Below are 42,332 nucleotides of genomic sequence, written 5' to 3' on the forward strand. Positions count from 1 at the left end.
ACCAAAAATAACTAATTAGGGCTGACTCCTGCAAATGGTAATCGACTTTTGTCGCTTGCCTTAGCAAGAATCAGCCCTAATTTTTCAATCGCTCAAAAAAAGTTTAGCGGACAGTAATAATTAACAATCAATCATCTTTAACGGATTTGTGTGGGATGATATTGTCAAAATATGGATTTTAGAGGGATTTTGTGACAACGCGACATTATCGCACCTTTTTCGACATCGCCGACCGTAACTTTGCGGTATAATTTTTAACACCGTTTTTGTCATGAAAAAGTCAGCCATCCTCCGCCCTGTGTCGCAAAAAGCCTATGCGAGATTTGTTGAACGTATCACTCTCGTAGTTACCGACACCTCCAGGCGCGAGGCCATGCTTGCCGCTCTCGACAGTTATCTTGACGGCAACCGAGATACTTACGACTGCAATCTCACACCCGACTGCGTGATGGTGTTCGGGATGCTGCGCTTTGAGATAGATCTTGCCATAGCCCGTTCGGCCAAAGCCCGTACACGTGTCCGTGAACGTAGAGCGTCAGTGAGCCCCGGGATACGAGAGGTCGCGAAGTCTTCAGTAAACAACTGTCAAAAGGAAGCTTCGGACAACGGCAATATCAAGGCAGAGCCGACTCCCGCGGATGATGGACAGCACGAAGACACACTGCGTTTACCGCGCCGCATACGCCGTGCCGTCGACCGCAAGGCCCGCGCCAAGACCCGCTGGGGCAAGCTCGGATGAGACATGTCAGAAGCCGATTCTGGAGCGTGACTGATTATTGATACGTTCGTGGCGGCAGATGTCGATAATTCCCTGTATGTCTATGTCGTCTTTGCCTGTCAATATGGCGTTGACCGAGTGCTTGCGGGCAATGTTTTCAATCTCTCCGCCCGAAAGATCAAACTGAGCCGCGAGCATATAGGCATCGTTTTTTGACAGTTTATGCAACATTGTCTGCCAGATTTTCGCGCGTGATTCGACAGATGGCTTGTCAAAACGTATTTTGTAAAGAAATCTTCGTTCGAACGCTTTGTCAAGATTGGAGGTAAGATTGGTAGTCGCAATCATAATGCCGTCGAGAGTCTCCATCTCCTGGAGAATAATGTTTTGGATGGAGTTTTCCATCTTGTCGACCGAGTGAGACGCACCCTCCATCCTGACGCCCAACACGGCATCGGCCTCATTGAAAAGCAATATGGGTGCCAGTTGAGAGTCTTTGCATATTCTGCGGTAACGGTCGAAGAGCGACTTGATGTTTTTCTCACTTTCTCCTACCCAGCAGCTTTTGATTTTGTCGACGTCGACACGCATGATGTCGCGTCCGGTCTGACGGGCCAGTTGATACACTGTTTCTGTCTTGCCGGTGCCGGGTGCTCCGTAGAATATGCAGCAGAATCCCGGTCGCATCCCTGCGTCGCGAAGCCGTGTCTGCACGTCATTGAATCGTTTTTCCGAAAGTATTGATGACAGTTCGGTTATCTGGTCATGCTCCGTGGCGTTGTAGGTCAGGACCTTTTCGGCGAGCGACTCGGCTTTGATCAGACCCTTGTGCGATTTGATTGTCTGCATAAAATCAAGTTCGCATAACAACTCCTCTTTAGCCTTTTCGGTAAGCTTGAAGGCGTAAGGGTATGCCATGCCGTTTTCGTTGACATTCTCGATAAGCCCGTGCCTGAACAATGCGGATGTGCGGTTGCGTAAACCATATTTGTAGCCTGAGGGAATCTCGCCGTTGTCAAATATGTTCTGAATGTCGTGAAACCTGATGTTATCATCAAAATTTTCAACATAAAGATGGGCCATGAAGATAAACAGGAGGGTATCGCACTTGTCCAATACGTAAGTGCGCAGACGGGAGGCAAAGGCTGTGGAACGGATTTCTTCGAGCATCTCCTCGGTCCGGGATAGAAGTGAGTCGTAAGTCTGCTCGCCACATTCTTTCTCATTAATCAGCCGGTTGAAGCGGTCGAAGAATGCCGATGTGTCGGGAATAGAATCTTCCGTGTAGACGTAAGGCTTGTTGTCACGCAATGATTTCAGCACATCGGACGGCACTCGATAGCTTAGCGATTGACTACTCCTTGATGCGCGGAGATAGCGTTTGGCTTCGAGAACGTCGATTTCGTCGGAGAGACGTAATATCTTGGTTGTCCGGCAGCCTGCATAACGGGCTATCTCGGAAATCATGATGCGGCTGTCTTCGCTTCGGTCGACAAACATCGACAGCAGCACTGTCTGCATCGGTGTGAGGTGCAGTTTGCGGGACGCATATTTAATATGTGTGGCGGTCTTGTCGAAGAAGTCCCGGTCGAGATTGGAGCCTTCGGCAAGCTCAACGATGTATTCAAATGACTCCAGAATACTTTTGGGCCTTGCGCTCTTTGCGGCCTCTATATGCTTGGAGTTGTCTGTCCGAGTGAAGGAGTCTGCTTTTTGAAGGTTTAGTTTTCTCATGTGTTGACAGTCGTTTTTGTTGTTTTCTGTATTGCAAAATTACTGCCGAGGTGTATCATTTGGCGATACATGTTGTGGCAAATTATAACGAGTTGCTTATTTTTTATCGGATTTTTTATCGGATTGCTTATTTCAAGGGTGTCATGGTCGCACCACTGACGGGTGCGCGAGCCGGCTGAATCCTTGCTATCATTTATCTTATGTGTGGCAAAATTACGTTGATATAATGTCGCATGGTGGCAAGGTTATGATTTATTTTGATTCACTCTGTCGCGTAGTGGCAGAGTGAGGGTGTATTTTTGCAGAAAAATTAAGAAAACTATGCTGATAGAAATTCAAAAAAGGATATGCTTGCGTTGCGGTCACGTATTTACTCACTGGCGGGGTGGGGTGGTGTTGAGTCTTTTCCCAAAATGTCCGGTGTGTGGCTCGCATTTTACGAAGAATTTAAAAAGTATTATCTGAATCTCAGATTAATTCATTAATTTTGCGATAATCATATCGCCAACCAACACCTTGTATAACATGGAAAATTACTCTCATCTCCAACGTCAGACAGGATGGTCTGACACTATCTTCCAAGCCATAGGTTCGGAAGAAGAGGCTCTCATATATATGAAAGCCGGACTCGTAGAGAAAACCGTCAACGGCCGTCAGGCTCTGACAAACCCTACAATTGACGGACGTGCCTTCAACTGTCGCAAAGAATGGCTCAAAGAGAAACTTGCCGACTATGACAATTGGAAAGACTGGAACAACGCCGACCTTATGGGCGAAGGCTTCCCGCCGCGTGATGAAAATGGCGACCCCTACGAGCTGCACCACATCGGTCAGCGTCAGGACTCGCCCTTTGCCGAACTGACCTACTGGCAACACATGACCGACGGAAACAACGCAATACTCCACCCTAAGCGCGAAAGCGAAATCGACCGTCAGCAATTCGACCGCGAGAAAGCCGCCCACTGGATGGCACGATTCAATGACTTCAAAGACTGCTACTGACTATGGATCTAAAATCATTCTCCAACAATCTTCAGAAGTATGCGGGTTATTATAATCCAGATTCTCTTTTTGAGAAAATTAAAAATGTGGCACGAAAGGCCGGTGTAAAGCTTGTATATATAGTGTTGCTGCTTTATTATTCCACACTAGACGAGGAACTGCCGATGAAAGACCGACTTATGGTTATAGCGGCATTGGGATATTTTATTCTTCCCATCGACCTGATTCCGGATGCTCTGCCCGGTGGTTTTGCAGATGATATGGCCGCCCTCGTCTACGTGCTTAAGCAAGTGTGGAATAATCTTACTCCCGCTACAAAGCAAAAGGCCCAAAATAGGCTTAGAGAATGGTTCGGCGATATTTCGGAAAAAGACCTTATTATCCCCGGGCTCTGAAACAACATGCTTTATCATTTACACGCGGCATTATCAATTAATGTCGCGTTTTTATATGCTATATGCCATTGGTCGAACGCATTTTATATACTCTGCCGTCATCCGGCATAATGTATTATTATCTTTGTGTCAAAAAAAGATTATGGAAAAGATTCTTGAAAAAATCGAGCGTTGGATTGCTGACGAGCCGACAGAGTCGGAAACTCAAAAGAGCTCACTTGATATCGCAATAGAGCAAGTTATGTACCGACTCCGTCGTTGCGTTGCTCCTGTTCTTCTCATAGCCTTAGTAATAAACCTGACAATAATGTTTACGGTCCCTATAGAGATGGCGATGTCGCGATGGTTTTGGCTAAAAGATCCGATTTCGATTGGCGCAGCCTATTTTATCCACAAATTATTAAAGCCATCCTGTCACAATGTGACACAGTGATCCGTTATCTATGCAATATCTAAAAGAGCTTGAGGAATCCTATGATTTGGATTGCCAATATGTTCGATGATATGTTGTAAAACATATTAATCTCGATAACATTAGTTGTCAGGAAATGGAGTGTCCTTCACGGAATTTTTGTAATTTTGCAATTGATTGAGAATCATAGTCGCACTCCGACAGCGGTTGGAGCGAGCATTTCAATCACGCCAAAGGCAATTTGCCTGATGTTCCGTATATCTAAATCGCCAAATTAAGAATATATGAGGGAGCACACGGTGAAGGATGCCCATTTCCGGCAACGCTTTGACAAGGCGTGTCTACGTCATCGTCATATCCGTACCGGACGTGGGGTGACGTATTCTTCAAGTTCTCTCATAAGGTGTTTGGCGATACCTGATATACAAGGACGTGAAGTAAAGAAGCCTCACGTCTTTGGCGTTTATAATCCTAACTAAATAACAAACCAATGTCAAAAGTTTTTCGCATTACGCCGAAACGCATAAAGCGTTCAAACGGCACAGTATTGACCCCGGAAATGGCAGTCACTGTTACTACTGCAATCCACACCTCTAATCCTTTCAGCAATGGGGCAAAGGAAATCCAAGAGGCTTATATGCGCCTCTACGGCTTCGACTACAAGAAAGCTTGCTGCAATCAGAACGACTTTGAATTCACTAAACTCGATTAATTTATAGAAATATGGCAAAAAAGAAAAATGGAATCAATTCAGATTCAATCAAAAAAGGAATGGAGACGGCTCTTGAAGTAACCAAGAAGACTGGTGAAATTTTGGTAGCAGCAGCTACGGTAATCGCTGCTGCCAAAACCATTAAAGGTGGAAAAAATAATAGCTGATCAACTGTTGGTCCCGCAAGTAAAAGATATTGTTTCTCTTGGTGCTGTAATATGTGGCATACTCACCTATGCTACATTCCGTCCTATGGCAAAAAACTGAAAGGGGTACTCTCTGAGACAGCACTTTTTGCGAAATGACAAGCTGAAGTTATTCTTATTTATAACTCTTCGTCACCGCCACGCACTATTCCCACGGCCGATGCTACACACGCTGTAGCATCGGCCGTGGGTTGTTTTTTTAAAAGACTATTGCTACATAGTCCTTGCATTTTCAGTCGTTCTTATATAATGCGTACATGTCCGAAATCCACTTCTTCATGGTCTTGCGAAGTGATATAGGACTGATGACCTCTATCATGGATCCTGCATGAAGCAACTTCATGATAAAATCATAAGTTGGAGAAAGATATAGCTCAAAGTCAGCATATTCATCATAGTCCTCGATAAGTCGCTGACTATGATGTAGCGGCAGTGATTTCAGATAATGTTTATGGTCTTCGTGGGCACGAATAACTATTTTCTCCGGTCTGACATCGTAGCCGATTACAATACCGTATGCCGTCGAAAAATATTCCGCCGCATCAAAGTCTTTTGGGAGCTTATATGTCTGCTCTATGGTCTCGGCGGTTTCTACTCGGTCAAGACCATAGAGTCTGATATCATCATAGTAGAGATTATGCGCCAGCACATACCAACGGTTCTCAAACAGCTTTACACAATAAGGCTCGATGAGAAAAGTGTAGCCATGTGATTTTTTGAAGGGGTGATATGTTATATTGATGACTCTATTCTCTTTCATCGCCTCCAGAATAGTGGTCAGATGATCACGCCCCGAAGGAATTTCGTCAACCAATATACGTCCCTTTAATGATAGATTCTCTCCTATAATATTTCCGACGGCAAATGAGTCAAGCATCCACTTTTTGAGCTTGTCCTCGTCAATATCTTCCGGATTGGAGATATAATAAAGATAGCCACCAACCTTCTGGCAGTCAATCATAATCCCGAACTGCTCATAGATTGCGTCACGCCAACGGTTGAACGTGGCACGATGAAGCTCGTTTCCGTCACTTAAATCTTTGTTTCGCGACCAGCGGTCGGAAAGGTCCTTGTGAGAAATCTTTCCGGCACGGCGGATTGTATCAATCAGCCAGGTGTATTTTTGCAGTTGGTTCATATTGGTTATGTTTTACACCGCAAAGATAATTAAATCCTGTCGCATTTTGCGATACAGGATTTGTTTTCTACTTTGAGGCCTTGAAATTAAAGATCGGACGGATGACTGTGTCTATGTTGACTGTATCACCAATGTTGGCAATGATTTCTTCCGCAGGTTTGTAGACCATCGGCGACTCATCACGGGTGAAATCGTTGACTGACTCGGAATAGATACTCTTCATGGAAGCCTCGAAGTCTTCCATCGTGATTTTTTCGTATGCCTGAGTGCGGCTTAACACACGTCCGGCTCCGTGGGGTGCCGAGCAATTCCAGTCGGGATTACCCTTACCGGTGCAAAGCAACGAGCCGTCACGCATATTCAGCGGGATGATGCAACGCTCGCCCTCGGCTGCCGAAATAGAGCCTTTGCGGATAATGTTGTCATCGCTGATATAATTGTGGATCGACTCAAACTCTTCATGTACTGTTACGTCGTGGAAAAAGCGCATGAGCAGCAGTGAAATAAGTTTGCGGTTGAGCACAGCCCATCGCTGACAAAGGCGCATGTCGTGAAGGTAATGCTCGCGCGCTTCTCCCTCCACATAGCACAGGGCAGCGGGAAGAGCCGGCTCTGCTGCCTGATGCTCCCTGCGCATCTTCTTTATGACACTCTGCAATTCCGAGCGACGACCTGCCGCCTTGTATTCCTCAATGGTGCGTTTGATTGAATCCTCAAACTCGTCGGCACCGTCGGTAAGGTGCTTCACAGCTTTCGCCTGATAGATGTCGGCCACCTGCTTGCCAAGGTTGCGGGAGCCGGTATGGATCACAAGGTAAACATTATCTTCATCATCCTTATCAAGTTCGATGAAATGGTTACCACCGCCGAGCGATCCGATTGACTTATTGATACGTCCGGAATCTTTAATCTCACGGTAACAGTAAAGTTTAGTGACAAGTTGCTTTGCCTCACGGTAAATTTCCATTTCCTCGCCTACAAGTGGTTTGAAACCGAAACGATCCTCACGCACAATCATACCCGAGGGCACATTGCCTCGGATATGCTCGTGGAATGCATGATAATCTATTTCGGAGAGCTTGCCGAGGTTGAGAATGCGCATACCGCAGCCGATGTCAACGCCCACTATATTGGGGATAACCTTGTCACCGAGATTGCCTGTGAACCCGATGACGCAACCGGCTCCGGCATGTACGTCAGGCATGATGCGTATCTTCTTGTCAGAAAACACGTCAATCGAAAGCAGTTCCTTGATTTGCTCCAAGGCAACATTCTCGATATTGTCAGTAAATATCTTTACGTCATGTCCTTCAATTATCTTCATATTTGGGTGTTTTTTATTATTTCGATGCAAAGTTAGATTGCAACTGCGCAATCATTTTGCGCAACAAAAAAATAAATCCCCGAAAATATTTCCGAAACGCAAATCTGAACGGATATCTATCTGTAGTGACGTGCTGCTATGTTGACACTCTCTGCTATGCGTGCGCGAAACTCAGGTGGTGCTATGACTTCGGCATGGCCACCGTAGCCGAGAATGAGACGTTCCAACTCATTGTTTATGACGACCTTTAGTGATAGCTGGATTGAACCGTCGCGAAAACGTTGTTCAACCTTCTGCGATTTATGAAACGGCTTTGACTCAACGTATGGAGCCTGCTGACGGTCAATTTTTATGACTACTCTCCGGGCCTTGTCATGTATTCCCTTGGTCACCCCGATTGTATCATCGAAGAAATGTTCAGGGTCAAAGTCAACACATTTCTTGAAAGGAGTTTCCTTGTCAATAGCAACGGACTGAATACGGTCGAGAGCGAAGATATTGACCTGTGGCGCACGGTTGGTTGACTTCTCTCCGATAAGAAACCAACGGTTGCGATATTCCTTCAATAAATATGGATACACGACCAATGCCTCTGACTGACGCGCCTTGAACGATCGATACTCAATGATAATAGTCTGCCGTTTGCGCACGGCATCATATATGTCACCTATAAATTTTGCTCCTTTATAGCCCGACACATGCTCCATGTCCATAGCCGGAACCGAGGCCCCGGTGTGACGCGAAATCTGCTCGTTGAGTTTGCTGATGGTGTCAATCGACGATGCCAACTGTGGGAAGCCTTGTAGCTGACGTAAAATTTCAAGAGCCGAGTTTAGTGCATCAAGCCCTTCATCGTTCAGCGGAAGATGTGTGATGCTGAAATCCGGGTCCTCATACTCATAATATTTATTGTCGCGCACCACAATCGGAGCATTATAACCGAGACGATCGCTACGCATCAGCGCGAGGTCATTCTGAAATGTGCGGCGGCTAACCGGATTGCTTCGCCCTTCATATTCAGCCAAAGCGTCAGTGCAGGCGTCAATCAGGTCGTTGATAGTCCATCGGCGATAATGGTTCTGAAGACATTTGTCAATGGTGGATATTCTGATAAGCGTAGCGCGATTCAGTGGCATAGGGAGAAGGAAATTTAGACTTAAAAAATGGAGAATGGAGAATTATTTTAGCAAAAATACGATTTTTTATCATGGTGCGCAAATCCATTGCGCATGCACTTTTCAATTTTGCGTCCAAAATACAACGATATGATAATTACAGGAAAATCAACATCAACAGAAATTTTTACCGATAATATAGAAGATTCAGCTCTCGACTGGGTAACTGAACTTTGCAATCATCCGGCAATGGAGGGTGTGCCAATCGTGCAAATGCCCGATGTCCACGCCGGGAACTCATGCAATGTAGGCACAGCTTATCCGATAGGAATATATGTCAATCCTGACCATGTCGGCGTTGACATTGGCTGCACCATTTCAATGCACCGTCTTTCGTGTGCAGTCAATCCCGAGGACTTTGCGCTGCTTGACCATCGCATCCGTGAGACAATCCCTACGGGTACGGAGATCTGCCCAAAGAACTCACTCAACGAAAAAGAGTTATTCCGCTTTCTGAACTCTCAATATCAGAAGGCCCGTTCAGTCGCTCCTGACCTAATCAACGAGGCCCCTCGGATAGATGCACGTTTCATCACGGACTTCTGTCGCCGGATCAAACTTCAGGAAGGAATATTTTATAAAAGCCTTGGCTCACTTGGCAGCGGCAATCATTTCATTGAGTATGGCGAGGATGCCGAGACTGATGACAGTTGGCTGACTATTCACTGCGGGTCACGCAATCTTGGTGTTAAGGTAGCGAATCATTGGCGAAATATCGCGCAGAATCCCAAACGGGCCAAATACGTAGGATATCTTTGGGGCGATACCTTGCGCGGTTATCTGTCAGACATGATCATAGCTCAGGCCTACGCACTCTATAATCATCATATAATTCGTGACCGCATATTCGCTATCCTAAAAAAACTATGTAAGGCCAAATGCGCAGAGTCCATCTTTACAACGCACAATTACATATCTGTCACCGATGATATGCCTATGTTGCGAAAGGGAGCGATCGACGCATCGGAAGGCCGAAAGGTGGCAATACCCTTCAATATGCGCGACGGAATAGCTATATGCATCGGGAAAGGAAATGACAAGTGGCTCAACACGGCTCCACACGGGGCCGGACGCATCATGAGCCGAGCTCAAGCGAAAAAACAAATTTCAGTGAACGAATTTGAAAATTCAATGAAAGGTATCTACTCATCATCTGTCTGCGCAAGCACTCTTGATGAATCTCCAATGGCATACAAACCCACAGAGGAGATACTTGAACTTATCCGGCCAACGGTCGAAATCATTGCCATGATTAAACCTAAACTGAATATTAAAGACAACGGAGAATGAAGAAATACATACAAATCACAGCAGGCCGTGGCCCGGTAGAGTGTGCCAGAGTCGTTACGCTCGTGGCGCGTGAACTGCTCAAAATAATCCCGCCATTGCAACTCACGGATTGCGAACCTCACAATCAAGTTGACGGTTGCTTCATGTCAATAACATTTGCCACCGAAGATGTAATCCCTCCGTCTATTATAAAGGGTTGGCAGGGTACAGTGCTTTGGCGGTCAACCAAGAATCCATATAGACCGGGACACAAACGCAGCAACTGGTTTGTCGGCGTCAACTTCTTCGATGAGGTTGAACTGCCACAGATTGAAGAATCCGACATCATATATGAGACGTGCCGTTCGGGAGGCAAGGGCGGCCAGAATGTCAACAAAGTAGAAACTTCGGTCCGTGCAATCCATATTCCCACCGGATTATCCGTAAAATGCTCTGACGAACGTTCACAGTCTCAGAACAAAACGCTTGCTCGCGAAAGGCTATTGCTAAAACTCCGTCAGCAAAACGACAAAGTCGTTGCCGAATCGCGGTCGCGACAATGGAGCAATCACGACAATCTCGAACGAGGCAATCCCGTCAAAAAATTCTCAGGGCCGCTATAGCTTATTTTGGACATTCTCAATTTTATTTCGTCGGCATAGAAATCTCGTGATTTTTAATTATCTTTGTAATCGGATATTTGACTTAACAAAACGGTGGTAAGTCAGATATCCGAGATATTTTACTAATCATGATGACGTTTCTCCTCTTGGAGGCAAGTGCACCGCACACTTTTATCGCATGACAAAAGTCGATTACATAAATGATGTAATGATGAGATAAAACGCAACCATAACGGCAACAATTAAATGAAATTCATATGGCTTATTATACTGTTTACTGGCCTCATGACTGGTTGGACGAACTAAGAAAATCAGATGACAACGGGCCTATAAAAGTAGTGTTTGGCAGCATCCACTCAAGGATGCCGTCAATTGCATCGATCAAAGTGGGCGATGTCGTATTCCCGGTATCCTTACTTGACAGGCATCTCTATATAATGGCAAGACTGGAAGTGACTCATAAGGAAAGAGCCTTCGACTATTGCATAAGAGAACTTGGAGCTCCTCACAGGTCTCTTATTCCTGAAGGTGTTGTCGTTAAGGCCTCTGACACATTCTTTTGTGCAAAAGACACTTCTTATAAAAGTCTCCGGAGTGTACCTGAGAATCTCACGATGATTATTCCCGACGACAAGCCCCATTGCAAGCATCAGGAACCATTTAATTGCTGTGCCGAATGGGCAGTATGGGGAGATGAGGGCAGTGTTATCAAGCCGCGCATCATTCCTGATGAAATTGTGCCACTTCTTCAATTCGGTTATCCGAAGAGTAAAGAGCAGCCACTACGAATTAATTCAAAAGGAGTCGTGTTGGCTCAAAGTATAGCTGCAACCCGGCGTTTATCGGAGGAATCCGCAATGGTTTTTGAAGAAATCATTAAAAACGGTTGATTGCTGATGAATAATCGCACATCTGCTCAATTGGGGGCGTGAGAACCTTGAAGAGATAATGATAAACCGAAAAAACATTACTAACGATATGGATATGAAATTTTGTCAGAGCTGCGGAATGCCGCTCTCAAATGATGTCATAGGCACGAATGCCGATGGTACACCAAACGAAGATTACTGCATTTACTGCTATAAAGACGGCAAGTTCACACAGGATATGACAATGGAGCAGATGATTGACCACTGTGCCCGGTTTACCGAAGAGATAAACAGGAACTCCGGTCAGAATCACACTGTCGAACAGATAAAAGAGCAGATGCGCCGGTTCTTCCCGCATCTCAAACGTTGGAAAAAGCAACAAACGATTATGAGTAACGAAGTTCTATATATACTCCTGCCGGACTATGCAGCGCATGAGGCGGTGTTTCTTTCACAGGCTATCGCCTCCGATGAATATGCGATGAAGGAAAATCCGAAGTATGTCAATAAGGTGGTCGCCCCGACATTGGAGCCGGTGAAATCAATCGGCGGCTTCCGCACAATGCCCGATTATTCGTTTGATACGATGCCCGACGATTATGCTGCGCTGGTGCTGATTGGTGGTTTCGGGTGGAGTACGCCTGTTGCTGAACGGGTTGTGCCAATTGTCAAAAAAGCAGTTGAAGGAGGAAAGATTGTAGGCGCAATATGTAATGCTGCGTCGTTTATGGCAAAGCATGGTTTCCTCAATGCAGTGAAACATACCGGCAATGGTTTGGACCAACTGAAAATTTGGGGTGGAGAGAACTACACTAATCCCGACGGGTATATCCACGCGCAAGCCGTAAGCGATGGCAGCATAGTGACCGCTAACGGTTCTGCAACCCTTGAATTTGCAAAAGAGTTACTTACGTTGCTCGAAAACGATACACCGGAACAAATCGAAATGTACTATCAGTTCAACAAGCAGGGATTTTGCGCTCTTTTCCACGAATAAGACTATGGCGTGTACATCTGAATTTATTGAATTCATCTGCGATATGCTTACGCCATTAGGCGAAGTACGCAGTCGCAAGATGATGGGTGATTACGTCGTCTACCTCAATGAAAAATGTGTAATCACTGCCTGCGACAACACCGCTTACGTCAAGAAATTGCCTTGCATTGCCGACTTAATGGCAGATGCCGAATGCGGCTGTCCTTATCAGGGTGCGAAGGAAGCCTATGTCCTTGACCTCGCCGACACCGGCAAAGTCCTCAAAGTAATTGAAGCCCTCTGGAATGACCTCCCGTTCCCGAAATCAAAGAAAAAGTAAAATGCCCTACATAGCAATCGAGAGTGGAAAACTGACCATTGAACAGAAGAAACAGTTGATTGAGCGACTGACTGCAACAGCCTCTGAGATAACCCATATCCCGGAGCAGTTCTTTACCGTTACGATCAAAGAACTGCCCGATGATAACTTCGGTATCGGAGGCAAATCAATCAACGAGATAAAACGCAATTACAAACCATGAAGGTAATCGGTATCAACGGAAGTGCCCGAAAAAACGGCAACACAGCCTTGATTATCAGCAAGGTCTTTGATGAACTCAATAAAGAGGGTATCGAATGTGAGCTGATCCAATTGGCTGATTATGAAATACTGCCATGTCGCGGATGCTTTGCTTGTAAAGGCAGGGCCAACTGTGTGTTTGCGAATGATGGATTTACAGAGATATTCAGCCGTATGGCAGATGCAGATGGCATAGTTCTCGGATCTCCGGTATATTCCGCGGATGTGTCTGCAAAGATGAAAGCCTTTCTGGAGCGTGGAGGAGTTGTCGTTGCAACCAATCCCGGAATTCTTCGCCATAAGATAGGTGCATCGGTTGCCGCAGTGCGTCGCGGTGGCGGAATGACAACGGTCGACACCATGAACCATTTCATGCTCAACAAGGAAATGATTGTCGTAGGCTCCACCTATTGGAATATGGTCTATGGCAAGAACATCGGTGATGTGCTCAACGATGAGGAAGGTATGGCAAATATGCGTAACCTCGGCGAGAATATGAGTTTTGTTCTTAAAAAATTCAGATTATGAATGTAAATACAGAGTTGCTGCGGTTTATTGAAAACAACACCAACTTGCGGCTTAACGATGTAAATATTGAGCCGGAAATGATACGGGCTATTATGATAAATGAGGTTGTCCCGGTTGATTCTGACGATGACTTCTATGGAAAGCCTGACTCCGCATATATGTCAACGACAATCCCGCTGTTCCGAAAAGCCGGAATAGAGGTAAATAGTATTCAGGATATATTGAACCTCGGCATCTATATTACCAACGCCGTCAAGACGCCTAAATCGGAATATGCTGTTTCAAAGGAAAGCATTGAAGAAAGTCTGACGTATCTTGAAAAGGAGCTTGAGCTGTTTTCCAATCTTCAGGTTGTCATGCTTATGGGTGATGTGGCGAAAAAAGCCTTTAATATGATAAGTAAAAAGGCAACCAAGAAAAACGCCGTCCCAAGTATATCTACCTACAAATTACGTAACACCGAGATTTTCCATAAAGGATGGCGCATCCTGCCTTCGTATATAATGACAGGGCAAAACATCCTGATTGAGAAGTCAAAGTTCCAAATGGCATCAGAGGATATTGCAACGATGTATAGACTGATAAACGAAGCGTGATTGCAATATGGCTATTGCACCTGACGACATTCTGAAATATTGCCTTGACAATTTTGACGGGCTTGTAGAGATCAGCAGTTGGGGCGAGCGTGGGATTTTCTACAATCCCGGCGGCGTGCTGAAACGCGGCGTGTATATCCTGACAATCAAAGAAAAGGATGGCGATAATGACCGGGCTTCCCGCCTTGACCGCGAGGATGTGTGGCGCGTGAATATAGGAGTCAGAAAACAGACATTCCGCACTTTGTTTGCAGAGTTGCCACAACGCCCGAATAAAGGTTGTATTGTGGATATGCCGTATGACTTTACTGCAAAGGATGTCATTATGCCACATCCGGTCTATGCATGGATGGGGTGGATTTGCGCTTTGACTCCATCTGAAACGACATTTGAATCATTGAAGACTTACATCCTTGAATCTTACGAATACGCGAAAGAGAAATTCAGTAAAAAGATGGCCGGAACAGTAAACCAGTTATCTGAGAACAGTGATAGAACCTCTGTCATTAGAGAATCGATAAAACGATATAATGATATTATCGAAAACAACGAGCCTTTCTGTATGAAGGATGAGGCTTGGTATATGATGGGGCTTGCCTATCAGGAACTGTTCGACTATAAAAAAGCCTTTGCTTGCTTAAAGAAAGCCGCAGAGATGAATTATGACGAAGCCTTTGTTAAGATGGGAGATGCCTATATGGATGGGCTGGGAGTGAAGCAGAATCCGGTCATGGCTTTCCGCTGGTATCACAAAGGTGCTGACATGGGGGAGATAAACGCCATGCTGAAGTTGGCAGACTGCTATAAGCACGGTACAGGCTGTAAGGTTAATTATTCAAAGGCGATGGAGCAATACCTCTATCTGGCAGAACGCACCGATCGCTATTGGCGGAGATACGCCGACGGCATAGGCACAGCGTTATATGAAATCGGCAATATGTATCTCCAAGGGTTAGGCGTATCGGTTGATTTGAAAAAAGCCGCCAAATATTTCCGACTTGCCGCCAAGAAAGGCAATCGGGATGCTGAAAGTGCCCTTAACTCCGATATATTTTGTAACTTTGAAAGATAAAACGTACTGCGATGAACCAATGGGCAGAATATTATAAAATCTTACAACGCTTCTCCAGCCTGTACGCCGGGGAGGGCGACGACGAACTGGCGCGTCATGCCGCCGATGCCATCACACCCTTAGCCGAAAAAGGCAATACCAAGGCTCAATATATGCTCGGGCGGTATTACTCGTGGGGTTATCATCATCAATGTGATAATCAGAAAGCGATTTACTGGTTTGAAAAAGCAGCCGACAAAGGGAGCGACAAGGCTGCAGAGGCGTTGGCAAATCTCTATCGCTACGATTTTGGCGACGATGAGACAATCAGTGTGCAGGCTAAAAAGGACTTTACACACAAATGGCATTACCGCTGGATTGAGATACTGGAGGCAAAAGCCGCCAAGGGTGTGGAAAGCGCGGCCCAGGCTCTGATGAAACTCTATGCCTATGACTGTCCCGAAGACATCGACCGCGAAGAGGGGGTGAAGATTGCCTGCAAATGGTACTACCGCTGGGTTGAAATCCTGAAAGCGCGAGCCGACAAAGGCGATATGGCGACCAAGAAGCGTATTGCCGATATTCTATCATGGGGTACGGGTGTTCCCGATGAAGTGTTGGAGATTGTCGAATATGATGATAATTACGAAGACACCGCCGCTGAGTTGTATACCGAAGTGGCTGAAGAAGAGAAGGATGCCGACGCATGGTTTAACCTCGGAATGATATATTACAGTGAGGCGACTGAAGAAGCTCTTCGGAAGTCATTTGACTGCTTTATGAAAGCCGCCGAAATGGGCTACAAAGACGCTTACCACTGCATCGGCGGCGCATACTTTGACGGGCGCGGTGTTGAAAAGGACTGGGGCAAGGCACTCGAGTGGTATCAAAAAGGAGCCGAAGCGGGCGATGTAATGTCGAAACTACATCTTGCCCAGTGTTATAAAAGCGGTATCGGCGGAGAAAAAGACTATGCCGAGGCGATGAAGCTCTATCGGCAGATTGCCTCCCGCCGCAACTTATACGGAAAATACAACCATGAAGTCAGCGTGGCACAGTACGAAATAGGCAACATGTATATGAAAGGGCTTGGCGTGGAAACCGACTTCCGCCAGGCTTTCGACTGGATTCGGCTTGCCGCTGAAAACGGCAACATCGCCGCCGAGAATGCACTGAACAACAAGAAATTCAGAGATTTCAAAAGATGAAACTGCGTATGTTGTCCTTAGAGGGTGATTATGCTCTTGAAAAACGAGAGAAGGAGAAATCCAACTATTGCTACATCCACCTGCATGCTGTCACATTCGGTATTGCTCAATATATCCTGACGGAACTGATGCCTATTGATCTTGACGGATGCGGGCGGTTGACCATCCGTGCGAATGTCGAGCAGGAGATGATGGGCTGGCCGGGCTATAATCCGGTTCCTAAAATGGGCGTGTCGTGGTACAATCTTGACATCGAAACATCCCGCAAGCTCTATGACCTCAAACGCTTCAGCAAGGCTTTCAGCGAAGAACTCAGCAATGAGTTCGAGCAATTTGTTGCCGGCATAATCATGGATGTTTTGGTGGAAATAGACCGGGCGCACGGTGACAGAAACCGCCTTGCGGAGCGGCGTGATGAAATTATGAACAAGATGAGGGAGTGCGGATGCAAGAAAGAGATTCTGCTTGAAAAATACTCCAAGTTCCGCCGCGACAGGAAATACAAGGCGAAGGTGTACCGCTGCATCGGACATGGCATAGGCGATGCTATAAGGGTCGATTTGGTAAATTGCAAAACCGATGACATAGTTGTGTCGGAATGGCTCGATGAGTTACCCCACACTGTCGATATGGCGGGAGCCGTCACCCGGACAGGCTGGAACGGGGATTCCTTCAATGTGACATTTTTCCGGTCGGATTGGACAGAGACTGTGAAACTGCCTGAAAATGAATTATAGAATCATGATAAAGTACACAAATAAATATACCGACAAATCGTTCGATATCGCCAAGTGTCGTGAATCGGCCGAATCAGGCTATGCTCCCGCACAATATCAACTCGGTCAATGCTATGAGGAGGGCGCAAACGTGGAGCGCAATCTTGCAAAAGCATTCAAATTATACTGGCTGGCATCTGACAACTGCCGTCCCGCAAAAGAGCGGCTGAACAAGGACAGCTATCAGGGGCAACTTGCCAAATGGCTGAAAAAAGCTGTCAACGGCAACAGGCTGTCAGGTAAAGATTTGGCGGAGGCGCAGTGTATGCTCGGATGCTGTTATCGGCGCGGTTGGGGTGTGGAATACGACATGGCCTCGGCTGTCAAATGGTGGCAGAAAGCCGCAGATTTGGGCGATGGGTATGCCACCGACCGCATAGGCGACTGCTACAGTAACGGAAACGGCGGACTGCCGGAAGATGCGGAGAAAGCTTTTGAATATTATCAGAAAGCAGCGGACGGAGGATATGCAGGAGCATATTTCACATTGGGACTATGTTACCGCAACGGCGACGGAGTGGAACGCGATTACGAAAAGGCCTTTTATTGGTTTAATAAAGCCGCGGAACACGACGACCCGATGGCTTGGGTGGAACTTGGTCACTGTTATGCCACAGGATGTGGTGTTGCTGAAGATTATTGTCAGGCAGTCAGGTGGTACAACAAAGCCGTAGATTTCGGCGGAAATGCTTTCCCGGAAGCACAACGCGGTCTTGCCGACTGTTATGCAGCCGGGCACGGCGTGGAGCAGGACTGGGAAAAGGCTGCGGATTTGTACCGTCAGGCGGCTAAGAATGATGACCCAGAAGCTCAATTCCAGCTTGCACGATGCTATGCCGAGGGACATGGTGTAGGGCAAGATATGGCCGAGGCCGTGCGCCTGTACAAGAAAGCGGCGACCTACGTCAACGAAAACACGAGATACTACGGACACGCCGGAGCCATGTGCTGCCTTGCCGACTGTTATGCCAACGGCGATGGCGTCAGAAAAAATGCTAAACAGGCGGCTTTATGGTATGCCAAGGCTGAGGAACAAAACATTCGTCCGAATTAATCCATGTGACAGTAAGACAATGAGTAAAAAGATTTTGACAGGTATATTTTTATCAGTTACATCCTGTTTTATTTCTGAGGCTAACGCTGTCACATGGTTTGACGGAGTGTCGCCTGTCAGTGTCGGCAAGAATACATCTTTAAGTCTTGTCGCAGAGACATCAATAGATATGTTTACGTCCGACATGAAATCTGTCACCGGCCAATACGCCAGACTGATTCATCCTGCCAAGGCCCGGATAGTGCTTACGCAACTTGATCGGGCGTCAAAATCACAACGGCGTAAACTTATACAAGCCGGAGTGCCTGTTGAGCGGCTCGATACTTTAGTCGATGGTTTTAATATCAAAGTCAACGGTGACAAAATACTGGTAACAGGCAGCAATGGCAGAGGCACGGCCTATGGCCTTTTGGAACTATCTCGAGAAGCCGGAGTCAGCCCATGGATATGGTGGGGTGACGTCTTGCCTGTGCAGCAACAATCTCTGACACTCCCGGACGACTATAATATCACGCAGGGAGCTTCGGTTGAACTGCGTGGCATATTTTTAAATGATGAAGACTGGAGTCTGCGGCCTTGGAGCTCCATGACATTTGAGCCGAATGAATCAGGCACAATCGGGCCACGTACATATAAAGAAATATTCAAATTGCTTATGCGGTTACGCGCCAATGCCATATGGCCGGCCATGCACAAGGAAACAACCGCGTTTTTTAAAAATCCTGTCAACAAACTTGTCGCCGACAGTTGTGGCATTTCAGTAGGCACATCCCACTGCGAACCGCTCCTGCGCAATAATGTGGATGAATGGGATGTAAGCAAACGGGGACCATTCAATTACATCACCAACCGTCAGGCTGTGCAGGAGTATTGGATAGAACGACTGCGTGAGGTAAAAGGGTCGGAAGGCGGAAACATGTTTACGATCGGCATGCGAGGCATACATGACGGCTCAATGGAAGGAGTGAAGACAAAAGAAGAGAAATTTGCCGCATTGCAACAGGTGATCGATGATCAGCAACAATTATTGGCCGATTATATCGGTGCTCCCAATAAGCAGATGCAAGTATTTGTACCTTATAAAGAGGTGCTTCAACTGTATGACATGGGGCTTAATGTACCGGCGGCTGCAACTCTGATGTGGTGTGATGACAATTATGGTTATATCACCCGGCTTTCTACCGATGAAGAGCAAAAACGACCCGGAGGAGGCGGAGTATACTATCATTTAAGTTATTGGGGTAGGCCTCATGACTATCTTTGGCTTACAACGACGCAGCCGGGGCTGATATATAACGAGATGAGAAACGCCTACAATCATAATGTAAGAAAATTATGGATTGCCAATGTACATGACCCCAAGGTGGCGGCCTATGATCTTGAGTTATTTCTTGATCTTGCATGGAATATCGACATCGTGGAGCCTGAAAATCTTGGACAGCATCTCTGCAACTGGCTTACCACAAATTTTGGAGCTGACGTTTCTCAAAAGATTTATACCGCCATGCGAAAGTTTTATAATCTCACCGGAAAACGTCGACCGGAATTTATGGGCTGGAACCAGGTGGAGCTTGATAAAAAACTTTATCACCGCGGCCTTAGCCCGGTAGCCGATACGGAATTAAGTTTCACCGAGTTTGGCGGAGAAGCGGACCGCTATATTAGAGAGTTTCTTGAAATTGCGAAAATTGTTGAAGATGCCGGACAATCAATTGATCCGTCTCTGCGTGATGCCTATTTCGCAGCGATTATTTACCCCGTTTTATCGGCGTCCAATAATGCTGTAAAGATGCTTGAGGCTCAACGTGCCCGCTCGTTTGCCTCAGGCGGCGTAAACAATGATATTGATAACTCAAAACTTTATTTGGCTACAGCCCGAAGCCAGGAAGCATACCGTAATATCAGGGCATTGACCGAAACATACAACGAAAAAATGAGCGGAGGGAAATGGCGTAAGTCGATGAACATGAGTCCGCGCGATTTACCTGCCGGCTATGCGCCGATGCTTCCGGTTATACTTACAGAAGATGAAATGTCGGAGTATCTTGTAAAGGACACATCCCATGAAGACTGCAATCTTGATGCTGATGGAGCCATAGCCTTTAATGCTGATGATTTTTCTGACATTTCCGGCGATTATCATGTCATTGACCTTTTGGGTCATAGCAATCGTGCCGTTGAACTTGAAAAGAGTGGTTCCGTGACATATTCTTTTGCTATAGATGACGACCTTGCAGAATCACTCTTGACTGTCGCTATGATTCCGACGCATGCCAATGACAAAGTGCGTTATAATGTCAGCATTGATGGAGGAGAACCGATTGAGTTTAATCTGAAGGAACCGTTCCGTTCGGAAAGATGGAAGGTCAACGTGCTCCGCGGACAGGCCCGCCGCTCGATTAAACTCCCGCATCTTGAAAAAGGCAATCATAAAATAACCATTACAGCGGTTGACTCGCATATTGTGGTTGACCAGATATGTATCGATCCTAAAATCAATCGAAAATATTATCTAATCCCCACTATTGCAAAATAGCTCATAATTTTATCATATACATTTTGTGGTTGCTCAGATAATACATTCTGTCCTGCAATATGCACCATGCTTCGATTGGACTGACTCCAAGATCTTTTATGTGCCATGACTTCCCATAGTCAGTGCTGTATTTTACGCTACGATCGTCAAATGGACCGTCGTATATTATGCAGGCAATAGTTCCTGTATTATCTTTACGCAAATCGCTCATAAAGGTATACCTGTGATGACTGCTGACTCGTTTTAGCCCGTCAGCCGAAGCATCCAAATAGTAACAGTTGGCACAATTGTTTTTTATTCCGCCCACAATAGCTTTATCGTGGGCGGATTTCACAATAAAGCATGAACCATTAAACACAACAGTGTCAACAAATTGTTTTTTACTGAAATTATAAAGTCGGCTACAACATTTTTTGTTGTCCCGGATGAAGCCAATTAGACCTTCGTCAAGTTCGGCAAAACCAGCATTACAGATTCTGACATCATACGCATCTATTGAGTCAAGCTGATTTCCGGCTTTGTATAGCACACTGTCATCCGCTATGTAAATGCCATCTTTACGGGCGAATAAGATGGCGTGAGCACCGAGGGTATAATCTGACAGGGAGTGTTCTCCTGTATTCATGTCGAATGTCAGCAAGCGGTGACATTCACCGCATCTTACAATACATGAAAGCATATTGCCCCGGATTGCCGGATTGTCGTAAAATCGGCAATTAGGCAAAACAATCTCGCAAGACCAATTGTGACCTCCATCGACCGAACGATATATAGCTGCCGAGTCGGGCCTCTCCGGCCCATAAGTCGAGGCTAAAGCTATGGCTTCAATGTCGCTCATGTAGTGAATAGCTGTAATGTGGCCGACAAGACCATTTACATGCCATACTTCTTTTTTATTTTTGCTGTCACCTTGGCTTCCTCCAAACAATGCTGCCGAGAAGATAAACAAAATAGCTACGTATATCGGTAGAAATTTCTTGAACGAATAGAGATAGTCCACCGGTTCAAGCCGCTCTTTTGATTTCCCGCGTTGCGTGATTTCATATTTATACGGCCACTTCCAGATGATTGCAAATCCCACATCCGGCACCCAACGCAACATGCGTATGGCAAGCCATGTCGCAGCGATGGAGGCTGTTGCCCATATGGCGAAGCTCCACCCGTTACCGATCGTAATGCCAGCTGCAACAGCTCCGACAAAAGCTATGGCGATTGACACAGCCGTGCGAAAACTGTTTTCATTGTATATTTTTGTCCGAATCAAATATCCGGCAAAGCATATAAGTCCACTGTATGCAATCCATATCGGATAAAGATACAATTGCATGACTAATAGTTTCACCGATAATATCACGACATCTATAATATAACCGCACAAAGCTCCCAGCCATGTCATAAGCCATAAGTGTGAAGGAGCATCCCTGTCTTCATCGCTTACCCACCACGAACACATGCCCGCAATCGCAAACGTCACGACAACAGGTCCAATCACCGACAGTCTACACCCTAAAATCGTTATCGGGTATATGCTGAGAAAGATGACTGTCGGTAATATATATTTCCAAAATCGTTTATCGGTAAACATGCATCAGAGCATTCAGTTCTCGACAAATATATCCTACCACATACTCCTGAGGAGTATGCAGCTCGATGTCTTCATTACTCTCCAGGTCGGCTATAACACAACTTACAGCTTCCCAAAGGCGAGACCCTTCATATTCCTTGAATGTATCTTCCATAATTGAAATGTGTTTTTATTGTTGTCGGTCGGGTAGGGCGGCAGGGTTATTTCCGACCATAAGATTGTTCATATAGTCACGCGCGACTGTCGGAGACATCCATTTGATTGAGTCTATCGGCAACAAACTGTCATCGCCATTCCTATCGTATATTTTTACCATATTATAGACGACAGATTCGTATATCCTGTTGTCATACGGATGATAATCAATATACCGTTCGGCATAATCAATACTGTTACATGAATATGTTATCGCAGAAAAATCTTCTGGGAAAACGAAATATCCGCAACCGGATGGAAATGTCTTCAACCGGCAGTGCCATATGCTGTCCAATATGGCACATATACGCACACTATTGGCATTGTAGACCGCAGAGTCCAATGGGCAACACCAGGAGAAGTCTTTGTCTCCATTCGTGCATATTCCATAGCAACTGCCTGTATTCTTGTCGATGGTGAAATCCTCGGGCTTCATACTTCCTGCTGTAAACAAATGCAATGAAACGGGAGTCTCTCGGATAAAAAGCCCGTTTTTCTCGCCCAACACCGCAACCGGGCATGCCATTATGCCGCCTCGTGAATACAATACATAACCATCCTTTTCCACAATATTTTTAGGCATACAGGCATAGATCATTGTCATATATGGTATCGCAAACAGCAACGATATGGCGAAATCTATTCGCAACCACCATTTCAACAGTTTCGGTTTGTCAAGTCCTGCTCCGGCCGGAAGAGCCAATAGTCCGAGCACATACCCGATTATCAATATCCAGTAATTGAGATCCCATCGCCATATTTGGCCGCTTCCGGGCATAACACCGATAACGACAGACAAAGGCAACATGTAGATTTGTACCCACACCATCGTCAGACATATCCTGTATCGTGTCGTGTAACTCATTGTTATTCCTGCTAGTCGTGATTGGTTGGTTATGCCCAAAGATACAAATATTTTTTGATTTATGCTACAAAACTTGTCCCCGTTCACGAATTTATGTAATTTTGTTATGAAAAACTGTTTTTATAATGAATAAAAAGATTACCTTATCGCTAATATCACTATCACTCATAGCTTTAAGCACGTTTGCAGAATCGCGTAAAATTGAAAATCTCAACTTCGGATGGCGTTTCTCATATGGCGACATTGACAATGCTTCTTCATCGTCATTTAATGACAGCAGTTGGCAGAGTGTCAATCTTCCGCATGATTTTCAGATTTCCCAGCCATGGGTAGCTCCGGCCGACGACGAAAAATCTGATAAAAACAATCCCGTGGCTAATGTCAGCTCACGACTCAGTTCGCGCGGATTTAAAGAGATGGGCACAGGCTGGTATCGCCGTCAGCTCATTGCCGATTCCTCATGGATAGGGCGTCGTGTACTTCTCGATTTCGGAGGTATAATGCTTAACGGCGACGTATATCTCAACGGCCATCTTGTCGGAGGCACCGATTACGGCTATCTGGGTTTTGAGATAGATGTCACCAAACTGCTCAATTATGACAAGCCCAATGTCATAGCCGTACGTGCCGACACAGGCAAGCCGGAAAATTCCCGCTGGTATACCGGAGGCGGCCTTTACCGAAATGTCAACCTTGTTGTGACCGACCGCGACATGTATTTCATGCGACACCCTCTCTACATAACCACACCACATGTCGAGTCAGACAAAGCCTCGGTAAAAATCTCGGCTGAGATCGCGGCTCTTAAACATAAGGGCAAGGAGTTGAAAGTTAAGACCCGCATAACTGATGCTGACGGCAATCTCATATATGAAAGATTGTCAGACATCCCTTTCAACCGCCGTCAGAAGACCAATGAATATCTTATCGACAGCATTTCGATTGATAATCCGCGATTGTGGGACTGTGACTCACCTCACCTCTACACTGCCCGGCTGGAGCTGCTTGCCGCAGACGGGAGTGTGGCAGACGAAGTGGAGGAATCATTCGGAATACGCAAGATTGAATATTCTCCCGAATACGGATTGAAACTCAACGGCAAAAAAGTCTTGCTCAAAGGCATCGCCAATCATCATACTCTCGGTCCGCTTGGAGCTGCCGCTTATCCGCGTGCCATAGAGAAACGGATACAGATGCTCAAAGAATATGGATTCAATCATATACGCACCTCCCACAATCCTTACAGTGAGGAGTTCATGGATTTGTGTGACCGTTACGGCATACTCGTTGTCGACGAACTGTATGACAAGTGGCTTAAACAGTATGCAGGAGGGCGCAAAGACTGGATGGAGCAGTGGCCCCACGATATACCTGAATGGGTAAAGCGCGACCGTAATCACCCGTCAGTTGTGATGTGGAGCCTTGGCAACGAGTTACAGCTATTGTGGAATCTTCCATATGCCGACTGGGGCGTCACACCCTATAAGATGCAGAAAGTACTCCTTGACCGATTTGACACAACCCGCCCGGTGACAGTGGCCATGCATCCGCGTGGCAGGCATCTCTCCACCGATTCGCTTCCGGCTCCGTTGGTCATGGAGACCGATATAGCCTCCTATAACTATCGCTACATGTATTTCCCCGGCGACAGCCGTCGGTTCCCGTGGATGATGTTCTATCAGAGCGAGGCCAATACATCCGGCATGGGGCCAAACTTCTACGAGATGGATCTTGACAAAGTGATAGGCCTTGCCTATTGGGGCATGATTGACTATCTCGGCGAATCGCACGGGTGGCCCGCCAAGGGATGGACTCAAGGTATATTTGACATATCTCTCGAACCTAAACCAATCTCATGGTTCCTGCGAAGTATTTTCAAGCCCGACGAACCGATTGTCCATATCGGCATTATAGACTCTGACGATAATACTGTATGGAATGACGTCAAAGTCGGCACTGCACGCATGTCGGATCATTGGAACCGTCAGCCCGGAACCAAACTCAACCTTTACACATACACCAATGCCGATGAAGTTGAGCTGCGTCTCAACGGCCGTTCACTCGGCCGCAAACGCAACGAGATTGACAATCCCAAGAAGCGCAACCATATACTTTGGAATGACATTCCCTATGCTTCAGGTCATCTGGAGGCATTGGCCTATCGCGAGGGAGTGAAAACTCCGATAGCCCGTCACCGTATAGAGACAACAGGGAAAGTGTCACGTCTGAATGTAAAGGCAGACAATGATGCCTGGACAGCCGATGGTATGGATTTACAATACGTACGTATCGAGGCGGTTGACTCCAAGTCACGTTGTGTGCCGGGTTCAGATACCCCGCTCACATTCAAGGTCGAAGGTCCGGCAGAGATAGTGGGCGTAATCAACGGTGATATGACCAGCCACGAAATGATGACCGGCAACAGCCGTAGTCTTTATGACGGAAAGGCATCAGTAATACTCCGCTCGACTCTGACCCCCGGCATAGTGACTCTGACCGTCACGCCTGAAAACGGCAAACCGGTAACATACAAAATGTCTACAAATCAGAGCCGCTAACCCATGCGGTTAGGATAATTGCTCTATTTTTTGTAATTTTGCACGCGAAAAACCAAGCTGCAATATGTCACTACAAGATGAAATAGCACGCAGACGCACGTTTGCCATCATATCACACCCCGACGCGGGTAAAACCACTCTGACCGAAAAACTGCTGCTCTTCGGCGGCGCGATTCATGTCGCCGGAGCTGTAAAGTCAAACAAAATCAAGAAGACCGCCACTTCCGACTGGATGGAAATCGAGAAACAGCGCGGTATATCCGTAGCCACCTCGGTTATGGGCTTCAACTACGGCGACTATAAAATAAACATTCTCGACACTCCGGGCCACCAGGATTTTGCCGAGGACACTTACAGGACTCTAACAGCAGTCGACAGTGTAATCATCGTTGTCGATGTAGCCAAAGGCGTGGAGCGGCAGACCCGCAAACTGATGGAAGTGTGTCGTATGCGCAACACACCGGTAATCATATTTGTAAACAAACTTGACCGTGAGGGCCGTGATCCGTTTGACATACTCGACGAATTGGAGAGCGAACTGAAAATCAGTGTCCGTCCTCTCTCGTGGCCAATCAACATAGGTGAAAAATTCAAGGGTGTGTATAACATCTACGAACATTCACTTGACCTATTCACCCCCGACAAACAGCGTGTCAGCGAGCGTGTGGAAATCGATTCGGTCGATGATCCACGTATTGACGAAGCTGTCGGCGAGACCGATGCGGCCAAGCTACGTGAGGATCTCGAACTCATTGAGGGTGTCTATCCCGAATTTGACGAAAAGGCATATCTTGACGGAAAAGTTGCGCCTGTATTCTTTGGTTCCGCACTCAACACGTTCGGTGTCAAGGAGCTTCTTGACTGCTTTGTGAAAATTGCACCCGCTCCACGCCCCACACAATCGGAGGAGCGCGTAATCGAGCCGTCGGAGGCAGGATTCTCAGGCTTTGTGTTCAAGATTCACGCCAACATGGACCCCAACCACCGTTCTTGTATCGCGTTTGTGAAAATATGCTCAGGCAAGTTTGAACGCAACGCACCTTATAAACATATACGTACGGGCAAGACTCTCAAATTTGCCGCCCCCACTGCATTTATGGCTCAGAAAAAAAATGTTGTGGATGAAGCATATCCCGGAGATATCGTCGGCATCCCCGATACAGGCAACTTCAAGATTGGCGACACACTTACTTCGGGTGAAAATCTGCATTTCAAGGGTCTGCCATCATTCTCTCCCGAGATGTTCAAGTATATTGAGAATGCTGACCCTATGAAATCAAAGCAGCTGGACAAAGGCATACAGCAGCTCATGGACGAAGGTGTGGCCCAGCTCTTCACCAATCAGTTTAATGGACGACGTATTATCGGCACGGTAGGACAACTGCAATTTGAGGTAATCCAGTATCGTCTGGAGCATGAGTATGGCGCGCAATGTCGCTGGGAACCCATATCTCTTTACAAAGCGTGCTGGATAGAGAGCGACGATCCCGAGGCTTTGGCCGCTTTCAAAAAAAGGAAACATCAATTCATGGCCACCGACCGCGAAGGCCGCGACGTATTCCTGGCCGACTCAGGTTATGTACTGCAAATGGCACAAAGTGATTTCCCCAAGATTCGCTTTCATTTCTCAAGCGAATTTTAGTCACAAGCATAAGAAAAACGCCCGATAAAACCTTGCAAGTCCTGATTTACAGGGTTTTATCGGCGTTTTTCTTATGCGTATTATTTAATTCTGTTTTAATAATGTAAGTAATTTGTATGTATGGCATAGGCTTGACATCGGTGACAGATTTTTGCCTGAATGTTCCACCATGTCGGCAAAAGCCTTAATCTCAGAAAAGAATCCTTGAGTATAAAGCTGGTTGTTGCCTATAAGTGGACTAAAGTTATTTCGCCCAGACAGTAACTGTTCAGTTGTCGTGAATAACCCAATCTTGTCTAACGGGACTCCGGCAATTTTCTTCGGATGCGGGTAATGGCATAACCGCTCCATTTGGTCGAGACAATACGCTCCAGACAATGTATTGACATGAAGTGATTCCTTCGGATTGGCCCATGTGTAAGCTGTGGATAATTCAATCATGCACTTCACATTCCCGTGGGAAAGCAATGCCTGAACGGTGCTTGCACTGTTTCGGTCAGTACGTTGGACAGCCATAACTTCCGCTTCACCGAATAAATATAACGCCAAGTCTACAGGATGGATGAACAGATCGATAAACGGTTCTCCTTCGGGGTATGCTCCGGTGTGGTACGATAAGGTATAACTTATGACCTCATTTTTTGACAGCCGTTTGTTCAGCATCTCTGTCAATGGAGAATATCGTTTCTGCATGCCGACCATTGCCATTCCCCGGATGTCGGCTGCAATAAGACATTCAAGCTGTTCAGATGTCTGACAGGGAGGCTTTTCTACAAAAAGATATTTGCCGGACTCTATCACACGTGAGCAAAGTTCATAATGAGTCTGTGGCGAAGTGCATACGAATACGCCTTTTACATCACTGTCATTCAATATGGTATCCAACGAAGTCGTAGATGTCACTCCAAAACGGCGTTCTATCGACGGTAATTTGTCAGGACTATGACAACAGATATATTTCAAACGTATACCAAGATATTGTAGTATAGGGTAAAGGTTTTGCAGGGCGTGGCTGCCTACACCAATAAAAGCGTAGTCGGCTGAATAGGGCGATTGAAGCATTTTCCGGTTACGTTGACTCCGCCAGCGTTGTATCAAACTATTCATCATGCGCTCAATTTACTTTATGCTTTTGAAATATTCACGATAAGTCTTGTGGCAGTCGGCACACCATTGATACTTACCATAGAAATACTCGATAATCTTTTTGGGCAGGACTTTCTCCAGGTTGCGTAAAAAAATAATATCGTATTTACGATGGAAATTAATCCAGCACCCATTACATTCTTTCGAATAGCGGCATTGTGTGGCAACACTTTCTGACGAGTTAAAAATATCGTCAAGAGATTTTTCCTTTATATTACCCAGCATTACATTAAGATTCTGACATAGCGGTACATTGCCGTCAGGATGAACCACCAGTGAGCCGACTATCGAATGACATCGCAAACGCAGATTGCCACTGCGCCACTGGTCGTAGAGTACGACAAAGTCATAATTCTCCTGTGTGTTGTGTATATTCTTGGGTATTTGTGTGAGATATTCTGCCCGCTGTGTATTTAACATCTCAACCTTTGTGTCAAAATAAGCCATCGTGCCGTATATGCCGATACGTATGTCAACATCATAGTGCCTTGCAATATCAATGGTATATTCCATATCCTTGAAGCTGTTGAACGGCGAGAGACAAAACATAAGTGATATCGGAATCTTATCTTTCAACTCCTCAACAACAGCTATCACCTTGTCATGCCCGTCAACACCGCGCATATAACTGTATGTGTTGCGGTTACCGTCAAGCGACAGATACAAGTGTTTCGGACGATAACAATTAGCCAGCTCAATGACTTTTTGCGAATGCAGACCATTGGAAAGCAGCGTGTAGTTAGGATGATTTCTATGAAACCATTCCATTATCTCATCGGCCTGTGGATGCAGCACAAACTCGCCGCCTTCAAGCCCCACGGTTGTTTGCCGGCTTATACAACGGCTTGACATCAACGTCACTATTTCATCTTTTGACAGCTCATCGTGAGGTTTCTGCCATATAGAGCAATGGCGGCAACGCGACTGACAACGGTTGGTTGCGTAAATCATCAGTTGCGCCAGTTTTTTGCTGTCAGGAAATAAGATGTTACGTGCAAGCAATGCACCATTATGAATATAGTCAGCTATCTTATACATTTGTGGTTTTGTTAATTCCACCGTATAGATGAGACTACACCCCAAAGACTGCATAAGTCGCCTTTATTTTATCAAGCTACCATGTTAACCTCAATCCTATCGGTATTGTAAGTTCAAATGGTTTATCCTGCCGTATTGTCTTGATGTCCGAGTCGGGTTTGAAATAGTATCTGAACGATGGTTCGGCATATACACTGAACGACGGTGTAAAGTGATATTGTATGCCTATTCCTCCTTCTGCTGACCATTGTAACGGTGCAGTAATATTGTTTTTGGTTTTACTCAATTGCGGTGAGTATTCCATTACCGACTGACTGCCGTAGACCGGAATATCCAGAGCTCCGCCTCCTTGTCCATACAAAGAGAACCCTTTATATGTGAATATGCGATAGTTGAGTTTCAATGGAATACCAATATAATGTATGTGTCGGATTGTTTTCTTATCCACCACTTTGCTTTGAGAGATGATGTCGGAACGCAGAAATGTATAACGCAGACCTGTTTCCACGCTCCAACGGTTAGAAAATGACTTATTGACAGATATACCAATCACCAACGGCATATAATGTCGTGTCCTCTCCGTGACTTCAATTTCACCATCCGGTCCTTCGACATCGGGTATAGCCGGATTGGGAATACGATAGCGATATAAGTCGTTTTGTTCCATACTGCCGGAGTATGCCAAAGATAGTGACCAATCAGGATTTTTCGAGTGCTTTGTGACAGGGTGCTCCTCTTGCTGTGCGATAAGTTCCTCTCGGTTTATAATTATCCCTATGGAATCATTGGCAATACTATTATTTTTTTTATCCGCGATGCTATCAGTCTGGATTGTCACTTCTGCGATATTCTGTTGCGGCTCAGGATGTCGGATTGCATTGTAAATAATTTTTGGACTTGGCGTGATACTATCAGTCATTGATTTTGTATCAACAGTTGAGTCTGAGACTCGGGGAGTTTCTATGTCTGTTTTTTTACTTATAATCGGTGATGACGATGATTCTTCCTTGTGATTGAACAGCCCATGCCAGACGAGTAATATAATCCCGACAATTGACAGCATGCCCATTTCCATACGATATTGCTTAATCAAGCGTCGCAACATTGCTTTTGCATGTGTGAGTTGCGAGGATGAAGAATGTGGCGCGATGCCAAGCAATGCAGCTATTTCTTTATGCGAAAGCCCGTCAAGAGACGCGAGCCGAAAGACTTTACCATAACCCTTCGGTAATTTGTCGATTATCTTGTCTAATTCTTCCCATGTCATTTCGCGTGTTTCATCCGCAGCCTCACAGGCATTATCAGCAATCACAGTGTCCTGTATGGGAACAGAAATATGGCTCGATTCATCTTTCAGATATTGGAGCGACAGGTTTTTCATTATGGATGTAAGCCAGGCATCTACTCTGTCTCCATTCTTTAGAGAGCCTATTGACGTGAAGGCAATCAAGAATCCATCATGTAATACATCTTGTTCTATATCAGTGTTATGAATATAATAAGACACTATTTTACGCATAGGCGTGAAATAAGTCTGATAGAGAATGCCAAAGGCTTCTCTATCCCCTGATTGGCACCGTTTAACAAGCTGTATTTTGTCCATTGATATAAATATACTGACAATAGATGAAAAAATAGACAAAAGACTGCATCAATTAGGGAGAAAAATTTTCCCGGACTCTGATAAAACAAATAGAGCCCAATTTCTTGTCGAATAGAAATCGGACTCTATTTGTTTTGGTTTTAATTCACTCATATCTTATCGCTTTTGATGGCGGGATGGTGGTGATTATAGCAGAAGGGAGCAACAACATAAATAATGACAGAACGATTATTGCCACGTTGAGTGCAAGGATTACAGACCATTGTATTTCGACCGGTACATGATCCAGATAATAGGCGTCAGGGTTGAGAGGTATGATGCCGGTAGCCCGTTGAATATACAACAGTCCCAATCCGACAATATTACCTATAATCAGTCCGCGGATGAGTATACGCACCGACATGATTATAAATATGGAGCGTATCTGACGGTTGGATGCTCCGAGTGCTTTCAGTACTCCTATCATGTTGACACGTCGAAGTATCAGTATAAACAGTGATGACACCAGTGTAAGCAATGTCAACAGAGACATAAGTGTAAGTATCACTTTGACATTAGTGTCAAGAAGAGCAAGCCAGTTGAAAAACAAAGCCGCTGTCTTGTGGATATTAAGCACAGTATAATGCCGCTGGGTTTTGCCGGTATATAATTGGTCAAGATAGGTGGATATGATTGTATGTTCCGCATTGTCAATTGCATCGTCATCCGGCAGTCCGTTTATCTCTATCATCGTCGCGCATGAATCAGGGACGTCGGCTACACGTTGTAGCATTGATAGAGAGCCGAATATCATATTTCGGTCATACTCGCTGAAGTGAGTGTCGTAAATGCCGGCGATTTTCAATCGGCGTATGCGATAGGCTCCGTCGCCGAGAAAATACGTGTCGATTTTTTGTCCCGGTTCGAGCGAAAGCGCGCGTGCGAGTGTACGTGAAACCACTATATGGTATTCCGTAGAATCGGCACTGTAATCAGGCACAGCCCCTTCCACAAGATTGGATTTAATAAATGACCAGTCATAATTCCTGTCAACACCCTTGATTACCGAACCTGAAAAGTTGTCGGGAGTCTTTAGAATTGCCGGCTGACGGCCAGTGAGTGTATATTTCACATTTGACGGAAGTATTTCCCGCAGTGGAGAGATGTCATCATAAGATAATAGGATAGTGGAGTCAGGGTCGGTGTCAGGGGTGAGTCCTATTGACAGTTGTGAGTCGAAACCTATTACTTTCTGACGTATCTCTGAGCGAAATCCGTTCATGACAGCTATGGATATCAGCATTACGGTTACTGACAATGCTATGCCCGCAATGGCGATAATCAGCCCGGTCGAACTGTCTCGGCGAGTTGATTTGAGCGGCAAATGGCGGGCTATGAAAAAGGATACCGACATGGATTTGTGATTGGATATTTTTGAAATATACGTTATACCTCATTCAGACCTCTGCGTTCCATCGAAGTACGTAGGTATTCGGTCGGGGTCAACCCTGTCACACTCTTGAACTGACGTGACAGATGGGCGGTACTTGAGTAGCCGGTCATGTCGGCAATCTCGCTTATGGTGTATTGTCCGTATCCGAGCAACTCTTTGACCCATTCGACACGCTGAGCCATCTGATACTTCTCGAGCGTGCGCCCTTCATGAGCCGAGAACACCCTGCTCATGGTGTCGTATGTCGCACCGATATGCCGTTCGAGACATGCCGAAAGGTTTAGCCGACACTCACCCGGCTGTCTTACATGTTCGATGACTGCACGCTTTATTTTCTCTACCAACAAGCTGTCGGCATCAAGTATACGTGTAAATCCTTCGTTTTCGAGCAATCGGTCAAGCATCATAGTTGCCGGTCCGTCAAGCTGCTGCTTAACCTCGGCTCTGCCGAGAGTAACGCTGACGGGGGTAAGTCCGGCCGAACGCAATACACGCTCGACAGCTTCAACACAGTGGTGGCATACCATGCCTTTGATGAGTATCTCCATATCTACTCAAACGTAATTTTTATAACAGATGTTGTGGCGTCATTAACTTTAAAATGACGGGACGCCCGCAAACCTATAACCCACATGAGCACTCCATCCCGAAAGAGTAACGGCACCGAATGTTTCTGACGTGAGCTATACTTTGCGTCGGTATACAAATCGCTCACCAACCGAGACCCTTTCATTCCAAAAGGAGCAAGTCTGTCACCTTGACGCCAGCTACGCATGCTCCATTTCGGATTACCCTCTAAAACCGACGAATCAAAATAGATGACATTTTTATTGCTCATGCCATTTCTGACCTCATCCCAAAAATCTGAAATCGACATCCGTGACATCGAGAACGGATGTTCTGATAAGTCAACTTTTCTCTCTTCATCAATCGTTTCGGACTGCCGAGACAGTTTGCCGCGCTCATAGATATAACGACCTTTGGGAGTGATGAACATTTGCCCGGAAGTTGTGTCGGAAGCCTCGTTTGTCACGCAGTCATAGAGATCATCAATCTGCGAATGTGTGAAGCCGAACGATGTCAAAGACTCATGAAGAATGGAGCGGGGGTGTGGCTCGCATCTTATAAGCCTCTCTATGTCGATGATCCCATCCGAATCATACAGACTGAACCGTGAGTCAGTCAACGCTTTATATAAGGAGAAGTTTTCTCTGAGTACACCGAGTGATCTGACAATCGATGACATTGCGCCTGGAAACTCCTGCTCAAGCATCGGAATAATCACATTGCGCAGACGATTACGTTTATATTCATTTTCACTATTGGTGCTATCAGTAACCCATCTGTAACCACGTCCGCTGACATAATCCTCAATTTCAGCTCTCGTACATTCGAGCAACGGCCGCACTATTCGTCCGTTTACCGGCAACATACCCTTCAGGCCGGCAATGCCGCTTCCACGCAGCAGATTAAGGAAAAGAGTCTCCACATTATCCTCACAGTGATGTCCGACAGCGATATATTCACCGATACCGGAGTCGATCAGTCCGTTCCACCAGTCATATCGAAGCGATCGGCAGGCCATTTCTACCGATTCGCCCGTTTCAGCTCGGCGGGTCGTGACATCGAAATCAATGGTTGCAAGTTCCACACCAAGCATTCTGCATATGCTTTCGCAATGCTCTTGGTCACGGTTACTTTCCGCACCTCGCAGATGAAAATTGCAATGTGCGGCGAGAATGTGACAACCGGCTTCCTTAAGGGCAAGCAACAGTGCCATAGAGTCGACACCCCCACTCAACCCCACGATTATGCGTGGTGACTGAGGGAGGTGCCGATGTATAAACTCCTTTACTTTTTTTGAGAGCATATAGAGTCAGGGGGGTTATTTAGCGGGATTCTCGACAGTCTTGCCGTTCATCACCACATTTTCGAGGCGGACATCGGGATAAATGCATTCAAATCCGGGATTGGAAGCCTCGACCTTGATGTTGCGCATTACGAAGTTGTTCACGGTGTCATCCGCATTTCCGGCAATAGTTCCGAGTGACTTGACCTTGACATCAACATTTTCTATCAGAATGTTGCGTACGATTCCGTAAGGCTTCTCATTGGAACCTTCGAGGGTGAAGAACTGTTTCCAGGGCTTCATGTCAATGACTGTGCCGCTTGAACCGGTGATGTTTTTTACCGTCACATTCTCATATATCTGATAGGTATCGGGACGCATCTTGAGACGAAGGATAGCTGTGCCGGTATTAACATGACAGTCGCGAATCTCGATGTTGCGGGCGTGGATACACTCGCTGCCGAGAGTGAGGGTGCCGTGCAGGTTGGGGCCGAATGTACAACGCTCCACAAGGATGTTTTCAACTATTCCGTTCTCTACCGAGCGGTTGGCATACACGCCCTTGCCGCCTTTGATACAAACACCGTCATCGTCACAGTTGAGATAGCAGTCGCGTACAATTACATTGGAGCAGACATCAAGGTCGATGGCGTCGCTTGACGGAGCGCGTACCGGTTCGCGGGGTGCTGTTATACGACAGTTCTCGATAATTACATTGTTGCACTGATAGAGATGTGTGGTCCAGAATGGAGAGTTGCAGAGGGTCGGGCCGCTAAGTTTCACGCTGTCACATCCCCACAGGAATACAAGTCGCGGACGATGCACTTCAAGATTGGTGCATGATTTTTTGATTTTGGCACGCTCGGCACGTAATGCCCAGAACTGTTTCCAGTATTTCAGTCCGTTACCGTTAATCATGCCGGGGCCTGTAATTTGAAAGCCATCTACGTGATAAGCGTTGATCAGAGCTGCGTAATAATATATGCTGCGGCCCTCCATGCGTGAGGGGAGGAGGGGGAAGTTTTCAATATCATCCGAGCCTTTGATGCAACCGCCTTCCTTGAGATGAAGAGTGGTGCCGGGCTTGAAGAACAAAGCACCTGTCAGGAAGGTGCCTTTTGGCACTACTATACGACCACCGCCATCGGCTTCAGCCTGATCGATGACTTTCTGTATGGCTGTAGTCTGGATTTTGGTACTGTCATTCTTGACACCGTGAGAGGTTATTATATAATCCTTGGCTGAAAGCTGCTGTGAGAAGGCTGCAACCACAGCAAGCGAAATAGTTGCTAATATTTTGTTCATTGATGATTTTCAATTATTTGAGATTATAGACTTCAGGACGAATATACTTGCGCAATTCAGGCATTTTTTCAGCAAGAGCTTGTACCGCGAGACGCGATACGACAAGGCCGCCATGCACATTGAGGTGAGTGTTGTCAATCTTGCCTTTGGGGCAGAATTCGTAGGTATTGGCCGGAATCCACATGAACAGTTCGCGCGAAGCGGTAGTGCCAAGTTCCTGTACGAGTTTGCGAGTGAGTTTGTTCATGTCGATAAATGTCACGCCGGTCTCTTTGGCCACATTACGGGGCGAGTCAAGATAGGCTCCGTGGGTGTCGACAAGAATCACACCTTCCTTGGGATATTTGCCTTTCCACTCGGGCTGCTTGTCATCGGTCTCGGAGGCAATATCAAGCATTGCTGTCGGCGGGAAGTTGCGGCGGGCTATCGCATTCATAAGTATTGGAGTCGCCCCCTTGCTTTTGGCGTCATTGACAAAACGACGGAGATTTTCGTCAAAAGTTCCTCCGGGCACGGTGTATCGGTCGGGACTCTTGATTTTCTCGTCATTGTGGCCAAACTGTATGATTACATAATCGCCGGGACGCATAAGCGACATTACCTTATCCCAGCGGCCTTCATCAATAAAACTTTTAGATGAACGACCGTTGACGGCATGATTGTCGACCTTGACAGCCCCCTGAAGATATACGGGGAGCATCTGTCCCCAGCCTCGCTCCTGATTTTCCTTGTCAAGAGGTTTGTTGGCCATGGTCGAATCTCCGATCATGAATACAGTAACTGTGTCAGTTGGTTCGGTCGCTGCCTGTGCCATAAACGGCAGTGCAGCTGAAAGAAAAAGTGTGCTTAAAATTTTCATGGTTATTAATTGTGGTTTACTTATTTCCCTTTTTTATTTTTTCGTGTTTTGCTTACTGTAACCTTCACAGGATTATCAAGATGTTTACGCCACACGGCAAGGTGATCAAACCAGGATTTTGCATCACGAGGCGAACACTCGTCGCGCAGGGCTGCCGCTGTGATATGATATTTTATTTTGCCGTTGCGGTCAGGCGATACAAGTGTCAGATAATTCACATCATCTTCCAGGGTTTTGACCAGATAGGGTGCGCTGACCGAGATGCCGAGTCCGAGAGTATCGGTCAGTTGCGGCATCCCTTTGTCGGGAAGATTATTACCCCAACTACCGGCAAGACCGTTAGTGCGGATAAAGCCCTCGTTGTCATTCATGATTTTTTGTACACCGGTGGCAAATACAGCTCCATTAGGAGCCCCCTTCAATGTCACTTCCACCTCATAGTCGCGATGACCTTTATATATGGTATAGCGTTGTGTCATGTCGATAGGATGTCCGTTGTAGTTCCATCCGCGGTCTGAGACTTCGATTACCGAACGCAATGGGCCGGTGGTGACGACACGCTGTCCACGGGTGGTTACTGAATCAATGGTAGTCGGCGTTCCGTTCTGCCAACCGCGAAACGACCCCATTGCAACGGAAGTACCGACCCAAAGAATGTCGCGACCATATCCTTTGCCAAGCTGGTCGGCTGTTGTGTAGAAGCCTGTTGTCTCAAGTTCAAGCTGAGGGCGGTTTTTGGCATACAGGTCTACACTCTGGCGGTTGTCCATGTACACGCGTATGGCGTTATATAATCCTTCGAGCACCGCACCATGTCCATAGATGCTGTTGTACATCTGGCGGTTGTCGACGTCTCCTGGATAAGTAATCGCCAAGATTTTCGGATATTTTTTGTTCTTATCGTTAAGCTTGAGATAAGCATAAGTCCCGGCTTCGAATGTGGCTGTGGTGTCGGGAACTGTCGACAAGTTGAGCGTAAGAGTGCGGGTCTCACCAGGCTTCATGTCAAGCATGACGACAATTTCATCGGCGACGCCGTCACCATTCATGTCGTCAAGCTGATAAGGCATATCGTTTATTCCGGCTACTTTTACCGAACGGACCTCTCCGGCCGATGTCGGGATGGGTACTACCACGGGGACGTCACTGCGCTGCTCGGGTAGGGGATTGCTGATCGTCACGTAGAGTGACGACAGCAGTGCTGTGATGAGTGATAATGTCATTGAGTTAATCATGGGAAAAGGTACAAAACACCACACTCCGGGCTATGCACGAGGAGATGATAGATATTTTGTACCTTATTAGAATAATAGCAGGCGTTGCACTCGAAGATTACTGTCCGAGATAAGCCTTTAGCAAGTGGCTCTTTTGTCCCTTCAGGCGACGGATGGCCTTCTCCTTGATCTGGCGCACACGCTCGCGGGTGAGATCAAATTTCGCACCGATCTCCTCAAGAGTCATTTCCTGGCATCCTATGCCGAAAAACATTTTGAGGATTTCACGCTCCCTGTCATGGAGCTGCTTGAGAGCACGGTCTACCTCCTTGGCGAGCGACTCCTGGGTAAGTGTGGCGTCTGCCATGGGAGAGTCGTCGTTGGTGAGCACATCAAGGAGGCTGTTGTCTTCACCCTCGACAAAGGGTGCGTCCACCGAGATATGACGGCCGGAGACCTTCAGAGTGTCGGCTATCTTGTCGACAGGCACATCAAGACGTTCAGCCAGCTCCTCGGGGGAGGGGCGACGCTCGTTTTCCTGCTCGAATTTCGATAGAGCCTTGCTGATTTTGTTGAGTGAGCCCACCTGGTTGAGAGGCAGACGCACGATACGGCTCTGCTCAGCGAGAGCCTGCAGTATTGACTGGCGAATCCACCATACTGCATAAGAAATAAATTTAAAACCGCGGGTCTCGTCAAACTTTTGTGCCGCTTTAATCAAGCCGAGATTGCCTTCGTTGATAAGGTCAGGCAGGCTGAGTCCCTGGTTCTGGTACTGCTTTGCCACGGATACAACGAAGCGAAGATTGGCACGTACGAGCTTGTCGAGTGCTCGCTGGTCACCCTGATGAATACGCTGTGCAAGCTCTACCTCTTCCTCTACGGATATTAGCTCTTCACGGCCTATCTCCTGGAGAAATTTGTCGAGCGACGCGCTTTCACGGTTGGTGATTGATTTGGTTATTTTTAATTGTCTCATGTCTTACTTAACGCACAATTAACGTGCAAAGTTAATCAATTATTGTGTAATTTGCCCTATTTTAGTATTTAAAATTTAATAAAACTGAAAAATCGGGCAATAGTGCGGCTTTTATGGTGAAAATTACACACTTTTTTAGTAACTTTGTGTCGCGGAAATTTACACCCGCACCGAAAATAATCGACCATAACCATTTTCAATGGAGTCAAAGAAAGTTCTATTCATCTCACAGGAGGTATACCCTTATGTGCCCGAAACCCCGATGTCCAAGCTGGGATGCGAGATACCGCAGTCCGTTCACGGCCGGGAATTTGAAGTGAGGATATTCACCCCTAAGTACGGGTGCATCAACGAGCGGCGTAATCAGCTTCATGAAGTGATACGCCTGTCAGGCCTTAATCTCATGATTGACGATAATGACCACCCTTTAATTATTAAGGTGGCTACGCTTCTGCCCTCGCGTATGCAGGTCTACTTTATCGACAATGACGACTATTTTCACGCTCTGCCCGACAAGGGACTGGAGACTGAAGTCATCCCCGAGGATAACGACGAACGTCTTATGTTCTTCACCTCCGGCGTGATTGAGACTGTAAAAAAACTCCGTTGGCAGCCGGCTATAATACATTGTAGCGGCTGGGTGTCGGCATTGGCTCCAATGTATCTCAAGGCGAAGTACAGCGACGACCCCACATTCAGGTCTTCCAAAATCGTATTTGCTCTTCAGCCCGAACGCTTCGACGGCACTCTTGACGGCCGCTTTGCCGAAAAACTCAGCATGAACGAGTTTACAGCCGACGACATCGCAGCTATCTCAAGCAAACCGGTTGACTATGTGGCCCTTAACAAGCTCGCTATAGATTATGCCGATGCCATAATGCAGGTGACCGATGATATTGATCCCGAAATCCTTGATTATGCTGTAAAATCAGGCAAGCCTTTCCTTTCATACACCCCTCAGGAAGAACGCAAGGAGGCCCAGCTCGAATTTTATCGTGACCTTCTGGATTCTGAGGAGGACGATTAAGCCCCTATACTATCAGAGACATCAACATGAAACATATTTTACCATTCATAGCTCTCGGTATGACCGCAATGGCCATGCAGTCGTGTGAAGACTCCGTTTCACAGGCAGGCAGCTCTCTCGTCGAGGACGAAGTGGAAATCATCGAGGATTCCTCTTTTGCTGTCAAGGGAGTGTCCGATCCAAACAATGCTGTGCGCTCCCGTACAGTATTGCAGTTGCTCGGCCGACTCTCCGCAGAGGGCTATGGCGACTTCTCGTCAGACATCGTGTGTCAATACATGCCGGCGGCAAACATCGACACCACCAATACAAAGGCATCTTATGTCGACTCGGTAAAACTCCTGCTCACTATGTATAAAGGAGGGTTTGCCGGTGACTCCGTGGTGCCAATGGGCGTATCGGTACATAGGCTCACGAAGCAGCTTCCGACTGACATGTACAGCAATTTCGATCCTACGGGCTATTACGATGTCACCCCCATGGCATCGGCCGCGTATTCAGCTCTTCTTGACGGTTCGCCCTATGCCGGCACCGACTCTGAAGGTAGCCAGTATAAACACATTGCTGTTGACCTTCCGCGACAGTTTGGAGTTGATTTGTTCAATCTCTATCTCGACTCCCCCGAGACACTTTCTTCGCCGCAAGCGTTTGCAAAATGGTTTCCCGGATTATACATAACCACATCGTTTGGATCGGGCCGTGTCGTTCGCATAAGCAGCAACTCCATTCAGGTGTATTATCATTCGGTATATCATATTGATGATACTGAAAATCCCCGAGACACCACCATCAGTTATGTGGGCTCATATCTTGGCGTTACCCCTGAGGTGTACACCAACAATAATATGACCTACAAGATGAGTCCGAAACTCAAAGCCCTTGCTGATGAAGGAGAGTCAATTCTCGTTGGGCCGCTTGGATATGATGTGGAGTTCAAATTTCCCGCTCGCGAAATACTCAAACGCTATAAAGAACAAGCAGGCGAACTTGCCATTGTCAATTCTTTGTCATTTTCCATCCCTGCCACTGCCATTGAAAATGACTACGACATAGCTCCGCCGCCATACATTCTGATGGTCAAGAAATCCGAGAAAGAGAAATTTTTCTCCGCGCTTAATGTCAACGACAACCTTTCGTCGTTCTACGCGTCGTACAACTCAACAACCGGCACATACAACTTCTCGTCGATGCTCAACTACATCAACGATATTATCAAGAAAGGCGAAGTGACAGCCGAGGATGAGGAGTTTGTGATATGCCCGGTTAATATCTCCTATTATCCGTCATCTTCATCGTCGAGCTACTATTCCTATTATTACTATGGATACTCGACAACCACCAATACCATCAGCTCCATCTCGCCTTATGTAACGGAGCCGGTAATGGTAAAACTCGATTTTGACAATGCGGAAATAGATTTTACATTTACCAGGCAGACATTGTAAGAGGAGTCTCATCATCCGAATAGACAAAAAAAACAAGCTACCACATAAAAATATATGGCAAAACGGTGTCAAAATTAAGAAATTATTCTTAACTTTGCACCGCAAAAGCCATTAAGCCGCAATAGCTCAGTCGGTAGAGCATTTCATTCGTAACGAAAAGGTCGTGGGTTCGAGTCCCACTCGCGGCTCAAATAACATAGATTGAAAATCAGTTGATTACATCAATTGGTTTTCAATCTATGTTATATAATATAACCAAAACTCTTGCCATAATAAAAGTTTTTGCCCATTTTGCGATAAAATCCGTGCGTGGTTATCTTTATAATAAGCCAAATGCAGTACCTAACGCCGTAAAATTTATAATCTTCTGTCCGAATTCGGTGGTAATACCCACAGTTTCCCTCATGACCTTGCGCAGGCTTCCGCTTCGACAGTCAACCTTTTCAGGCTGTCGGCTCCGTCTGCGATTTTGAAGGATATGGATATGGTGCTGTTTGAAGCCATAATATTTTGAGGTATTAAATAATATTTGTAAATTGCGACTTAAATAATTAAAGTACTTTAGGGTCAAGCCGAAATGGCGGTGCATATGTTAAATTTGGCAGTTAGAAGTGTTAAATTTTTAGGCGTAGAGTTTGACCAGTCGGAATATGAAGAAGTCTCGGTCCCGAACCCCGCGCATTTGTGAGCGAAATATTTTGACTTTAG

General features: G+C 46.2%; 39 protein-coding genes, 1 tRNA gene and 1 pseudogene. 25 read left to right on the top strand and 16 right to left on the bottom strand.

The features are described from left to right. Positions 1–271 precede the first annotated feature (271 nt). Positions 272–739 (top strand): hypothetical protein, encoded by a 468-nt coding sequence (locus QGT73_RS08420; RefSeq protein ID WP_280122165.1) that lies wholly within the window; start codon positions 272–274, stop codon positions 737–739. A gap of 6 nt (positions 740–745) precedes the next feature. Here QGT73_RS08420 and QGT73_RS08425 read toward each other — a convergent pair whose 3' ends face one another. Further along, complete coding sequence (locus tag QGT73_RS08425) at positions 746–2,452, bottom strand: AAA family ATPase (protein WP_280122166.1); 1,707 nt, start codon at positions 2,450–2,452, stop codon at positions 746–748. A 525-nt stretch (positions 2,453–2,977) separates the two neighbouring features. On the opposite strand from QGT73_RS08425, the gene QGT73_RS08430 reads away from it, so the two are divergent. From QGT73_RS08430 to QGT73_RS08450, 5 genes are all read left to right on the top strand, one after another. Beyond that, positions 2,978–3,454 (top strand): HNH/ENDO VII family nuclease, encoded by a 477-nt coding sequence (locus QGT73_RS08430; RefSeq protein ID WP_280122167.1) that lies wholly within the window; start codon positions 2,978–2,980, stop codon positions 3,452–3,454. 2 nt (positions 3,455–3,456) lie between these two features. Continuing rightward, positions 3,457–3,849 carry a YkvA family protein gene (locus QGT73_RS08435; protein ID WP_280122168.1) on the top strand — a complete coding sequence of 131 codons (393 nt, stop codon included), beginning with the start codon at positions 3,457–3,459 and terminating at the stop codon, positions 3,847–3,849. A gap of 142 nt (positions 3,850–3,991) precedes the next feature. Beyond that, on the top strand, positions 3,992–4,282 hold the full coding sequence (locus QGT73_RS08440) for a hypothetical protein (RefSeq protein WP_280122169.1): 291 nt from the start codon (positions 3,992–3,994) through the stop codon (positions 4,280–4,282). A gap of 469 nt (positions 4,283–4,751) precedes the next feature. Next, positions 4,752–4,973 (top strand): DUF6140 family protein, encoded by a 222-nt coding sequence (locus tag QGT73_RS08445; RefSeq protein WP_280122170.1) that lies wholly within the window; start codon positions 4,752–4,754, stop codon positions 4,971–4,973. Positions 4,974–4,984: 11 nt separating this feature from the next. Further along, the gene (locus tag QGT73_RS08450) at positions 4,985–5,140 is read left to right on the top strand and encodes a hypothetical protein (protein ID WP_280122171.1); all 156 of its coding nucleotides are present in this window, start codon (positions 4,985–4,987) and stop codon (positions 5,138–5,140) included. Between the two features lie 271 nt (positions 5,141–5,411). Here QGT73_RS08450 and QGT73_RS08455 read toward each other — a convergent pair whose 3' ends face one another. From QGT73_RS08455 to QGT73_RS08465, 3 genes are all read right to left on the bottom strand, one after another. Then, complete coding sequence (locus tag QGT73_RS08455; protein ID WP_280122172.1) at positions 5,412–6,317, bottom strand: helix-turn-helix transcriptional regulator; 906 nt, start codon at positions 6,315–6,317, stop codon at positions 5,412–5,414. 67 nt (positions 6,318–6,384) lie between these two features. Then, positions 6,385–7,641 carry an RtcB family protein gene (locus QGT73_RS08460; RefSeq protein WP_280122173.1) on the bottom strand — a complete coding sequence of 419 codons (1,257 nt, stop codon included), beginning with the start codon at positions 7,639–7,641 and terminating at the stop codon, positions 6,385–6,387. Positions 7,642–7,757: 116 nt separating this feature from the next. Next, entirely contained in the window at positions 7,758–8,777 is a 1,020-nt protein-coding gene (locus QGT73_RS08465) for a helix-turn-helix transcriptional regulator (protein ID WP_280122174.1), read from the bottom strand. Between the two features lie 129 nt (positions 8,778–8,906). On the opposite strand from QGT73_RS08465, the gene QGT73_RS08470 reads away from it, so the two are divergent. From QGT73_RS08470 to QGT73_RS08535, 14 genes and pseudogenes are all read left to right on the top strand, one after another. Then, positions 8,907–10,106, top strand: a complete 1,200-nt coding sequence (locus tag QGT73_RS08470) for an RtcB family protein (protein ID WP_280122175.1) — start codon at positions 8,907–8,909, stop codon at positions 10,104–10,106. Beyond that, positions 10,103–10,708, top strand: a complete 606-nt coding sequence (gene prfH / locus QGT73_RS08475; protein ID WP_280122176.1) for a peptide chain release factor H — start codon at positions 10,103–10,105, stop codon at positions 10,706–10,708. Before QGT73_RS08470 ends, prfH begins: the two co-directional genes overlap by 4 nt. Positions 10,709–10,965: 257 nt before the next feature. Beyond that, positions 10,966–11,598, top strand: a complete 633-nt coding sequence (locus QGT73_RS08480; RefSeq protein WP_280122177.1) for a hypothetical protein — start codon at positions 10,966–10,968, stop codon at positions 11,596–11,598. 88 nt (positions 11,599–11,686) lie between these two features. Next, positions 11,687–11,953, top strand: a pseudogene (locus QGT73_RS08485) (zinc ribbon domain-containing protein); the annotation flags it as partial. A gap of 12 nt (positions 11,954–11,965) precedes the next feature. Further along, the gene (locus QGT73_RS08490; protein ID WP_280122201.1) at positions 11,966–12,574 is read left to right on the top strand and encodes a DJ-1/PfpI family protein; all 609 of its coding nucleotides are present in this window, start codon (positions 11,966–11,968) and stop codon (positions 12,572–12,574) included. A 4-nt stretch (positions 12,575–12,578) separates the two neighbouring features. Beyond that, positions 12,579–12,893 carry a TfoX/Sxy family protein gene (locus QGT73_RS08495; RefSeq protein ID WP_280122178.1) on the top strand — a complete coding sequence of 105 codons (315 nt, stop codon included), beginning with the start codon at positions 12,579–12,581 and terminating at the stop codon, positions 12,891–12,893. 1 nt (position 12,894) lies between these two features. Further along, positions 12,895–13,095: a 4-oxalocrotonate tautomerase DmpI gene (gene dmpI, locus QGT73_RS08500; RefSeq protein WP_280122179.1), complete on the top strand. Its 201-nt coding sequence runs from the start codon at positions 12,895–12,897 to the stop codon at positions 13,093–13,095. Next, on the top strand, positions 13,092–13,661 hold the full coding sequence (locus tag QGT73_RS08505) for a flavodoxin family protein (protein ID WP_280122180.1): 570 nt from the start codon (positions 13,092–13,094) through the stop codon (positions 13,659–13,661). The genes dmpI and QGT73_RS08505 overlap by 4 nt, the downstream gene beginning before the upstream one ends. Further along, the gene (locus QGT73_RS08510; protein ID WP_280122181.1) at positions 13,658–14,257 is read left to right on the top strand and encodes a uracil-DNA glycosylase family protein; all 600 of its coding nucleotides are present in this window, start codon (positions 13,658–13,660) and stop codon (positions 14,255–14,257) included. The genes QGT73_RS08505 and QGT73_RS08510 overlap by 4 nt, the downstream gene beginning before the upstream one ends. 7 nt (positions 14,258–14,264) lie before the next feature. Then, positions 14,265–15,329: a DUF6194 family protein gene (locus QGT73_RS08515; protein WP_280122182.1), complete on the top strand. Its 1,065-nt coding sequence runs from the start codon at positions 14,265–14,267 to the stop codon at positions 15,327–15,329. 11 nt (positions 15,330–15,340) lie between these two features. Then, complete coding sequence (locus tag QGT73_RS08520) at positions 15,341–16,516, top strand: SEL1-like repeat protein (protein WP_280122183.1); 1,176 nt, start codon at positions 15,341–15,343, stop codon at positions 16,514–16,516. Beyond that, positions 16,513–17,253, top strand: coding sequence for a hypothetical protein (locus tag QGT73_RS08525; protein ID WP_280122184.1), 741 nt, complete (start codon positions 16,513–16,515; stop codon positions 17,251–17,253). Before QGT73_RS08520 ends, QGT73_RS08525 begins: the two co-directional genes overlap by 4 nt. Before the next feature lie 4 nt (positions 17,254–17,257). After that, the gene (locus QGT73_RS08530) at positions 17,258–18,346 is read left to right on the top strand and encodes an SEL1-like repeat protein (protein WP_280122185.1); all 1,089 of its coding nucleotides are present in this window, start codon (positions 17,258–17,260) and stop codon (positions 18,344–18,346) included. A gap of 19 nt (positions 18,347–18,365) precedes the next feature. Beyond that, the gene (locus QGT73_RS08535) at positions 18,366–20,882 is read left to right on the top strand and encodes a glycosyl hydrolase 115 family protein (RefSeq protein ID WP_280122186.1); all 2,517 of its coding nucleotides are present in this window, start codon (positions 18,366–18,368) and stop codon (positions 20,880–20,882) included. Between the two features lies 1 nt (position 20,883). On the opposite strand, the gene QGT73_RS08540 is transcribed toward QGT73_RS08535, so the two are convergent. Continuing rightward, positions 20,884–22,467 (bottom strand): hypothetical protein, encoded by a 1,584-nt coding sequence (locus QGT73_RS08540; RefSeq protein ID WP_280122187.1) that lies wholly within the window; start codon positions 22,465–22,467, stop codon positions 20,884–20,886. A 169-nt stretch (positions 22,468–22,636) separates the two neighbouring features. Beyond that, positions 22,637–23,527 (bottom strand): hypothetical protein, encoded by an 891-nt coding sequence (locus QGT73_RS08545; protein ID WP_280122188.1) that lies wholly within the window; start codon positions 23,525–23,527, stop codon positions 22,637–22,639. Positions 23,528–23,652: 125 nt separating this feature from the next. On the opposite strand from QGT73_RS08545, the gene QGT73_RS08550 reads away from it, so the two are divergent. Continuing rightward, positions 23,653–26,085, top strand: a complete 2,433-nt coding sequence (locus QGT73_RS08550; protein WP_280122189.1) for a glycoside hydrolase family 2 TIM barrel-domain containing protein — start codon at positions 23,653–23,655, stop codon at positions 26,083–26,085. A gap of 64 nt (positions 26,086–26,149) precedes the next feature. Beyond that, positions 26,150–27,727 (top strand): peptide chain release factor 3, encoded by a 1,578-nt coding sequence (locus QGT73_RS08555; RefSeq protein ID WP_280122190.1) that lies wholly within the window; start codon positions 26,150–26,152, stop codon positions 27,725–27,727. Positions 27,728–27,811: 84 nt separating this feature from the next. Here QGT73_RS08555 and QGT73_RS08560 read toward each other — a convergent pair whose 3' ends face one another. The 10 genes from QGT73_RS08560 to QGT73_RS08605 all read right to left on the bottom strand — a co-directional run bounded on the left by QGT73_RS08560 (position 27,812) and on the right by QGT73_RS08605 (position 39,152). Beyond that, a complete protein-coding gene (locus QGT73_RS08560) occupies positions 27,812–28,837 on the bottom strand; it encodes a Gfo/Idh/MocA family protein (protein WP_341874112.1) in 1,026 nt (341 codons plus the stop codon). A 9-nt stretch (positions 28,838–28,846) separates the two neighbouring features. Then, entirely contained in the window at positions 28,847–29,911 is a 1,065-nt protein-coding gene (locus tag QGT73_RS08565; protein ID WP_280122202.1) for a radical SAM protein, read from the bottom strand. Between the two features lie 76 nt (positions 29,912–29,987). Then, complete coding sequence (locus tag QGT73_RS08570; protein ID WP_280122192.1) at positions 29,988–31,514, bottom strand: sigma-70 family RNA polymerase sigma factor; 1,527 nt, start codon at positions 31,512–31,514, stop codon at positions 29,988–29,990. Between the two features lie 145 nt (positions 31,515–31,659). Continuing rightward, the gene (locus QGT73_RS08575) at positions 31,660–32,907 is read right to left on the bottom strand and encodes an ABC transporter permease (protein WP_280122193.1); all 1,248 of its coding nucleotides are present in this window, start codon (positions 32,905–32,907) and stop codon (positions 31,660–31,662) included. Positions 32,908–32,939: 32 nt separating this feature from the next. After that, positions 32,940–33,494, bottom strand: a complete 555-nt coding sequence (locus tag QGT73_RS08580) for a helix-turn-helix domain-containing protein (RefSeq protein ID WP_280122194.1) — start codon at positions 33,492–33,494, stop codon at positions 32,940–32,942. A 2-nt stretch (positions 33,495–33,496) separates the two neighbouring features. Further along, a complete protein-coding gene (gene tilS / locus QGT73_RS08585; protein ID WP_280122195.1) occupies positions 33,497–34,816 on the bottom strand; it encodes a tRNA lysidine(34) synthetase TilS in 1,320 nt (439 codons plus the stop codon). A 15-nt stretch (positions 34,817–34,831) separates the two neighbouring features. Beyond that, the gene (locus tag QGT73_RS08590; RefSeq protein WP_280122196.1) at positions 34,832–36,100 is read right to left on the bottom strand and encodes a glycoside hydrolase family 28 protein; all 1,269 of its coding nucleotides are present in this window, start codon (positions 36,098–36,100) and stop codon (positions 34,832–34,834) included. A 13-nt stretch (positions 36,101–36,113) separates the two neighbouring features. Then, a complete protein-coding gene (locus QGT73_RS08595) occupies positions 36,114–36,914 on the bottom strand; it encodes a rhamnogalacturonan acetylesterase (protein ID WP_280122197.1) in 801 nt (266 codons plus the stop codon). Between the two features lie 65 nt (positions 36,915–36,979). After that, positions 36,980–38,182 carry a DUF4861 domain-containing protein gene (locus QGT73_RS08600; protein ID WP_280122198.1) on the bottom strand — a complete coding sequence of 401 codons (1,203 nt, stop codon included), beginning with the start codon at positions 38,180–38,182 and terminating at the stop codon, positions 36,980–36,982. A gap of 109 nt (positions 38,183–38,291) precedes the next feature. Next, a complete protein-coding gene (locus QGT73_RS08605; protein WP_123617146.1) occupies positions 38,292–39,152 on the bottom strand; it encodes a sigma-70 family RNA polymerase sigma factor in 861 nt (286 codons plus the stop codon). Between the two features lie 199 nt (positions 39,153–39,351). On the opposite strand from QGT73_RS08605, the gene QGT73_RS08610 reads away from it, so the two are divergent. The 3 genes from QGT73_RS08610 to QGT73_RS08620 all read left to right on the top strand — a co-directional run bounded on the left by QGT73_RS08610 (position 39,352) and on the right by QGT73_RS08620 (position 41,812). Then, positions 39,352–40,179, top strand: coding sequence for a glycogen/starch synthase (locus QGT73_RS08610; RefSeq protein WP_280122199.1), 828 nt, complete (start codon positions 39,352–39,354; stop codon positions 40,177–40,179). 26 nt (positions 40,180–40,205) lie between these two features. Then, entirely contained in the window at positions 40,206–41,624 is a 1,419-nt protein-coding gene (locus QGT73_RS08615) for a DUF4270 family protein (RefSeq protein ID WP_280122200.1), read from the top strand. 115 nt (positions 41,625–41,739) lie between these two features. Next, positions 41,740–41,812: transfer RNA gene (locus QGT73_RS08620), tRNA-Thr, on the top strand. Positions 41,813–42,332 lie beyond the last annotated feature (520 nt).

Source organism: Duncaniella muricolitica, from assembly GCF_910574735.1.
Taxonomy (GTDB): Bacteria; Bacteroidota; Bacteroidia; order Bacteroidales; family Muribaculaceae; genus Duncaniella; species Duncaniella muricolitica.

Bases quoted from the DNA above. Each gene is read 5' to 3' on its own strand.
- QGT73_RS08580 (WP_280122194.1), bottom strand. From the start codon at position 33,494: ATGGAGATACTCATCAAAGGCATGGTATGCCACCACTGTGTTGAAGCT.
- prfH (WP_280122176.1), top strand. From the start codon at position 10,103: ATGAAGAAATACATACAAATCACAGCAGGCCGTGGCCCGGTAGAGTGT.
- QGT73_RS08615 (WP_280122200.1), top strand. From the start codon at position 40,206: ATGAAACATATTTTACCATTCATAGCTCTCGGTATGACCGCAATGGCC.
- QGT73_RS08435 (WP_280122168.1), top strand. From the start codon at position 3,457: ATGGATCTAAAATCATTCTCCAACAATCTTCAGAAGTATGCGGGTTAT.
- QGT73_RS08430 (WP_280122167.1), top strand. From the start codon at position 2,978: ATGGAAAATTACTCTCATCTCCAACGTCAGACAGGATGGTCTGACACT.
- QGT73_RS08605 (WP_123617146.1), bottom strand. From the start codon at position 39,152: ATGAGACAATTAAAAATAACCAAATCAATCACCAACCGTGAAAGCGCG.
- QGT73_RS08445 (WP_280122170.1), top strand. From the start codon at position 4,752: ATGTCAAAAGTTTTTCGCATTACGCCGAAACGCATAAAGCGTTCAAAC.
- QGT73_RS08495 (WP_280122178.1), top strand. From the start codon at position 12,579: ATGGCGTGTACATCTGAATTTATTGAATTCATCTGCGATATGCTTACG.
- QGT73_RS08560 (WP_341874112.1), bottom strand. From the start codon at position 28,837: ATGATGAATAGTTTGATACAACGCTGGCGGAGTCAACGTAACCGGAAA.
- QGT73_RS08550 (WP_280122189.1), top strand. From the start codon at position 23,653: ATGAATAAAAAGATTACCTTATCGCTAATATCACTATCACTCATAGCT.
- QGT73_RS08425 (WP_280122166.1), bottom strand. From the start codon at position 2,452: ATGAGAAAACTAAACCTTCAAAAAGCAGACTCCTTCACTCGGACAGAC.
- QGT73_RS08545 (WP_280122188.1), bottom strand. From the start codon at position 23,527: ATGAGTTACACGACACGATACAGGATATGTCTGACGATGGTGTGGGTA.
- QGT73_RS08610 (WP_280122199.1), top strand. From the start codon at position 39,352: ATGGAGTCAAAGAAAGTTCTATTCATCTCACAGGAGGTATACCCTTAT.
- QGT73_RS08525 (WP_280122184.1), top strand. From the start codon at position 16,513: ATGAAACTGCGTATGTTGTCCTTAGAGGGTGATTATGCTCTTGAAAAA.
- QGT73_RS08450 (WP_280122171.1), top strand. From the start codon at position 4,985: ATGGCAAAAAAGAAAAATGGAATCAATTCAGATTCAATCAAAAAAGGA.
- QGT73_RS08530 (WP_280122185.1), top strand. From the start codon at position 17,258: ATGATAAAGTACACAAATAAATATACCGACAAATCGTTCGATATCGCC.
- QGT73_RS08515 (WP_280122182.1), top strand. From the start codon at position 14,265: ATGGCTATTGCACCTGACGACATTCTGAAATATTGCCTTGACAATTTT.
- QGT73_RS08455 (WP_280122172.1), bottom strand. From the start codon at position 6,317: ATGAACCAACTGCAAAAATACACCTGGCTGATTGATACAATCCGCCGT.
- QGT73_RS08510 (WP_280122181.1), top strand. From the start codon at position 13,658: ATGAATGTAAATACAGAGTTGCTGCGGTTTATTGAAAACAACACCAAC.
- QGT73_RS08465 (WP_280122174.1), bottom strand. From the start codon at position 8,777: ATGCCACTGAATCGCGCTACGCTTATCAGAATATCCACCATTGACAAA.
- QGT73_RS08520 (WP_280122183.1), top strand. From the start codon at position 15,341: ATGAACCAATGGGCAGAATATTATAAAATCTTACAACGCTTCTCCAGC.
- QGT73_RS08480 (WP_280122177.1), top strand. From the start codon at position 10,966: ATGGCTTATTATACTGTTTACTGGCCTCATGACTGGTTGGACGAACTA.
- QGT73_RS08595 (WP_280122197.1), bottom strand. From the start codon at position 36,914: ATGGCACAGGCAGCGACCGAACCAACTGACACAGTTACTGTATTCATG.
- QGT73_RS08420 (WP_280122165.1), top strand. From the start codon at position 272: ATGAAAAAGTCAGCCATCCTCCGCCCTGTGTCGCAAAAAGCCTATGCG.
- QGT73_RS08490 (WP_280122201.1), top strand. From the start codon at position 11,966: ATGAGTAACGAAGTTCTATATATACTCCTGCCGGACTATGCAGCGCAT.
- QGT73_RS08555 (WP_280122190.1), top strand. From the start codon at position 26,150: ATGTCACTACAAGATGAAATAGCACGCAGACGCACGTTTGCCATCATA.
- QGT73_RS08590 (WP_280122196.1), bottom strand. From the start codon at position 36,100: ATGAACAAAATATTAGCAACTATTTCGCTTGCTGTGGTTGCAGCCTTC.
- QGT73_RS08460 (WP_280122173.1), bottom strand. From the start codon at position 7,641: ATGAAGATAATTGAAGGACATGACGTAAAGATATTTACTGACAATATC.
- QGT73_RS08575 (WP_280122193.1), bottom strand. From the start codon at position 32,907: ATGTCGGTATCCTTTTTCATAGCCCGCCATTTGCCGCTCAAATCAACT.
- QGT73_RS08540 (WP_280122187.1), bottom strand. From the start codon at position 22,467: ATGTTTACCGATAAACGATTTTGGAAATATATATTACCGACAGTCATC.
- QGT73_RS08570 (WP_280122192.1), bottom strand. From the start codon at position 31,514: ATGGACAAAATACAGCTTGTTAAACGGTGCCAATCAGGGGATAGAGAA.
- QGT73_RS08440 (WP_280122169.1), top strand. From the start codon at position 3,992: ATGGAAAAGATTCTTGAAAAAATCGAGCGTTGGATTGCTGACGAGCCG.
- QGT73_RS08565 (WP_280122202.1), bottom strand. From the start codon at position 29,911: ATGTATAAGATAGCTGACTATATTCATAATGGTGCATTGCTTGCACGT.
- QGT73_RS08470 (WP_280122175.1), top strand. From the start codon at position 8,907: ATGATAATTACAGGAAAATCAACATCAACAGAAATTTTTACCGATAAT.
- QGT73_RS08535 (WP_280122186.1), top strand. From the start codon at position 18,366: ATGAGTAAAAAGATTTTGACAGGTATATTTTTATCAGTTACATCCTGT.
- dmpI (WP_280122179.1), top strand. From the start codon at position 12,895: ATGCCCTACATAGCAATCGAGAGTGGAAAACTGACCATTGAACAGAAG.
- QGT73_RS08600 (WP_280122198.1), bottom strand. From the start codon at position 38,182: ATGACATTATCACTCATCACAGCACTGCTGTCGTCACTCTACGTGACG.
- QGT73_RS08505 (WP_280122180.1), top strand. From the start codon at position 13,092: ATGAAGGTAATCGGTATCAACGGAAGTGCCCGAAAAAACGGCAACACA.
- tilS (WP_280122195.1), bottom strand. From the start codon at position 34,816: ATGCTCTCAAAAAAAGTAAAGGAGTTTATACATCGGCACCTCCCTCAG.